This window comes from Motiliproteus sp. MSK22-1 (assembly GCF_001968815.1).
GTDB lineage: Bacteria > Pseudomonadota > Gammaproteobacteria > Pseudomonadales > Balneatricaceae > Motiliproteus.
Map to the genome: position 1 here is coordinate 1 of NZ_MIEQ01000072.1, position 57,671 is coordinate 57,671.

51 protein-coding genes (1 of these 51 running past the window's edge) are annotated in these 57,671 nt (G+C 47.4%); 26 read left to right on the top strand and 25 right to left on the bottom strand.

The features are described 5' to 3' along the window. Both BGP75_RS19935 and BGP75_RS19940 read left to right on the top strand, forming a co-directional pair. The coding region (locus BGP75_RS19935) for an RHS repeat-associated core domain-containing protein (protein WP_143821127.1) at positions 1-1,132 on the top strand (1,132 nt) is incomplete at its 5' end. Positions 1,133-1,134: 2 nt separating this feature from the next. After that, complete coding sequence (locus tag BGP75_RS19940) at positions 1,135-1,392, top strand: hypothetical protein (protein ID WP_076720647.1); 258 nt, start codon at positions 1,135-1,137, stop codon at positions 1,390-1,392. A gap of 1,423 nt (positions 1,393-2,815) precedes the next feature. Here the strand turns inward: BGP75_RS19940 and BGP75_RS19950 are convergent. Beyond that, complete coding sequence (locus BGP75_RS19950) at positions 2,816-3,892, bottom strand: DUF21 domain-containing protein (protein ID WP_369832148.1); 1,077 nt, start codon at positions 3,890-3,892, stop codon at positions 2,816-2,818. A gap of 204 nt (positions 3,893-4,096) precedes the next feature. On the opposite strand from BGP75_RS19950, the gene BGP75_RS19955 reads away from it, so the two are divergent. Beyond that, a complete protein-coding gene (locus BGP75_RS19955) occupies positions 4,097-4,933 on the top strand; it encodes an ABC transporter substrate-binding protein (RefSeq protein WP_158070143.1) in 837 nt (278 codons plus the stop codon). A 12-nt stretch (positions 4,934-4,945) separates the two neighbouring features. On the opposite strand, the gene BGP75_RS19960 is transcribed toward BGP75_RS19955, so the two are convergent. Next, on the bottom strand, positions 4,946-5,374 hold the full coding sequence (locus tag BGP75_RS19960) for a c-type cytochrome (RefSeq protein WP_076720651.1): 429 nt from the start codon (positions 5,372-5,374) through the stop codon (positions 4,946-4,948). 201 nt (positions 5,375-5,575) lie between these two features. Here BGP75_RS19960 and BGP75_RS19965 point away from each other — a divergent pair, with 201 nt between their 5' ends. After that, positions 5,576-6,004: a thioesterase family protein gene (locus BGP75_RS19965; protein WP_076720652.1), complete on the top strand. Its 429-nt coding sequence runs from the start codon at positions 5,576-5,578 to the stop codon at positions 6,002-6,004. A 64-nt stretch (positions 6,005-6,068) separates the two neighbouring features. Here BGP75_RS19965 and BGP75_RS19970 read toward each other — a convergent pair whose 3' ends face one another. The 5 genes from BGP75_RS19970 to BGP75_RS19990 all read right to left on the bottom strand — a co-directional run bounded on the left by BGP75_RS19970 (position 6,069) and on the right by BGP75_RS19990 (position 17,949). Next, positions 6,069-12,590: an AAA family ATPase gene (locus BGP75_RS19970; RefSeq protein WP_076720653.1), complete on the bottom strand. Its 6,522-nt coding sequence runs from the start codon at positions 12,588-12,590 to the stop codon at positions 6,069-6,071. 81 nt (positions 12,591-12,671) lie between these two features. After that, on the bottom strand, positions 12,672-13,403 hold the full coding sequence (locus tag BGP75_RS19975) for a response regulator (protein ID WP_076720654.1): 732 nt from the start codon (positions 13,401-13,403) through the stop codon (positions 12,672-12,674). Between the two features lie 185 nt (positions 13,404-13,588). Then, entirely contained in the window at positions 13,589-14,890 is a 1,302-nt protein-coding gene (locus BGP75_RS19980) for a hypothetical protein (protein WP_076720655.1), read from the bottom strand. 429 nt (positions 14,891-15,319) lie between these two features. After that, positions 15,320-16,471: a PLP-dependent aspartate aminotransferase family protein gene (locus tag BGP75_RS19985; protein ID WP_076720656.1), complete on the bottom strand. Its 1,152-nt coding sequence runs from the start codon at positions 16,469-16,471 to the stop codon at positions 15,320-15,322. Between the two features lie 272 nt (positions 16,472-16,743). Continuing rightward, entirely contained in the window at positions 16,744-17,949 is a 1,206-nt protein-coding gene (locus BGP75_RS19990; protein ID WP_076720657.1) for an amino acid aminotransferase, read from the bottom strand. 728 nt (positions 17,950-18,677) lie between these two features. On the opposite strand from BGP75_RS19990, the gene BGP75_RS19995 reads away from it, so the two are divergent. Further along, positions 18,678-19,889, top strand: coding sequence for a M24 family metallopeptidase (locus tag BGP75_RS19995; RefSeq protein WP_076720658.1), 1,212 nt, complete (start codon positions 18,678-18,680; stop codon positions 19,887-19,889). A gap of 205 nt (positions 19,890-20,094) precedes the next feature. Further along, the gene (locus BGP75_RS27605) at positions 20,095-20,226 is read left to right on the top strand and encodes a hypothetical protein (protein ID WP_255395951.1); all 132 of its coding nucleotides are present in this window, start codon (positions 20,095-20,097) and stop codon (positions 20,224-20,226) included. A 76-nt stretch (positions 20,227-20,302) separates the two neighbouring features. Here BGP75_RS27605 and BGP75_RS20000 read toward each other — a convergent pair whose 3' ends face one another. After that, positions 20,303-21,193 carry a LysR substrate-binding domain-containing protein gene (locus BGP75_RS20000; protein ID WP_076720659.1) on the bottom strand — a complete coding sequence of 297 codons (891 nt, stop codon included), beginning with the start codon at positions 21,191-21,193 and terminating at the stop codon, positions 20,303-20,305. Between the two features lie 348 nt (positions 21,194-21,541). Here BGP75_RS20000 and peaA point away from each other — a divergent pair, with 348 nt between their 5' ends. From peaA to BGP75_RS20025, 5 genes are read left to right on the top strand one after another with little or no spacing between them, the layout of a single operon-like run. Further along, positions 21,542-23,182 (top strand): quinohemoprotein amine dehydrogenase subunit alpha, encoded by a 1,641-nt coding sequence (gene peaA, locus BGP75_RS20005; protein WP_233152986.1) that lies wholly within the window; start codon positions 21,542-21,544, stop codon positions 23,180-23,182. A gap of 53 nt (positions 23,183-23,235) precedes the next feature. After that, positions 23,236-24,669 (top strand): quinohemoprotein amine dehydrogenase maturation protein, encoded by a 1,434-nt coding sequence (gene peaB, locus BGP75_RS20010; RefSeq protein ID WP_076720661.1) that lies wholly within the window; start codon positions 23,236-23,238, stop codon positions 24,667-24,669. A 2-nt stretch (positions 24,670-24,671) separates the two neighbouring features. Beyond that, entirely contained in the window at positions 24,672-24,998 is a 327-nt protein-coding gene (gene qhpC, locus BGP75_RS20015) for a quinohemoprotein amine dehydrogenase subunit gamma (RefSeq protein ID WP_076720662.1), read from the top strand. A gap of 11 nt (positions 24,999-25,009) precedes the next feature. Further along, positions 25,010-26,182: a quinohemoprotein amine dehydrogenase subunit beta gene (gene peaD / locus BGP75_RS20020; protein ID WP_076720663.1), complete on the top strand. Its 1,173-nt coding sequence runs from the start codon at positions 25,010-25,012 to the stop codon at positions 26,180-26,182. Between the two features lie 52 nt (positions 26,183-26,234). After that, positions 26,235-27,980, top strand: coding sequence for an ABC transporter ATP-binding protein (locus BGP75_RS20025; protein ID WP_083704943.1), 1,746 nt, complete (start codon positions 26,235-26,237; stop codon positions 27,978-27,980). Between the two features lie 50 nt (positions 27,981-28,030). Here the strand turns inward: BGP75_RS20025 and BGP75_RS20030 are convergent, their stop codons facing one another. After that, on the bottom strand, positions 28,031-28,522 hold the full coding sequence (locus BGP75_RS20030) for a MarR family winged helix-turn-helix transcriptional regulator (RefSeq protein WP_233152987.1): 492 nt from the start codon (positions 28,520-28,522) through the stop codon (positions 28,031-28,033). A 262-nt stretch (positions 28,523-28,784) separates the two neighbouring features. On the opposite strand from BGP75_RS20030, the gene BGP75_RS20035 reads away from it, so the two are divergent. The 3 genes from BGP75_RS20035 to BGP75_RS20045 all read left to right on the top strand — a co-directional run bounded on the left by BGP75_RS20035 (position 28,785) and on the right by BGP75_RS20045 (position 30,740). Continuing rightward, a complete protein-coding gene (locus BGP75_RS20035) occupies positions 28,785-29,402 on the top strand; it encodes a nitroreductase family protein (RefSeq protein WP_076720665.1) in 618 nt (205 codons plus the stop codon). A gap of 220 nt (positions 29,403-29,622) precedes the next feature. Beyond that, a complete protein-coding gene (locus BGP75_RS20040) occupies positions 29,623-29,994 on the top strand; it encodes an MbcA/ParS/Xre antitoxin family protein (RefSeq protein WP_076720666.1) in 372 nt (123 codons plus the stop codon). Next, entirely contained in the window at positions 29,994-30,740 is a 747-nt protein-coding gene (locus tag BGP75_RS20045; RefSeq protein ID WP_076720667.1) for an RES family NAD+ phosphorylase, read from the top strand. Before BGP75_RS20040 ends, BGP75_RS20045 begins: the two co-directional genes overlap by 1 nt. A gap of 245 nt (positions 30,741-30,985) precedes the next feature. Here the strand turns inward: BGP75_RS20045 and BGP75_RS20050 are convergent, their stop codons facing one another. Further along, the gene (locus BGP75_RS20050; protein WP_076720668.1) at positions 30,986-32,401 is read right to left on the bottom strand and encodes an aldehyde dehydrogenase family protein; all 1,416 of its coding nucleotides are present in this window, start codon (positions 32,399-32,401) and stop codon (positions 30,986-30,988) included. 336 nt (positions 32,402-32,737) lie between these two features. Here BGP75_RS20050 and BGP75_RS20055 point away from each other — a divergent pair, with 336 nt between their 5' ends. From BGP75_RS20055 to BGP75_RS20065, 3 genes are read left to right on the top strand one after another with little or no spacing between them, the layout of a single operon-like run. After that, positions 32,738-33,481, top strand: a complete 744-nt coding sequence (locus BGP75_RS20055; RefSeq protein WP_143821128.1) for a S8 family serine peptidase — start codon at positions 32,738-32,740, stop codon at positions 33,479-33,481. 49 nt (positions 33,482-33,530) lie between these two features. Beyond that, the gene (locus tag BGP75_RS20060) at positions 33,531-34,529 is read left to right on the top strand and encodes a hypothetical protein (protein WP_076720670.1); all 999 of its coding nucleotides are present in this window, start codon (positions 33,531-33,533) and stop codon (positions 34,527-34,529) included. Further along, positions 34,507-35,574: a U32 family peptidase gene (locus BGP75_RS20065; RefSeq protein WP_076720671.1), complete on the top strand. Its 1,068-nt coding sequence runs from the start codon at positions 34,507-34,509 to the stop codon at positions 35,572-35,574. The genes BGP75_RS20060 and BGP75_RS20065 overlap by 23 nt, the downstream gene beginning before the upstream one ends. A gap of 18 nt (positions 35,575-35,592) precedes the next feature. Here the strand turns inward: BGP75_RS20065 and BGP75_RS20070 are convergent, their stop codons facing one another. The 7 genes from BGP75_RS20070 to BGP75_RS20100 all read right to left on the bottom strand — a co-directional run bounded on the left by BGP75_RS20070 (position 35,593) and on the right by BGP75_RS20100 (position 42,935). After that, positions 35,593-35,877 (bottom strand): hypothetical protein, encoded by a 285-nt coding sequence (locus BGP75_RS20070; protein WP_076720672.1) that lies wholly within the window; start codon positions 35,875-35,877, stop codon positions 35,593-35,595. Positions 35,878-36,151: 274 nt separating this feature from the next. Continuing rightward, a complete protein-coding gene (locus BGP75_RS20075) occupies positions 36,152-36,988 on the bottom strand; it encodes an energy-coupling factor ABC transporter ATP-binding protein (RefSeq protein ID WP_076720673.1) in 837 nt (278 codons plus the stop codon). Then, on the bottom strand, positions 36,988-37,686 hold the full coding sequence (locus BGP75_RS20080; RefSeq protein ID WP_076720674.1) for an ABC transporter permease: 699 nt from the start codon (positions 37,684-37,686) through the stop codon (positions 36,988-36,990). Before BGP75_RS20080 ends, BGP75_RS20075 begins: the two co-directional genes overlap by 1 nt. Positions 37,687-37,720: 34 nt before the next feature. After that, positions 37,721-38,554 (bottom strand): substrate-binding domain-containing protein, encoded by an 834-nt coding sequence (locus BGP75_RS20085; RefSeq protein WP_198939496.1) that lies wholly within the window; start codon positions 38,552-38,554, stop codon positions 37,721-37,723. A gap of 17 nt (positions 38,555-38,571) precedes the next feature. After that, a complete protein-coding gene (locus BGP75_RS20090; RefSeq protein WP_076720675.1) occupies positions 38,572-39,876 on the bottom strand; it encodes a hypothetical protein in 1,305 nt (434 codons plus the stop codon). A 156-nt stretch (positions 39,877-40,032) separates the two neighbouring features. Further along, the gene (locus BGP75_RS20095; protein WP_076720676.1) at positions 40,033-40,464 is read right to left on the bottom strand and encodes a hemerythrin domain-containing protein; all 432 of its coding nucleotides are present in this window, start codon (positions 40,462-40,464) and stop codon (positions 40,033-40,035) included. 146 nt (positions 40,465-40,610) lie between these two features. Continuing rightward, the gene (locus BGP75_RS20100) at positions 40,611-42,935 is read right to left on the bottom strand and encodes an aldehyde ferredoxin oxidoreductase C-terminal domain-containing protein (RefSeq protein ID WP_076720677.1); all 2,325 of its coding nucleotides are present in this window, start codon (positions 42,933-42,935) and stop codon (positions 40,611-40,613) included. A 462-nt stretch (positions 42,936-43,397) separates the two neighbouring features. Here BGP75_RS20100 and BGP75_RS20105 point away from each other — a divergent pair, with 462 nt between their 5' ends. Beyond that, positions 43,398-45,491 (top strand): CoA-binding protein, encoded by a 2,094-nt coding sequence (locus BGP75_RS20105; RefSeq protein ID WP_076720678.1) that lies wholly within the window; start codon positions 43,398-43,400, stop codon positions 45,489-45,491. Positions 45,492-45,564: 73 nt separating this feature from the next. Here the strand turns inward: BGP75_RS20105 and BGP75_RS20110 are convergent, their stop codons facing one another. Further along, complete coding sequence (locus BGP75_RS20110) at positions 45,565-46,437, bottom strand: ferritin-like domain-containing protein (protein WP_233152988.1); 873 nt, start codon at positions 46,435-46,437, stop codon at positions 45,565-45,567. 365 nt (positions 46,438-46,802) lie between these two features. Between BGP75_RS20110 and BGP75_RS20115 the strand changes: the two genes are divergently transcribed. Next, positions 46,803-47,690 carry a LysR substrate-binding domain-containing protein gene (locus tag BGP75_RS20115; RefSeq protein ID WP_076720679.1) on the top strand — a complete coding sequence of 296 codons (888 nt, stop codon included), beginning with the start codon at positions 46,803-46,805 and terminating at the stop codon, positions 47,688-47,690. 56 nt (positions 47,691-47,746) lie between these two features. Further along, a complete protein-coding gene (locus BGP75_RS20120; RefSeq protein ID WP_076720680.1) occupies positions 47,747-48,061 on the top strand; it encodes a VOC family protein in 315 nt (104 codons plus the stop codon). A 61-nt stretch (positions 48,062-48,122) separates the two neighbouring features. Here the strand turns inward: BGP75_RS20120 and BGP75_RS20125 are convergent, their stop codons facing one another. Next, entirely contained in the window at positions 48,123-48,599 is a 477-nt protein-coding gene (locus BGP75_RS20125; protein WP_076720681.1) for a cytochrome c family protein, read from the bottom strand. Positions 48,600-49,003: 404 nt separating this feature from the next. Between BGP75_RS20125 and BGP75_RS27795 the strand changes: the two genes are divergently transcribed. From BGP75_RS27795 to BGP75_RS20145, 4 genes are all read left to right on the top strand, one after another. Beyond that, a complete protein-coding gene (locus BGP75_RS27795; protein WP_369832151.1) occupies positions 49,004-49,264 on the top strand; it encodes a helix-turn-helix domain-containing protein in 261 nt (86 codons plus the stop codon). Between the two features lie 90 nt (positions 49,265-49,354). Next, positions 49,355-49,645: a putative quinol monooxygenase gene (locus tag BGP75_RS20135; protein ID WP_076720683.1), complete on the top strand. Its 291-nt coding sequence runs from the start codon at positions 49,355-49,357 to the stop codon at positions 49,643-49,645. 256 nt (positions 49,646-49,901) lie between these two features. Beyond that, a complete protein-coding gene (locus BGP75_RS20140; RefSeq protein WP_076720684.1) occupies positions 49,902-50,432 on the top strand; it encodes a GNAT family N-acetyltransferase in 531 nt (176 codons plus the stop codon). A 300-nt stretch (positions 50,433-50,732) separates the two neighbouring features. After that, positions 50,733-50,945, top strand: coding sequence for a hypothetical protein (locus BGP75_RS20145; protein WP_076720685.1), 213 nt, complete (start codon positions 50,733-50,735; stop codon positions 50,943-50,945). 147 nt (positions 50,946-51,092) lie between these two features. Here BGP75_RS20145 and BGP75_RS20150 read toward each other — a convergent pair whose 3' ends face one another. From BGP75_RS20150 to rsgA, 4 genes are all read right to left on the bottom strand, one after another. Further along, positions 51,093-51,482, bottom strand: coding sequence for a carboxymuconolactone decarboxylase family protein (locus BGP75_RS20150; RefSeq protein WP_076720686.1), 390 nt, complete (start codon positions 51,480-51,482; stop codon positions 51,093-51,095). A 69-nt stretch (positions 51,483-51,551) separates the two neighbouring features. Then, positions 51,552-51,920, bottom strand: coding sequence for a MerR family transcriptional regulator (locus BGP75_RS20155; protein ID WP_076720687.1), 369 nt, complete (start codon positions 51,918-51,920; stop codon positions 51,552-51,554). A 37-nt stretch (positions 51,921-51,957) separates the two neighbouring features. Beyond that, entirely contained in the window at positions 51,958-52,542 is a 585-nt protein-coding gene (locus BGP75_RS20160; protein WP_076720688.1) for a TetR/AcrR family transcriptional regulator, read from the bottom strand. 248 nt (positions 52,543-52,790) lie between these two features. Then, the gene (gene rsgA, locus BGP75_RS20165; protein ID WP_076720689.1) at positions 52,791-53,831 is read right to left on the bottom strand and encodes a ribosome small subunit-dependent GTPase A; all 1,041 of its coding nucleotides are present in this window, start codon (positions 53,829-53,831) and stop codon (positions 52,791-52,793) included. A gap of 395 nt (positions 53,832-54,226) precedes the next feature. Between rsgA and BGP75_RS20170 the strand changes: the two genes are divergently transcribed. Further along, positions 54,227-54,751, top strand: coding sequence for a hypothetical protein (locus BGP75_RS20170; RefSeq protein ID WP_076720690.1), 525 nt, complete (start codon positions 54,227-54,229; stop codon positions 54,749-54,751). A gap of 221 nt (positions 54,752-54,972) precedes the next feature. On the opposite strand, the gene BGP75_RS20175 is transcribed toward BGP75_RS20170, so the two are convergent. Beyond that, a complete protein-coding gene (locus BGP75_RS20175; RefSeq protein ID WP_076720691.1) occupies positions 54,973-55,278 on the bottom strand; it encodes a hypothetical protein in 306 nt (101 codons plus the stop codon). Positions 55,279-55,398: 120 nt separating this feature from the next. Here BGP75_RS20175 and BGP75_RS20180 point away from each other — a divergent pair, with 120 nt between their 5' ends. Further along, the gene (locus tag BGP75_RS20180; protein WP_076720692.1) at positions 55,399-56,280 is read left to right on the top strand and encodes a LysR family transcriptional regulator; all 882 of its coding nucleotides are present in this window, start codon (positions 55,399-55,401) and stop codon (positions 56,278-56,280) included. Positions 56,281-56,369: 89 nt separating this feature from the next. On the opposite strand, the gene phoR is transcribed toward BGP75_RS20180, so the two are convergent. After that, positions 56,370-57,671: the 3' portion of a phosphate regulon sensor histidine kinase PhoR gene (gene phoR, locus BGP75_RS20185; protein ID WP_076720693.1), read on the bottom strand. Its footprint extends 15 nt past the window's final position; only the last 1,302 of its 1,317 coding nucleotides appear in the window; the start codon falls outside the window, past its right edge; the stop codon is at positions 56,370-56,372.

Consider the following 57,671-nt stretch of genomic DNA (forward strand, 5'->3'; position numbering starts at 1 on the left):
CAACAGCAAAAACAAGCTGATCCAGATCGATAAAGACGGCACCCTTACCGACTACCACTACAACCCCGATGGTATCCGCATCGCTAAAAGCGAAGCAGGCACTATCACCAACTTCAGCGTCGACAGCAACCGCGACTACGCTCAAGTCCTGTGGGAAACCGACGGCAGCAACAGCACCGCCTACCGCTACGGCGATGACCTGCTCAGCCAGGACCGCAATGGCGCCTTCAGCTTCTATCACTACGATGGACTAGGCTCCACCCGGGTACTGACCGATACCAGTGGCACACAAACCGATGGCTACGACTATGAAGCCTTTGGGGAAACACTGAACCAGACAGGGACGACGGAGAATAGTTATCTGTTTACCGGCGAGCAGTTGGACTCCAGCCTGAACCAGTATTATCTGAGGGCCAGGTACTACGATCAGAACAGCGGGCGGTTTACCCAACAGGATAGCTGGATGGGGAATAGCCAAGATCCGATTACATTGCATAAGTATCTTTATGCTAATGCTGATCCGGTGAGTTACACCGATCCGACGGGGAACTTCTCGCTTGGGAGTATAGGTGCTGCGAGTAATATTCAGAGAATATTAGCGACAGCCAATGTTGCTAGTACTGGATTTGATTTCTATTCATTTGCAACAAGTGATGGGGAGATTGATGCCGTAAGTGCCGGACTCAGTGTGTTAGCGACTCTTACCGGGGGAGCAATATTAAAGATTTTAGTAAAGAACAAAGATAAATTTGAAAAGCTATGCAGTAAGTTTTGTAATTTACTAGAGTCAGCAGGGAAAATTAGTGGAGCTATTAAGTTTCGAAGCTCCAGTTCTATTAGGTTTACCCAGAACTCTATTGGAAAAAACTTTAGAGATGGAGGTAGCGTAGATGACCTAGTTGCTGGTCTTCGGTCTGGCAGAGTATCACCAGACTCTCTGCCTGTTATTAGAATATTCAAAAAAGATGGAAAGTTGTATAGCTTGGATAATCGACGATTGTATGCTGCTCAGAGAGCAGGGGTAAAGATTAAAACAAGGGGAGCAACAACCGATGAAATTGCAAAAGAGTCATACAAATTCACAACAAAGAATGATGGCGTAACGATAAGAGTTCGTGGAGGAGGTAGTTAGTCATGAGTTTCAGAGAACACTCTAAAGATGTCGCATCATCACAAGACTTGGCAGACTTCATTGGGAAAATGTTAAGAGACTATCAACTAAACAAGGATAGCTGGGAAAACGTAACTCTGGAAGCATTTTTGGAAGCTATGTCTGCATGGGTTGAAGATATGGATGGTTATTACACAAATGTGGGGGAAACCTTCGATGATAAGAACCCTACATGGAGTAATTTTTCAGACATATTGTCTGCTGCAACTATGTATGAATAAAGCTCAATAGGGTCAGGCCCTCGTCAGAATGCTCTCCAGAATAAAACATGCCGGTGACAAGGAACTTTCAACGCCCTTGTCACCGCTGTTTGTTACATCAATCTTCGGTGCGCGTAGAGGTGGTGGAGTTATTCAATTTACTTTTACAACATCAGCGTTTAATGCAGTTAGATCCGGTTCAGTTGTTCAGGATATTCCCCCGATAGGAAGTTCAACTCAATCTCCTGGTGTAGAGATGATCGTTCAGCCTGTTGTTTTCCCTTTATTCGATAGTTTGAGAAACACTGGGCAAATTATCGCTAGTCCAGTTCCGTAGAGAGGATTGTTAAATGGACCAATAGGGTCAGACCCTGTGGTATCCCTTATGATATTGATGTAGAGGTTGATTGGGATAATAATATTCGCCCCTTCAGTAATTCGTCGTATTGGGATTATCCTAAAATAGAAAGTAATTCTAAGGTTGATTGGCTTAGTGGTTCACAAGATTATTCTGGATTTATACTCAATGAAGAAAGTGAATTTAATTTTCTGGGCGGTGATATCGATGCAATTATACATATAAATGATAATGCATTAGCTAACCTTGATGGTGGTTTTGTTGAGTTTGAGATAGCTTCACGTGATTCGCCAATATCAATATTAATGCTGGCAAAATACGCTATGCGGGTGCATATGACAATTCGGTAATAACATATAGTGGAAGTGAAATCGATGTCGCAATAGCGCTACAAGACACGTCGATACTGACCGTTGTAAGTAGCAATATAGATTACAGCTATTCCAGTAGAAGTGATATTTTTGGTTATGACAGCTATCTATTATCGGGCTTCTACGGAACTGATGAGCTTATCCATTTAGCGGCAAGACGTTTTCAGGCTAATGCAGTAAGACCTTATCAACGTTCCTAGGATGGCGGCTAAATAGTAAGACCGGAAAAGCTTGTATGTATGAAATACTAATATATTAAACCAAAGCATATGAAAAGGGAGATTTCTCTTGAGTCTTAATTGTCCTGATTGTTCTAAAAAAATAACCGGAAAGTCGGTTTTCTTTGCTTCAGATAATGATATCTATATCTGCCAAGGATGCTCAGCCAAAATTGGTTGGAGCAAAGAATACAAGAACTTTACCCTGTTTTACATTTGTGTGGTTAGCGTATGTTGGCTGATTTTAAGCTCGATACTTGTGCGAACGGGTGCTTTTGTGGAGGCAAATCTCTTTCAAGATATATTGATGTTAGTTGGAGTTATTTTTTTGTCTTTTCATGCCATTCCGTTTTTTCCATTACAGAGGTACTTGAAAGCTAAACAGTCATAAAAACCAGGGTCAGAGAGGGATTTATTTCCTTGAGTAGTAGATTAGCAATATTTGCTCTCCGACTCTGTTTTCCCAAGTGTAAGAGCGGCATTATGTCATTTGATCATCAACAGGTTTTTGGGGCTGAATCAGGTGCATCCTTATCAGAATAGCGGTTTATCCCTTTGAGTAGTCTTCCCAGCAGATCTGACCCCGTTATGATTTTCCGTTGGCTATCGGTCCAGACCAATATGACATCCCGTCCCAGGGCTTTGTCGTGGCTGACGTCTTCACTGTGGGCGAGTTTGAGCTGAAGAATTGCTTCTCCTAATGGCTTTCGATCATCTGTAATCAAGAGAGGTGGATGGCAATAGCGGTAGGGGTCGAATGGTTGCTCCAAGTTAAATAAAGCTGCCCGTAGTAACCCATCCGCATCCACGATCAGGTTGGGTAGATCATTGTTATCGACGAGTATTACCCAGGAGCGCCCTGATTGATGAATCCGCTGTAGAAAGGGGTCCGAGGGGGTTCGCTCAATTTCTGGAAACTTTGCCCGTCCCTTTTGTATCGGCAGTTCGATGATGCTGTGAGGAGAGATAAGCTCGCCTTCACTGCTGACCGGAAGGTCATCAATGGCGAGAAAATTCAGTGCGCCTATTCCTTCGACAGCTTCAACTTCAGCATCCTCTGATTCAATGTGTCTGTGAATCATCGCCCGCAGCTCGCGCTCTCGCAAAAAGTGTACACCTTCCTTCCCCAGCCAAAGATCTAATATTACTGCACAGGGTTTCGCTACCGGGTACAGCAGTCGTTGGTAAAAACGCATCAACGGTGCCAGGCGAGAAGCCATGTTTTTAGCATGGCGTGAAAAGTAGGCCTGGGGACCAATTTCACCAAAGAGTGTGATTACCACCGTTGAGAAAAAAAATGCGCCGATTCCCGCCAGGACTGAATCTGTAAGCAGCGTCAACAAGACGTTAACGCCCACATTACCCCAGAGTATGGTCGTGAGCAGAAAGTTGGAATCCTCGCGCATTGATAGAATCTGCTTTGCCGTCTTGTCGCCTTGACTGGATTCGATCTCAAGCTGTAAACGACTAAGACTGAAAAACGCCAGATTAAGGCCGGAAAAGCAGGCTGATTGGCTCACACATAAAACGATGCCTATCCAAAGCAATAAGTCGACCATATTAATTAATCTCATGTGGAGGTGAAGAGTGGGTATGCCAATCTCTTATTGAGAGTAACACAGGGTTTCGTTTACGGAAGGCATTCTCACCTGAGAAGTGCTTAAAGTAGTGTTTTTGTTGCTGGCATAAAAAACGCTAACACTCATCATTCAATCTAAGGCAAGATCATACTTCTCAGTGCGTTCGCAGCTATGCTCTTTTGTATGGTCGAGAAAAATATGTCCTATCGTCTTTCGGTAGAATGCTTTTGCCGTCTATTGGCTCCCCATAGCTTTTTCTGTAAACAGCTTATTGCCTGGCTGTTGATTGTGTCTACATCGGTCTTCGCGGAAGATAAGGTGACTTTGCTTGGGGCTGAACTGTCTCCCTATGCGTTCCAGGAAAATGATCAGATCACGGGCCTGGGAGTAGAGTTGTTGCAGGAGGCTGCTCAGCGGATCGGTCATTCAGGTGAAATAACCTTAATGCCATTTAAACGGGCCTTTCAGAATGCCATTACCCGAAAGAACCTGCTGATGACACCGGTGGCGAGGGTTGAAAGCAGGGAAGGGTTGCTTAAGTGGGCGATTCATTATCTGGATGACAGTTTCTTTTATGTGACTCGTGCCGGTAGCCGTAAGCTTACCCATGGGCTTGCCCGTGAGGGAGGGCTTATTGGAGTGCTGGCGGGATCGGCTCCCTTGGCCCGGCTAAAAGCAGGTGGAGTGACTAATTATCTTGAACAGACCAGAGATACAGCCAATATTAATATGCTTCGTATCGGGCGAATCGAAGGATGGTTTACTTCATCAATTTTGTTGAATGGTGCTTTTAAATCTCATCCTGAGTTAGACCCAAAAGAGTTTGTCATTGGGGAAGAGCAGAGTCGTCACTGTGTTTATATTGTTGCTTCCAACGATACTTCTGAGGAAATACTGCAACCTTGGCGCGAGGTTTTTAACTCTATGCTGAATGATGGTACTTATCAACAAATCCTGTCCCGTTACTTAGATCAAGACCTGCAGTTAATGTTGGGTATCGGTTCGGATCTGCCTTCCGGCTGTGGGCGTTACTGAGTCTGAGCTGTTCTAAAAATCAGCCTGGTAAATAAACTCTGCAACTTTCTCCGCTTGATCTTCAGCTAACCCCAGTTCCGGCATCAATGCGGAGTGGCGAAGTATTTCAGGCAACAGTGCTTTATCGGCTGCCGGGCTTAGTACCCAGGCTTTAATATGGGCTACAAATTGCTCACGTTGCGGGTATTCACGGAGGTAGCGTTTTTTAACTTCAACGATAGGTGGGGCATTGTAAGTCGTTTGGCCTGTTTCGATCGGGAGCATCGACTCCTCCATCCCCGCATGTTCTGACAGGCTGTTGGCTGCATCATTATCAGGTACTTTGTGACAGGCGGAACAGAGCATGCCGAAGATCTGCTCACCGGTTTCTGCCACTGCAGCAGGTATCGTTGTGATTGTAACAAAAGCTAGGGCTAACGCTGGGGCGATGTGTTTTTTCACCTGTGATTTCCTTAAAAATAGCTGGAAATGGCAACAGTTTCTTTAATTCGGTTGCTGCATTCGTTGACCGATAAGAATACTAATAACTTGGCATATTAACACCCTGTATCTGCCCTTATTAGTCCAAAAGTTGTTTTCAATAATATTGACGTTTACGTAAAGATAAAGTTAGTCTGTCGAGACTTTGTAGGAGGGTAAACGATGAGTGAACTGCTAAATGACTACCATACTCGTATGAGTATTCCTGTGGTCTGGGGTGACATGGACTCTTTTCAGCACGTCAATAATCTGGTGTATTTAGGTTATTTTGAAAGCATTCGTATGCTCTATATGGATCGTTGTAACTACTCTGATGTCATGAAAGAAACAGGTATTGGACCGATACTGAAGTCCACGGACTGTACATATCGAATACCACTGACTTACCCGGATACGGTTATCGCAGCGGTCAGGGTCACTGAGGTTAAGGAAGATCGATTTGTTATGGAGCATGTGGTGTACAGCGAACAACATCAGAAAATTGCAGCTGAGGGCCACGGTATTATTGTCTGTGTTGATTATCAGCGAAACTGTAAGGCACCGATACCCGAAAGGATGCGAGAGATGATCAGAGAGATTGACGGAATCTAATTCTGTTTATTTATATCGGTTAGTTTGTAGTTGCTAACCAGAGACTGCGTGTATCGTAGGATCTTTAGCGCAGCAGCTGCCAGCTACGATTATATAGAGCCTGTGCTTTTTCAATGCGATCTGCCAGTTGTTGTGGGTCTTCCTGATGACTGAATTTTTCAATATTCTTACTGGCGTCACACACGGCTGTCAGGCCGAAATTAGCACAGGCGCCTGATAGTTTGTGAGCAGTGTTGGCTAAGGTTGCTGGATCTCGTATTTCGAGTGCTGTCGCTAATCCCTCAAGCAATTCTTCGCATTGTTGATTAAGGTAGCCAATCAGCTCTTGAAATTTTTCATCACCGAGCGTCTGTTGATGCTGCTGCAATAGTGTTTTATCGAGCAATGGTAGGGTCGAATCATTATTCTCGGAACTGAAAGTGTCAGTTGTCGGGATAAGGTTACTAGATGACTCAAAGCCATCCAGTGTTCTGCGCAGCTCTGATAACAGCAGAGGTTTTCCTATTACGGTATTTATTCCCGCAGCCTGATACTGATTGATTTCAGCCGCAGTCATACTGGCGGTTAAAGCGATAACCGGAACCTGAGCTTTTTTCAGATCCGTGTGCTGGCGTATTCTCTTGGTGGTTTCCATTCCATCCATGTCGGGCAAATGGATGTCCATCAGTATCAGGTCGTAATTGTGATCCTTATGCATCAACAGGGCACTGTAACCATCACCGGCAATCGTTACCTGATGCCCGTCACATTCCAGTAGCCCTTGTGCAACCCGTTGGTTTATTTCAGTATCTTCTACCAATAAGATCTGCAAGGGAGCGCTCTGACTGTGGTCAGCGGGCTTGGATGTTAAGGGGCTGAAAGAAGTGTCTATTGAGGGTGCCGGTGATTCCAGCGTGCTGGTGTGGTGGGTACTCTCTGGACTGGTAAGTGGGTAGTTGATCTGGAACCAGAACAGGCTTCCCTGACCGATCTCGCTGTCAAATCCAATGGACCCTTGATGCAGGTCCACCAGCTTTTTACAAATCGAGAGCCCCAACCCGGTACCTCCATATCGACGGGTAATAGAGGAGTCGGCCTGGGAAAAATGCTGAAAAATACGTCCCTTTGCCGACTCGGGAATCCCGATCCCCATATCCTGCACTTCAAAACGAAGGCTAACCTTATGACCTGTGGTTTCCCGCTGGCTGACTCTTAAAGTAATTTCTCCCTGTTCAGTAAATTTCACGGCATTTGTACAGAGATTCATCAGAATCTGGCTGAGGCTGCGACGATCACCTAGCAGGCTGATATCCAGTGTCGGATCTGTCTCAACGTTGAGTTTCAGGTTTTTTTCGACAACCAGTGGTTTAAGAATCGCCTGGATTTGATTTATCAGGGAAAGCAGTGAAAAGGGTAACTGCTCCAGTTCCAACTGCCCGGCTTCTACCTTGGTGAAATCAAGTACATCATTGAGAATCGACAGCAGTGACTGTCCGGACTGATAAATTGTCTCGACCTGTTGTTTTTGCTCGGTTGTTAATTGGCCCTGCTTCAGTAGCTGAGCCATGCCAAGTACACCGTTCATGGGGGTTCGGATTTCATGGCTCATTGTTGCCAGAAACTGAGATTTTGCCTGACTGGCCGCCTCTGCTTTTTCACGGGCTAATTGAGCAGACTTTTGAGCGCGCTCGGCCTGTTCTTTTGCCCGGCGCTCGGTTACATCAGTCAATGACCCTTCATAGTAGATCAGTTCGCCCTGGTCGTTGAGAATACGGCGAGCTGAAACGGAAACGTAGATGGGTGGACCTTTGCGTCGTAACCAGCGAGTTTCGAAATTAAGCACCTGATTCTGAGCGCTTAGTATGGATCTGAATTGCTTCAGATCATTCTGGTCTGTAAAGCACTGGTTGCCGATGTCTTCAATGGCATCGAGAAACTCTCCGGGTGACCGATAACCCAGCATTGTTGCTAGCGCAGGGTTCGCGGAAATAAAGCGTCCCTCTGGGCTGGAGCGGAAAATGCCTTCTACCGCATTTTCAAATAGCGAGCGGAATTCCTGTTCAGATTGCTCAAGGCTTGAATAAAGTTTGGCATTTTCAATAGAAATAGCTGCCTGGGATAGCAGGAACTGAAGGGTTTGCAGGCGATGTTGATCAAATACGTCGCGGCTTTCGTTATTCTCCAGATAGAGTACGGCGCTTAACGCTCCGTGATAGAGGATTGGGCTGCATAACAGTGAAAGAGGGTGCTTTTGCTGCAGATAGCTGTCCTGCATAAACATTTCGTGATTTTGTATTTCATGATGACTGGGCTGCTTATTGAGATTCTGTGTTTCGGTGCTGTGCTTGCTTTTAGCACTTTCAGGGCTTTGAGAATCTCCGAGAACCACATTCTGCTGGGTTCGGGCTACGTAGTGGATGATGCTAACAGGAAGGTCTTCACTGTTGTCGAGTTCTTTTCCGCTGAAAAACTGAGCGTCTTTATCAATTCTGGCCTCAACTTCGACAAAAAAGTGCTCTTGTTTTTTCAGAACCAGAACTGCCCGTTGTGCTCCAGCATTTTCGATTACCAGTTTCATCAGACGGCCTAACAAGCGTTCCAGTACAATCTCATCGGAGATGGCTTGAGAGGCTTTGATTACGGAGGCTATATCAATCGCCTGATTGCTGTATAAGGGGCGCTGATCCGTCAAGTTGGGAGACGCCTGTGGAGCAGGAGCTGTCGGGGCTATGAAGATGCCTGAATAGCTATTGTCCATCTGAGCCAGCTTGGCTTCAGCTCCGTAGTTGCGATAGCATGATTTGGCTTCCGTTAGATAGCTGCTGGCAACCGTTTTACGCCCCCAATCCAGATAGAATCGTCCTGCCCGTTCATTGGCGATTGCCTCGACTAAGGGAAAGTTGTTGACCTTAGCCAATTTAATAGACTGGTCATACAATTCCATTGCCTGGTTGTATTGCTGGCGGATGCGGCATACTTCGGCCCGAATCAGGGTTTCATTATGATTGTGATTAGAAGGGCTGTGAGTTGCCCAGCGTTGGGTGCGCTGCAATATTCTGGAAACTTTTTTAAGGTTTCGCGCCTTTTCTGCCGCTGGGGCAGAAGTCGCAAGTTCCAGCAAAGACAGTGCGTTTAAAAACAAGAAAAAACTGTAGGTATAGGTACCACTGATATAAGGAAGGAACTCAACTCCCTGTTCACAATGCCTGGCAGCGGTTTGAAAATCATCAAACAGGTAGCTTAGCAGTGCTTTATAAAAGTGATGCAGACAAATAGCCGTCTTATGATTTTCTGCCTGATGCTCTGCCAGCATGAAGTCTTCCTGATAATACTGTCCATCAAGCCAGGTCGGGTGAGGACGTGTATTACGAAGATTATCAATGACCTGCAAGGCAAATAGCGAATATTGTATGGATTGTTTCTGTCCGGATTGGCGCAGCCAGTGAACATGTTCATCAAACTTTTCCTGCAGTGCAGGCAGGTGCTGGCCTTGCAGGAAGGCAAACTGGATATGGGCAGCAAGGCAGTAGGCTCCCCATTCTACATCGCCGCAGTCCGTTGCCAGATGATAGCCCTGCAACAGGGAATCTGTGCAGTGTTGCAGTGGTTCCTTCCAGTGTCTGATATAGGTATTAAACAGTGATAAGGTTCGATGATGAGTCAATCGGGAGGATATCTGCTGGTCTAGCTGCATGGCGATACGACCCAGTCGATAGCCCTGGCTGATGGCATTGAGTTGACCGCATAAAATACCTCCATAGCCAGCAAAAGCCTGGGAGGAAACGGGGGTCAGTCCATGCCTTAAACATAGCTCGACCTCTTTTGCCATCACCAGAGGGCGCAGGGAAGAGCTGGAGAACTTTATTGCCCCGAACATACTGACCAGTATGGATATGGCTGACAGTCGGGTGAGGTCGTCCATTGGTTTAATTGCGAGTATGTTCTCAGCGGAGAAGCGCTTTAACAGCCATTGTGTGCGTAGCAGTCCTGCCCAGGTTTGAACCCGGGTTGGTTTTTCTGGCAATGAAACCCCCAGCAATTTCAATACTCTGAGAGCGGTACTAACTGCATCCTCGAATTGATTTCTGGCGACCTGAGACTGGATACGAATTTCATACACACGGATCTGGTCGAGTAAGTGTAGCGCCTGGTTCAGAACCTGCTCGATCAGTGGCTCCATTGCTTGATAGTCGGCTTTAATATAAGCGGCTTCGACAGCTGCATTATGGAGCGATAGGGTCAGTTGATAGGCTGTATTCCAGCTGTCTTCCGGTAATTGTTGCAGCCCTGTCTGCAGGTATTCAAATGCTGCATCAACAGCTGCCGCATCACGGGCGCGAGTGCCCGCCTCCAGATTAAGCTGTGCCAATAGCAGTTTTTGTGCTTCGCTGGTCATCAGCGATTGGGCAACATTGAGATGATTGGCAATTTCAAAGGTGCGGTTTTCTCTCTCCTCATTATTTAGATTTCTCTGCATCAACAAGCCAATTTGCAGATGTAATGCTTCCCGCTGATCAGGAGGAACCAGAGAGTATGCCGCTTGTTGTACCCGGTCATGAACAAAGCGGTAAACCGGGTGGCCACCGTCGGCGTTATAGCTGAGGTGGTAGTGATCATCTGAACGCAGTATCAATCCTTCTGATAATGCCGGCCAAAGATCTGTCGCTGCCTCCTGTGGGCTTTGGTCGAGAACTATTGACAGTGTGCGTAAGTCAAATGGGCTACCAATACAGGCGGCAAAACGAATGGCCTTTTGGGCCTGAGATGACAGTCGCTGAATTTTGTGGAGTAACAGATCAACAACGTTATCGGTCATGTCCTGATCAATAATTGCTGCCTCATCCCAGTTCCATCGTTGATCTCGAAAATAAATCAATCCGTTCTCGTGAAGGGAAATAAGAAACTGTTTGAGAAAGAAAGGGTTTCCCTGGGTCTTTTCAAGGCAAATCTGTGCCAGCCCGGCACAGTGTTCGGGTCGGCAACCCAGCGTGTCAGCGACTAACTGAGCATTGTGTCTGGCGGGCAGTGGTTCAAGAACTATTTCTGTCAGCTGAACCGGTGAACTCCGTAACTTGGCGATTGCCAGTCTGAGAGGGTGGCCTGGAGGTACCTCATGATCTCGGTAGCTGGCGATTAACAATAAAGCGGGCAGGTCTGCATTCTGGGTAAGAGATTCTATCAGCCTGATGGATGCCTGGTCGGCCCAGTGCAGATCATCAAGAAACAGCACCAGGGGCTGTTCTGCTGTGGCAAATGTGCGCAGCAATATCTGGAAAAGGCGGGAAAAGCGGCTGCGGTCCTCGGTAGTCGGAAGGATCGGAGCGGGAGACTGTTTGCCGATGATCAGTTCCAGCTCTGGAATCATCTGTAGCAGCACCTGCGCCTGTGCTCCCAGAGCGCTGACCAGTTGATTGCGCCAATGGGCAATCTGTTCATCGGATTCGGTCAGCAACTGGCAGACTAAACTGTGCATTGACTGGAAGAGCGCAGAGTAGGGATGATGACGCCTGAACTGATCAAACTTACCACTGATAAACCGGCCATCATTCAAATTGATGGTTTGCCTGATCTCATGTACCAGACTTGATTTTCCAACCCCGGCATAACCACTGATCAAGACCATCTCTTGAGGCCATCGGGATTGCTGAGAACCTGAAATTCTGCGCTCCAGTATCCGCTTCATCTGCTCGATGGTTTCCGTTCGACCGTAGAGCTTCTGGGGAATGTCAAAACGCTCAGAAACATCCGCCGCTGCGATGGGAAATGCGGGTACTGCAGCGGTTTCCTGCCAGCAGGTCAGGCAGTACTGTAGATCTTGAGTCAGGCCAAAACTGGAGAGATAGCGCTGAGCCGGGTCCTTGGCGAGTAGTTTCAGGATAATCTGTGATAACGCCTCTGGCAGGGCTGGATGTATCTGATGGGGGGGTGTCGGAGTTTTAGCGATATGGCTGTGCACAAGTTCTGAGTCATCGTTACCACGAAACGGAGGCTGGCCAGTAAACATTTCGTAGAGTGTTGCCCCAAAACTGTAGAAATCGGTTCGATAATCAATAGTGCGATTGATTCGCCCCGTCTGTTCTGGCGCAATATAAGGCAAGCTCTTTGGGCGTAGCAGGGGGCTATTCCAGTCTGCCTGTTCTCTACTCAGTCGCGTTGAGAAGCAAAAATCTATGATTTCAACCGAATCTGTTTCCGTATTGATCAGAATGTTGTATGGATTGAGTTGTTTGTGGATAAGGCCTGCTTCATGCAGTTGCCCCAGTGCTTCACTGATTTTGATAGCAACTGGCAGCCACTGCTGCCAGCTGTAGGCCTGCTGTTGCAACAATACCGTTAATGGAGTGCCGCCCTGATCAATGAATACGGTGGTCAGGCCTGCCCCATCCTGCTCCTGTGCCAAGGGGCGGGGAATTCCGTCTAGTTGAAGTGTTGAGAGAACATCATACTCATGTCTGAAACGACTTAAATTCTCGGCGGTAATCGCTTCGGGGCTAAGTGTTTTGAAAATGACCGGTCGTTTATCTTCTATGCGTATCCCCCGACTGATACGGTAAGACCGTCCGCTATGAACGGGGCTGATAAGTTGATAGCCAGATAGTTCCGTCATGCAAGTTGTTTGGTCATAAAGACAGTTTAGTCATACTGATAATTCCACCCTACGGATCTTTGAGTCTTGGTTATGATTCCATTAAAGGGTTATTTCTCCCGCGAAAAGATAACCAGCACCATGGGCGGTCAAAATAAAGTGGGGGTCTGAGGGGCTGTCTCTGAGTTTACGGCGGATACGCCCCACCAGTACGTCGACCGAGCGGTCTCTGGGTATCCACTCGCGATCGCGAATCGCGTCCATCAACTGGTCCCGGCTGAGAACCTGGCCCGGACTGCTGATCAAGGCTTGCAGCAATTTAAATTCACCCTCGGGTAATCTTTCAGTGACCAGATCCGGTGCGGTCAGGAGCCGTTTGTTATGATCCAGTTCCCAGCCTTCAAAACGGCATATCAGTCGGTTTTCCGTGGTCTTTCGGGGCGGGGTACTGTCCTCAATCCGCCATAGCAGATTCTTGGCACGGACCAATAATTCCCGGGGGTTAAAGGGCTTGGTTACATAGTCATCGGCACCCATTTCCAAACCGACAATGCGATCAATTTCGTCGTCTTTACTGGTAACCAGAATAATACCAACCTTGGAATTGGCGCGTAGTTCACGGGTTAATGTCAGGCCATCTTTTCCGGGCAGATTGATGTCCAGCAGCACTAAATTAACTTGCTGCTGTTCAACCATGGAAAGCAGGTTGTCGGCCTGATCGGTTTCGCTGACCTGATAGCCTGCCTTTTCGAAATAACTGACCAACAGAGATCGGGAGGCAAAGTCATCTTCGACAATCAGTATATGGGCGTCCTGAGTAGCTCCATTTTTCATGCATGTTTTCTTATATTGTTTATTTTTATATCGTTTCGGATACAGCTTTTGCCGATGGCTATAGCGAACATAGCAAGGGGGACTATGTTTGCTATAGAGTCAAAAGTTCTGCACAACGTTAACATATCACTGCGATAACAAAAGTCCTAGCCTTAAGACTTCATTGGCCAGAACGAGCACGATGATCAAAACGGTATGATTGCCAGTATCTGAAAGTAAGTATTGGTGTCGTCATTACCCTGGCTGCTGGTTGATGCATCCGGGGTATAAAAGCCGACCAGTGGGCTGATAATCAAGTGATCCATGGCTACCCACTCCGCCCAGACATTGATCTCGCTGGCATCATTTGTCCCTGTTCCGGCATTAGTATCCTTAAAGTCGAAGTATGAAGCACCGAGGGTAAGAGTTTCACTGGGGTGAGTCGTCAAGCCAAGATAGTGAATATCAGAATCGGTACCGAATGGACCGGCATAATTTGCGGCAACTTCACCCTGAAACCAGGTACCATAGCCCCGGTTGAAGCCGAAGAATAAAGGGTCATAACCGGTGTCGTAGCTGGTGTATCGATAGTTAACACTGGGTGACCAAAGAGTATCAGCAAATGTCCAGCCTGCCTCCAGATACCAGGCGTCTGAATTATCGCCGCTTATTCCATCTTCCTGAGTTACGATTTCAGCGGAAAGAAACAGGCTTTCAACACCGGCATTACCTTGATAGCGTAGGCTGAATGTTTCTTGACCATCACGGCCTTGATATCCAAAAAAATCTGCTTCGCTTTTATCGACTCCCAAGCCCTTTAAGTACATACCGGCAAAGGTGCCTTCGTCAGTTACATATTCAACGTTGATACCTGCCATTTCGGCACTGGCCTGCGCAGGGTTATCGGATTCGAACCAGAATATATCGGAGCCTAAGCCTGAGTCAGCACCTAGGCGTAATATTGCGGTCTTATCAAAGGCTTTTCGGGCCGCTAACCAGTATGCCCCACCTCGGTTGGCACTAAACCCTGGTTGGATGCCATCAAGTCCTTCACCCATATTTAACGAATCACCATTGAGGATAAAGCCGTCACCAAATGACAGGTTCTGTCGACCCAGCGAAACTTCAAACATCTGGTTGCGATAACCGATATACAGATCTTCAATGTCCGTTTCTTTTTCGTCTCCTGTGGTCAGCCCCGCAGCATCGCCATCGCCCCCGGAAAATGAACTCACAATATTTGCAGCACCAAACAGAGTGCTGTCATGGTTCAACGTCCGTTGACCAGAGAAGCCATACTTGGCATAACCTTCTGTCCATTTGGGTTCTGTTTCTGTATTACCGTAGGTTTCCTCACTGCTGAAGTAACCAGCAATTACTTCCAGATCAAAATTCAGTTCAGTACCGTTTTCGTTGATCAGGTTATAGGCATATGCTGTGCCTGGCACTGTCGTAATGATGCCTGCCAGCACTACAGCCGATGTCTGGCTTATGATGGTTTTTTTCATAGAAGCTATCCGTTTAGGTCTTTTTGTTTTTTTAGATTCCGTTAACCCAGTACCTTTGGATCATTGTCTTTGGATAAACAATCCGTTCTAAAAAATACCTGCCGTCGTTACAAAAACATGTTGGCTTAATGATCATTTATGGAGTGGTTAACGGTTTGTTCTGCCTAGAGTAACTTGCTGAAAAAAACAGTGTTTGTGAGCTTTGTAGAGAGTTGTAGGTAGTTGTGGAGAGTTGTAAGTGATTGTCGGAAGTTGTCAGTGGTTTGCGCAAGGTTGTGGTCAGTTGTAGGTGGATGTAGTGAATTGTGAATGAATGGAGATAGCGACCCGGTATTGTCTTTAAATGTAAGAGAAGGGGATCTGCTGATGAAATCCCCCTTGAGCACTTGATTCTGCTTAGACTTTATTTGGCTTGCTCTGGGCTGGCCGTTATTTTTGACTGGTGTTGATGGCCTGTTCAAGATCCTCAATCAGATCCTTGATGTTTTCGACCCCTATGGAAAAACGAAGCAGGTCATCGGGTACAGGTGTTCCTTCCCCTTCCACCACTGCGCGATGCTCGACAAGGCTTTCGACTCCACCCAATGAGGTTGCCCGTAAAAAGCCTGTTAGTCGTCCCATGATGCTGGCAGCTCTTGCTTTTCCTCCCTCAAATCGGATGGAAAGCATACCGCCAAATCCGCCTGTCATTTGTTCAGCGGCGATCTGGTGGTGTGGATGGGAGGTCAATCCAGGATAGATAACCTCTGAGATGCTCGGATAATTTTCAAAATGTTGTGCAAATTTCATCGCGTTGTCACAAGAGCGTTCCACTCGAAGGTGCATGGTTCGCATACCTCTGAGTAACAGCCAGCTATCGAAAGGACTGAGAATTCCGCCCTGCTGCGCACGTAGTTTGCAAAGCCGTTCCCAGCGAGCATCTTCTCTGGCTGCGATCAGAGCGCCCGCAACTACATCACTATGACCGTTGATGTATTTGGTTGCAGAGTGAAAAACAAAGTCTGCACCCCGCTCAATGGGCTTGGTTAACAGGGGCGTGGATACGGTTGAGTCTACAATCAACTGAGCACCAACCTCGTGGGCTAAAGCGGAAGCGCGGTTGATATCAACTATCTCCCAGGTGGGATTGGCCGGTGTCTCGACCCAGAGTAACTGTGTCGGTGCGGCTTTTACCACCGAATGCATACTTTCTTGATTACCGGGGTTATAAAAAGCCAGATCGATGCCCCAGTCGTCACAGAAGCTGATAAGCCAGGCGCGCAGTGACCAGTACATAGCCTGTGGTGCGACTATTCGATCGCCTGGGCGTAAAGTTTGAACCAGGGCGGTTGCTGCGGCCATACCTGAAGCGAACAGTTTGCAGGAGGCTCCAGATTCAAGTTGACTGAGCACAGCTTCAGCCAGCTCTGTGTTTAAACTGTGGTCCCGGGCGTAGATGCGATTGCCGTCGTAAAGATCTCCCTGTTCATCCCTTGCGAAGGTCGTGGACGGTTGAATCGGAGGTACCACCGCACCGGTTGTTTTGTCCAGATAGTGTCCAGCTCGTGCCAGTAGTGTTTCCACGCTATCCTGCTTAGTCATTATTGTCTCTCTGAAGGCTAAATGGGAGTGTCAGGCCCTGTGAGTAAGTCCTTTAGCCTCTTTTCGATGTCAAATATCAGGCGGACCATTTAAGGGATCTGGATATTACTTTTCGGCAATGTTCGGGTATTGGAACGATTTTTTGATTTTAAGCAGTGCTGCTGAATGGCCCTCTCTCGTTAATCGAGAGAGGGCTGGCCTATTTGAGGCGTTAGGCCCGGTTCTTTATTGGATGTAATCCAGCGAAACCGGGGATAATCCTGAAAAAGGACTTAATCCAGCAAACGGGCAATTGCCTGGCATAGACGATCGATGTTGCTTGGAGTCATGCCGGCAACGTTGATGCGACCTGAACCAACAATATAAATAGCGTCTTCAACCTGAAGTTTCTTGACAATCTCGGGGCTCAGGCTTGAGAACGAGAACATTCCACGCTGTTTGGCGATGAAGCCGAAGTCTTGTTTCACGCCTAGTTTGCTCAGAGTCTCAACAAACTGAAGGCGCATTTCCAGAATTCGAGAGCGCATGGCTGCCAATTCATCTTCCCACTCTGCTCGCAGATCCGGGCTGTTCAGAATCGTACTGACAATTGCTGCACCATGGTTTGGCGGCATGGAATAGTTACCGCGGATACAATAATTGATCTGGCTGAATCCTGCCTGAGCATCTCTTTCATTGGCCGCGATCAATGTCAGGGAGCCGATACGTTCGTTGTAGAGACCAAAATTCTTTGAACAGGAGGCGGCCACTAACATATCCGGGCAGTGATCCGCCAGAATGTTAATACCTTTGGTATCTTCTTCCAGGCTTTCTGCAAACCCTATGTAGGCTGCGTCAACGAACGGCATGATTCCACGTTCTTTGAGTAAGGTTGCAACCTGTTCCCACTGCCCGGCAGTCAGGTCGAGTCCGGTGGGGTTGTGACAGCAGGCGTGTAACAAAACCACATCTCCCGCGGGAACCGCTTCTAATGCGGCCATCATGCCAGCAAAGTCCAGGCTTTGAGTCGGCTGATCATAGTAGCGGTATTCTTTGACTTCCAGACCCGCTGATTGAAAAACGTTAAAGTGATTCGCCCAGGTCGGTGCGCTGACCCAGATTTTTGCATTAGGCAGTGATCGATGAATAAAATCTGCTGCAATTCGCAGTGCCCCTGTTCCTCCCGGAGTCTGAACCGTTGCTACACGTCCGCTTTCTAAAAGTTCTTTACGTCCTGGATAAGATGCAGGTAGCAGCAATTGCTCAATTGCCTTTCCCAATGCTGGAGCACCGGCTGTGCCGATATAGCTCTTGCTGTCCTGAGTTTCCAACAGAATCGCTTCTGCTTTTTTAACCGTTGCCAATACGGGGGTGTGCCCGTTTTCGTCTTTGTAGACTCCGACACCAAGATCAATTTTCTCGGGACGTGAATCGGCTTTGTAGGCGGTCATCAGGGCCAGCAGGGGATCTCCTGCAGTGGGTTGGAGCGATGAAAACATTTTTCGGGTCTCTCGTTATGTTGTCAGTAGGAAGTTCAGCAATTAACAGTCGATTGCTCATCGTCATTAAGCACTCGGAGCGCCTATTATTTGCCTTTTACAACCGCCTGTCGACGTTTCTTATCGAAAGTTGTAATAAGAGGTACAGTTGGGATTCTGGTGAGATGGCCTAAGGTATATGTAATATGCTGTTTTTATTATGAGTAGTGCTGTAATGAGGTACGCCGTTCAATGACAGAATCGTTACTCCGATAAGGGCTCTGTCATGAAATATGTCCTGAAACGCGGCGGGTTTAAATCAGATTTAGCATGGCTGCTAATTGATAAAATTTATCGAACATGAGGGAGGGCTCCGCATAGATATCTTGTCCTTGTTCTGCATATGACAAAGTCAATGCCTGAGAGCGCTGACTTTGCAGAAAGAAATGTTTAGGTACATAACACAGGCTGAGTGATTTGATTAATAGGACGGATATCAGATCAACCGGACTCCCATCACACAAGGCGTCAATGTATATCGTCGTTAATGAATATTTGCATTGCAAATGTCCTTATTGGAACTATTTATTTCATTTATCTTTTGGCGAGCGTTAGCATCTTCTGCAGTTGATCAGCGTATGTCTGTCCCAAGCGACCAAGCCTGATCACCTTCCTGAAATCTGCCCTAATCAAGCAGGGTTGAATTCGAAAATAAAAGCCTGACAGGTAATTAATAAGAGGATACCTCCATGCAGATGCCGCAGACGCTTGCCATTCCTAACGGTGAAAAAGTTCGAGGTACTTTTTCCAAACAGGAGATGAGCTCACGACTGGAAAAGCTTCGCAGTCACATGGCTGATAATGATTTACAGGCTGTACTGTTTACTTCCTATCACAACATCAATTACTACAGTGATTTTGTTTATTGTCGATTTGGTCGTGACTATGGTTTGGTGGTTACCCAGGATTCCTATACCACTGTTACCGCTAATATTGATGGCGGTCAGCCATATCGTCGAAACCAAATGGGCGATAATGTTGTATACACTGATTGGCAAAAAGAGAATTTCTTCTATGCGGTGAAACAGTTAGTTAAGGATGGCGGCAAGATAGGGGTCGAGTTTGACCATATGCCCCTGCAGAACCTGGAAAAGATGAAAAGAATTCTGCCCTTAGCTGAGTTTGTGGATATTGCCGTGCCAACCATGAAAATGCGCATGATCAAGTCCGCTGAAGAGATTGAATTAATCAAGCAGGGCGCTCGTGTTGCCGATATCGGTGGTTCAGCAATCCGTGATGCAATTGCTGTGGGTGTGCCCGAATACGAGGTCGCTCTAGCTGGTACTCAGGCAATGGTGCGCGAAATTGCCGGTACCTTCCCTCATGCTGAGCTGATGGATACCTGGGTTTGGTTCCAGTCTGGTATCAACACTGATGGTGCTCACAACCCTGTTACTTCACGCAAAGTAGAAGCGGGTGACATTCTCAGTCTAAACACCTTTCCGATGATCGCCGGTTACTATACAGCCTTGGAGCGCACGCTGTTCAGTGAATATGCTTCAGATCGCCATCTGGCGCTGTGGGAAATCAACTGCAAGGTCCATCGTCGTGGGCTGGAACTGGTCCGTCCCGGTGCCCGTTGCTGTGATATCGCTGCCGAACTGAATGAGATCTTCCTTGAGCATGACGTATTGCAATACCGCACTTTTGGTTACGGTCACTCTTTTGGCACTCTGAGCCACTACTACGGCCGTGAAGCCGGTCTGGAGTTACGTGAAGACGTAGATACCGTTCTTGAACCCGGTATGGTGGTGTCTATCGAACCCATGTTGATGTTGCCGGAAGGCAGGCCCGGTGCCGGTGGTTACCGTGAGCACGACATCCTGGTTGTGGGCGATAGCGGTGCAGAAAACATTACAAGATTTCCCTTCGGTCCTGAGTACAACATCATTAAGGGATGAATCCCGCAGTATGAATTCTCAGTGCACCTCGGTCGTTGAGGTGCACCATGGGTGGCTGCCTGCTTTACAGGTATCGATGCCTTAATCGGTGCTGATTATTAAGCTGAGTAGTCATACATCGTTCCGGGGATGTTGGACCGGTAACGGTGACAAATATCAGATCCACTACTAAAACAAATCCAAATTGTTATACATGGCAGGAGGGGTGACTAAGTTGCCATTAAACCGCTATATCACTCCGACGATGAAGTTTCTGCTACTGGGGCACTTGCCGATGGTATTCATCGTTACTTTTATCCCGGAGCTGAGTCTGTTTTTGCCGAGCTTGCTGGACTGATCTTTTAGTTTGCCATGCCGTGCCACCTTTGCAGAACTTCTGGCGGTGGCACGGAGCAACAGCCTTCTGTTGATGATCAAGGGTGGTGTTTAAATTGAGGGGTATAGTCTCCATTTTGCATCAGTCCGCGTCGTAAATGTTCGAGCAATAGCTCAACGGCAGGTGCCAGATTATTGTCGTCATAATTGAAACCAATGGTGACATTGCCCAATTCAGGTAGTTCTTGATAGCTTTCATGTTGTAGTAAAGCTTTTGGCACGGCGTTATGGGCCAGCGCACTAATGCCCAGCCCCGCTTCAATAGTAGACTGAATCCCTAATAGGCTTGATGAACAGTACAGCACTCGCCATGGAATACTGGCATTATTTAATGCCTCGATAATGTGCTGGCGATAAATGCAGCCCTTTGGATACACTACAAGTGGCACTGTTTGGTCTTTGTGGAGACTAAATGACGGGCCGGTAACCCAGGATAGTCGCTCGACAATAAAATCACCCTCAGCAAAAGTATGCTCTGGATATTCGTCCATCGACATCACTAGATCGTAGGAGCCTTTCTTAAAATCTTGGCGCAGGTTGATGCTAAGGTCAGAACTGACGTCCAGCGTAATATTGGGGTAAGAGCGGATAAACTTTGACAACATTACGGGCACGAATGATACCTCAAAATCATTGGGTATACCCAGTCTTACAGAACCGCTGATGGCGGGGGAGGTCAGTCGTGACACCAGGGTATCGTTCATCTCCAGAATCTTTCGAGCAAAGTTGTACAGAAGCTGCCCTTCTTCAGTGAGCTGAAGTCCACTACTGCGGTTGAACAGTTGAACGTCCAGCATTTCCTCAAGACGTTTAACCTGCAAACTGATTGCCGGCTGAGAACGCCCCAACAATTCACCTGCGTGTGTAAATCCCCCTAGATCGCTAATCGTGACAAAGGTACGTAACAAATCCATCGGCAGGTTTTTCATCGGAGCATCCGTAAATAATTGGATATCAGAATATGTTGTGCCATTTGTATTGTAAATTAATACGTTATTTTTATTTGCATGGTTAATGTGGTGTTTTCTATTATCAAACTCGATTGAGTTTCACTCAGTCGTAAACAAGCCGGGTTCTCCGTATTGTTTACATTCCGTTACATCTGCGCACAACTCAGAACAAATCGCCGGTACTTTATTTACAGCACAGGAGTAGCTTGATTCTGCATTCTGCCGAACCTGAGCTGATACCAGGGACCGTAGATGTCTTTATCGCCATGGCATTTTTGTCAGCTTTCAAATTGTCAAATTCTAAGAATAAGATGAGGGTGATCGACCTTGAATATCAACAAACCTAACAGGACTAGCCGCAGTGTGTTGCTCAAGGGAGGTGCGCTGGCGTGGGCGCAGTTGGCTGCACTTTCTGGCTTATTGACAATGGCCACAGTTTCCAGCGCTGGGGATGCGCAACAGATTATCCGGGATCGCTGCCTGAGCTGTCACAGTGAAACCGGGGATCGGCAGGCACCTTTCAGTCGAATCAGCCAGCAGCGTAAAACCCCTGAAGGCTGGGAAATGACGCTACAGCGGATGCAAGCAATCCGTGGCCTTAAAATATCGCCTCAGGAAAAACGAACCCTGATTAAATACCTGTCAGATACGCAAGGGCTGGCTCCCGCTGAGACGGAGGGAGTGCGATATGTGCTTGAGCAGAATCGTAATGCGGTTGAGAGCCTTGAAAATCAGGCGATAGCCGGTAAATGCTCTGTTTGTCACTCTGGTGCCCGGGTGGCATTACAACGACGATCTGAGCCAGAGTGGGAGAAACTGGTGCATTTTCATATGGCACAATTTCCAACTATTGAGCTGTTGGCAGGCGCCCGGGACCACGACTGGTTTGAGCAAACCATTAATGAAATTGTTCCTGAACTGGCAAACTCCTATCCGTTGAATTCAACGCAATGGTCGGACTGGAAGACTGTCAAAAAACAGCCATTAACCGGCAGTTGGCGGGCCGTAGGCTGGTTGCCGGAAAAAGGGGAATATGAGGCCCGGTTCACCGTCACAGCACTTGATAGTGATTATTACAATCTTGATATCCGCGGAAAATATGCTGATGGCAGCCCATTATCAGGAACCGGGCGGGCATTGGTCTATACCGGTTATGAGTGGCGATCCAACGTCACGATTAATGGAATCAAGATGCGTCAGGTTTTTGCCGCGTCGGAAGATGGCCTGGCGATGGAGGGACGCATGTTTCTCCGGTCTGCCAACGAGCTGGGTGGGGCTGTTCGGGCTGTCAGAGAAAGTCCTGATCGATCACATATTCTGTCGATTTCTCCCAGCTACCTCAAGCAAGGGGAACGCAGCGTTATTAACATTATCGGATCTCGTCTATACGGAAAGATTGCCCTTGGGCATGACCTCAAGGTCCTTAAAATTCTTTCACGTAGCGCAGATCGGGTCTCTGTTCTCGCTGAAGCAACTGAGGGGGCGAGTCTGGGCAAGCACCCTGTAAGTATTGGTAGTGCGAACGGGGGCTATCTGGCCGTTTATGACCGGCTGGCGCGGGTTGAAGTAACCCCCACAGAGTCTATTGCCCGAGTCGGTGGGAATGGCGGAAAACTGGCGAAACAAAAAGTAGCTTATCGTGCTGTTGGCTATGCAGCGGGTAACGATGGCCAGCCTGGTACCGAAGATGATTTGCGCTTGGGCTATATGCCCGCTCACTGGTCGCTAAAAGCTTTTGACGAAGTGGCGGAGCACGATAAAGATCTGCTGTTTGCCGGAACGATCAACTCGGTTACAGGAGTGTTTATCCCCGGAGATGCGGGACCTAATCCTGCACGGAAAATGTCCACGAATAACGTCGGACAGTTAGCCGTGGTTGCCACTGTGAAGGACGGAAATCAACAGGTCAGTGGTGATAATCATTTATTGGTCACAGTGCCTACCTTCATGTTTCCAGTTATTCAGTAACTTTTTCAGTAATTTATTCTGTAACTTACTTCGTAACAAAGAGGAGATAACTGATGGGCGCTGTACTATCGCTGGTTAAACCAAATCTCCATCTGGTGGATGTCGAACGGGGTCAGGTCCTGTTTCACGTTCCCACCAGTGGCTTGTTTGAACTGGACCCATTAAGCGGGGAGCTAATCCGGCTACTGACAGAAGATACTCATTCGACTATTGAAACCGTTGAAAAACGTTTTCAGAATCGTTATTCAACGGATCAACTGGCTGAGGCGATTGAAGAGCTAAAAGCGCTGAAAATTGTCACCGACGGAGGAACGGCGCAGATTAATGCCGATCCCGTTAAGGTCGATCAGTTTCCACTCAATACAGTCATCTTGAACGTAAATACAGGCTGTAACTTAAGTTGTACCTATTGCTACAAGGAGGATCTGGAGATTCCTTCAAAGGGTCAAAAGATGGCCTTTGAAACAGCAGTGAAGTCCGTCGAAATGTTGCTAGAGGAATCGCCAGATCAGGACAAGTACAACATTGTATTCTTTGGGGGAGAGCCGCTGAGTAATATGCCGCTGATCCGGCAGACGGTGGAATATTGTCAGCAGCGGTTTCAATCGGTGAAAGGTCGTGTTGATTTTACCCTGACCACCAATGGAACCCTGTTGACTGAAGAGTTGGTGGATTACTTCAATACCAATGGTATCGGGCTCACCATCAGTATGGATGGTCCCAAAGCAATCCATGATAAAAATCGTATCACCGTCGGAGGACAGGGGACCTACGATGTGGTTAACAGCAAAGTCAAAATGCTGCTTCCCCGTTATTCTGCCCGGCCTGTTGGTGTTCGTGTCACCCTGACTCGCGCAATTACTGACGTCGAGGCAATCTACCAACACCTTTACCATGATCTTGGGTTTCATGAAGTGGGTTTTGCTCCGGTCACCTCTGGTGATATGGCAGAGTTCAACTTAACCGTAGATGAGCTGCATGAAGTCTTTGAAGGGATGAAGCGTTTAGGTCGTCGCTACCTGCAAGGTGCATTGGCTCATCAAAATACCGGCTTTGGCAACATGCACCAGTTGATGACAGATCTTCATGAAGGGAATAAAAAATCGCTTCCCTGTGGTGCTGGCGTTGCCTTGCTGGCTGTTGATACGGAAGGTGGGCTCAATTTATGCCATCGGTTTACAGGCTCGGAACTACCGTTGTTCGGGGATGTTGATCAGGGTATTGATAAGCCGGCCCTGTCTCAGTTTATTGAGGCCCGGCTGGAACGAGCCGATACCGGTTGTGAAACTTGTCGTATTCGAAACCTCTGCTCTGGTGGCTGTTATCACGAGAGTTATGCCAAATTTGGTGATCCAGCTGCACCGGCCTATCACTACTGTGATCTGATGCGGGACTGGATTGATTTTGGCATTGAAATCTATAGCCGGATCATGATCGAAAATCCTGAATTTTTTGATGCTTACGTTACTCCCAGGAGGAGTTCTTAGTCATGAAACATCTCAAATCTATTAATAAGAAAGCCAAGATGCTGGATCAGGCTACGGGTAGCGAAGAGTTGGATGAAGTGGTGGCGATGCAAACCGTTGTGGGCTGTACGGGGGTGACGGATCCTGGCTGGGAGGTAGATCCATTTGGTGGATTGGGCTCTCTTTGTCAGCCGATGGAGTCAGATCTTTACGGCTGTGCTGACGCCTGCTGGTGGCCTGCTCAGGTGCCCGATACGATGAGTACTCATCCCGATTGGAGTAGTGATGTTGCCAAGGCTAATCAGGACTGGCGCAAACTTGACGGTATTTTCCCGGAAGAAGATAAGTGAGGTATAGATCGGTGAATCAGAGCAATCTAATAGAAAAACGACGCCTTGGTTTAGTTCTGGCAGGGGCGCTGGCGATCTCTGTACTTGCTTCAGGCTGTTCGTCTACGCAACATCATGCGGATGCCTCGGGATCGGTGTCTGGCACAGAGTCAGCCAAAGGGGAGAGCCACGAATACCTTCTTACAGTAACCCGGCCCAATAATCTGCATGTTATTGATATGGAAAGTCATCATATTACCCGCAGCTGTGATATTCCGGGGAGCTTTGGTGGGCAGATTTCCCTGTCACCGGATAATCGTACTGCATACATTCTCAGCAACGGTATGGAGAATGTCTACGGCTTGAATATTGAAACCTGCGAACAGGTTTTTTCAGCCATTCAGTCTACTGCTGATGTCAAGGTTAAGACCTTCGTGTCCATCGCGGTCAGCAGTGACGGTGCAGAACTTTATACAGTGCAGAATCCGGTTCGTCGATTGAAGGATGAATTTAAAGTGATGTCGCCTGTGCTGGCCGTCTTTAATACTGAAGATGGGTTGAACGCCAGGCCTGTGCGTACATTTCCGGTTGACCGAAGGATTACAACCATAGCAGCTGCCGCTAATGGGGAAGTCTTTCTCGGTGGGGGAGACCTCAAGGCAATTAATCCTAAAACGGGTGAGATTCGCATGGTCAGTGCCTTACAGAGTGAGGATCGCCCTCGCTGGCTGACCCCCGACGCGTTTGCGATGTTTAATCTGGGGGAACAGGCTAATGAGTATATTTTGCCCTATGTAACGGCAGAGTTTGCTGATGATACGATGAATTTTGAAACTGCGGCCTGGTGGTGGGGAATGAACCGTGTGGATCTGGCCACAGGTAAAAACCAGCGAATGGAGTTCGCACCCTTTGAGTTTATTATTTTTAATCTGGTGGCTGATCCCAATGATAAGAACATCGTCTACGGTGCCTTCAACACCATTTCCAAACATGATGTGAAAAATAAGAAGGTGTTAGGGGTAAAGGATCTGGATCACACTTATTACAACATCAATATATCCGGAGACGGGCAACGATTGTATATCGGTGGAACGTCCAGTGATATCTCGATTCATGACCATGAGAGCCTTGAAAAAATCGGCAGTATCCAGCTTCCCGGAGATATGTCCACGGCTGATTTGAGAGTCGCCAGATTGCCTCACTAGGTGTTGCACTACCGGCTTAAATAATCAGAACTATGAGGAAACAATAAAAACCATGCTGAGCTGGTTAGGTTCCGCCATTAGCATCGATAAAGAAGTCGGGCATGAGCGTGTCGCAATTGAGCGAGGTAAGTTCAATTATGCTTTTGCCTGGCTGTACACCTTTGTTAAACCTCATGGAAAGGCCATTGCCGGGTTGTTATTTTTGTCTCTTCTGGCTTCTTCGCTGGTTTTGTTGCAGCCCTGGCTGACTAAATTGCTGATAGATGATGGACTGATTGCCAGGGACTATGATGCGCTTGTCCTTATAGTCATTTCCATGATTCTGTTAGGTATGTTGGCGACAGGGCTGGCTGGAATTAATCGCTATCTACATACGCGGTTATCCGGTCGTATTCTCTTTGCGCTTCGTGAACATCTCTATTCTCATTTGCAAACCCTGTCTCCCAGGTTCTACGGGGGACGTCGTATTGGCGATATTCTTTCTCGTCTGGATGGCGATGTCGCACAGATTCAGCGCTTTGCGGTTGATAGTTTATTTGCTGCGGTCAGCAGCATTATCGGGCTGCTGGGTGCCTCGGTCTTGATGGTGGTGCTTTCCTGGAAGCTATCGTTGCTGATATTAGTTCTGCTACCTCTGGAGGTGCTCTGGTTACGGTGGATGCGACGAAAAGTCGAGCATAGAACGCGGGTTCTGAGAGAACGGTCAGCAGACCTGAGTTCCTTTCTGGTAGAAACGTTGCCAGCGATGAAATTTATCCAGGCGGTTGCCCAGGAAGGGCGTGAGGCGAGGCGACTGAATCGTTTAGGGGATCACTATCTGACAGACCTGTTGAAATTGCAGGTGATCGAATTTTTTACCCAGGCGATACCCGGGACTTTGACCTCAATCACGCGGGCATCTGCTTTTCTGATTGGTGGTTACTGGGTGATAGAAGGGCAGTGGCATCTTGGTTCATTGATTGCCTTTTCCACCTATCTGGGAATGGCTACCGGGCCGGTTCAGAGTCTTCTCGGGCTTTATGTTGGCATCCAGAAAATGTCCGTCAGTCTGGACCGGGTGATGGATTTGCAACGGGCAGAACCGGCGATTGATCCACCGGAAAAAGCTATTCCCTTAAAGGATTTAAAGGCTGAAGGTGAGATCTGCTTTGAGCAAGTTGCATTCAGCTATGGTGAAAAAACAGCCTCTCAGATTTTTCAGGCAGCCAGTGGAGTATTCCCCGCTGGAGCCAAAGTCGCGTTAAAAGGGGCTTCTGGGGCCGGTAAATCGACTCTGGTTGATCTGATTATGCGCTATTATGATCCTGCTGAAGGGCGGGTGCTACTGGATGGTATTGATTTAAAAGAATTCAATCCAGCGGATCTGCGCAGTCGAATTGCGTTGGTCAGTCAGGATATTACCCTGTTTCGAGGGTCTATAGACGAGAATATTCGCTATGCCTGTCCAGCTGCCGATAATCAGGCGGTGAGAACAGTGATTGAACGGGTTCAATTGTCTCAATGGGTGGACTCATTACCCTTAGGGTTGGATACGTTGCTGGGTGAACGTGGTACGCAGCTGTCCGGGGGCCAAAAACAACGGTTAGCCATTGCCAGGGCTTTGTTGCAAGACCCGCTTGTGTTAATTCTGGATGAAGCCACATCTGCTGTGGACGAAGCGACAGAAGCGCAGGTGATTGCCGCTGTAGATGAGTTATTTTCCGGACGTACACGAATACTGATCAGTCATCGATCTTCAACATTAGAGGGTGCTGATCACTGCTTTTGCCTGCAACAGGGACAGTTGATAAAACAGTGAACGGTATCTGGTTGGGGAATATTTCAGTTTTTCATTTTCTGCGCTTCGTTTTAACCTTCCAATTCCAGCAATAACTCTGATAGGCGTAAGTTTAGTTCCGCCAGATCGGCAGGGCTGATGGATGCCAGAATTCGTCGCTCATTTTCCACATGAGCTTCGACTGCCCGGTCAATCAGCTTAACACCTTCTGCGGTTAACTGAACCAGCATGCTGCGCGCATCATCCGGGTTCGCTGACCTTGCGATCAGACCGCGTGCCTGTAATTGTTTCAGCCGGTGTGTCATGGTGCCTGATGTGATCATCAAGGCAGAGAAAAGGGTTGTTGGAGCCAGGCAATAGGGGCTTCCTGATCGTCTTAACGTAGCCAGCACGTCAAACTCCCAGCTGTTTAGCCCAAAGTCAGAAAATGTCTTGTCCAACTCCTTCTGGATCAGCACAGCGCTGCGCTTGATACGTCCAATGGGTCCCATCGGACTGACATCCAGATCCGGGCGTTCTTTGTGCCACTGTTCAAGAATGGTATCGACTGCGTCAGTTTTCACTCTATTCTCCTCGACAGCATCTGCTTGCTGACTTGTAGTCATTGTTATTCCGTCTGTTGAACAGCAATTGTTACGATTCAATAAATGAATTTATCTTGACATCAAGATATATGTTGGCGTAATTTGTATTTTATCTTGAATTGAAGATAAATTCATTGAGTTGTCAGCCTCAATATTTCAGTTTGATCTAATTGGTGGTGTTGGAGATAGTGCTAAGCTGTTTCCAGCCTGTATATATCCAGAGCCCTTGTTGGAGTGTCTAATGGCTAATCCTATTAAGTCCCTGATTGAATCTCGTGTCTCCATTAATTATTACGACACAAGTCAGCAGTTGACTGACAGTGATATTGAAGAATTGATCAGTCAGGCAACCCGTGCGCCTTCTGCTTATAATTTCCAGAACTGGAAGTTTATCGCTGTACGTTCTCCAGAGGCTAAAGAGCGTTTGAAAGGGGTTTGTTACGGACAGCAGAAAGTTGTCGAAGCGCCGGTAACCTTTATTATCTGTGGAATACTGGAAGCCTATAAACAGCTGCCACAAGCGCTGAAGCCTTCAGTTGATGCGGGGTTTCTGGATCAGTCAGTCGCTGAAGGCTGGATAGACGCTGCAAAGCAAACTCATACGGATAATCCGGAACTGCAACGTGATGAGGCGATCCGTTCAGCTTCGTTGGCTGCGATGACATTGATGTTTGCCGCGCAGGGCATGGGATTAGCAACGGGATCGATGAGTGGTTTTGATCCCCGGGGGGTGGCCAGAGAATTCCAGTTATCTGCTGTAGAGGTGCCGGTCATTATGGTGACTGTTGGTTACCCGACATCAGGTAACTGGCCCCAGAAACCACGTCGACCGATCAGTGAGGTTATTCAGTATGCCTGAGTCGCTTAAATAGAAAGTGCTTAAATAAGAACTGATTAAAGAGAGTGCAAAAAAGGCTTAAACAGTTCAAATGAGTTTCAATATGATCATATTGCATCTTTTTAAACATGACCTATATGCTACAATTTATTTATTAAAAGTAGTAAATAGATCTTTATGGGTAAGCCCAAGGGAGCTGTTCGTCGGTTCCCTGAGCAACAGATCATAATGGAGGGCTGGTATGTCTGCACAATTAGAACATCATCCAGATCCAAAGGAGGTGTTAGCTAAAGCACTCTTTAATGCTTCCCGGCAATTGGGATTAAACCAGGCGGAAGTGGGGGCCATTATCGGCCTCCATCGATCAGGGGTTACCCGGCTAAAAAAAGCAATGAGTCTTGATCCGGCTTCTAAACATGGCGAAATAGCGCTTTACCTGATTAGATCAGCCCGGGCTCTTTATGCACTTTCTGGCGGTGATCAGGATTGGATCAGGCATTTTATGCGCAGCCCCAACAGGTTAACCGGAGGAATACCGGCAGAACAGCTTCAGACTGTTGAAGGACTGATTCGGGTGATGCATTATCTGGACGCTGTGCGGGGTAAGCTCTGATGACTGTATGGGCTGACTGCAAGGGGGAAAATCACATCAAACCGCTCTCCGGCTGTCTGTTTCGGTTAGTTGAGAGTCAGGAGCAAGTCGCAACAAGAAGCTACGTTGATACGATGGAAGAGCAGTTTGTGCTGGAAGAGCTGTTGGAACAGTCCAAGCCACCTTACCCCGGAAAATCTCAGTCCCTGCATTACCTTCTCAAGACACCATTTCGCTATCCCCCTTTACCCTGGGGATCACGCTTTGGGCAACAACATGAACCCAGTTTGTTTTACGGGGGATGTTCGGTTGAGGTAACACTTGCTGAATCTGCTTTCTATCGACTGGTCCACATCAACTCCATGGAAGGAGAAGCTCCAAAGACGACTATACGATCTGAACATACATTATTTTCAGTGCGCTATAAGACTAAGCAGGGTATTCAGCTGCAGGCCCCTCCTTTTGATCAGTATCGGGATCAATTGACTCACTTGAGCAATTACTCTGTTTGTCAGCGCCTGGGAAGTGATATGCGAGAGGCGGGTGTTGGGTTGTTTGAGTACTTATCTGCACGATCCATGGAAGAAGGTGTATGTGTTGCGATCTATACCCCGGAGTCTTTTTCACAAAAAAGACCGGCCAACATGGATCACTGGTTTTGTGAATGCAGTGCAGAAGGGGTGGTATTTAAACAAAGTCGGGGAAAACCGGTGTACTTTCCGGCAAGCCAGTTTCTGGAAGAAGGCGTTTTGCCGTTACCGGCTTAAGGTTGCCAATAAAAAAAGGAGCCGAAGAGACTCCTAATGCCACGAGAATCAGCCAATGACTATTATCTGGTAATGACTGCCGGCTGAAACGGAAGTCGATAGCGCAGGTATAGTGCAGGTAAAGCTGTTTAATCAGGTCTGTTCCATCAAGGTGTTCTATAAACGTTATGTCAGCAGCGTTTTTTTTCTTTAAACCTGGACAGATAGTACAGGCCAATTAACCGAGTCAGGTTAATTTGATCCAGTTATCCCTTATTAATATTGATGACCTGAGGGCTGGTGTATTCCAGCAGTCCTTCAAGGCCGAACTCAACACCGAAGCCGGACATCTTGCAGCCACCAAAAGGTGCATGGGGCAGGATTTCTGCGTGATTATTGATCCAGGCAGTACCGCATTCCAGACGAGCGGCGATACGTTGTGCCTGTTCTATATCGCTGGACCAAACCGATCCTCCGAGTCCATTGCTGTTGGCATTGGCTCGGCGGACGGCATCTTCCACATCACTGTAGCGTATCACCGGTAATACCGGGCCGAACTGTTCTTCATCTACCAGGCGGACGCCATCGCTAATCTCAGCAACGATCGTCGGTGGATAGAAATACCCAGAACCTTCCGCCGGGGCTCCACCTGTTAGAATCTGGGCTCCGTTATCACGGGCATCTTCAACTAATTCGTTGACTATATTGAGCTGTTTTGAGTTTTGAACAGGCCCAAAGGTGACACCTTCTTCTGCGCCATTGCCTACATTCTGTTGCTCTGCAATAGCGACCAGTCTTTCGCAGAGCGCATCATATTGTGATTCATGCACATAGAGGCGCTTTAGTGCTGCACAGGTCTGCCCCATGTTGAGAAATGAGGTTTGGAAGATAGGCATTGCGATAGCATCCAGATCAGCATCCGGTAGTACGATACCTGCATCATTGCCACCCAGTTCCAGCGTCAGGCGTTTTAAGGTCGGAGCGGCATTGGCCATGATTGCTTGACCGGTAGGAATAGAGCCGGTGAAAACTATTTTCTGAATATCCGGGTGTGCCGTCATGGCGCTGCCTAACCTGGATTCACCGGTGATGATATTCACTAAACCGGCTGGAGCGACCTCATTGATGATTTCACCCAGTATCAGGGTATTAAGAGGGGTTAGTTCAGAGGGTTTGCAGACCACTGTATTACCTGCACGCAGGGCTGGCATTATGTGCCAGACCGCGATCATTAAGGGCCAGTTCCAAGGGGTGATGGAGCCGACAACACCGAGTGGTTTGCGGTGCATTTCGATTCGTTTGCTGTCGCTATCTTCAATAACTTCCACCGGCACTTCCAGTGCCGCTGTTGCTCTGGTCCAGGCAATAGCTCCTCCGACTTCTGCCTTGGCAAGAAACATGGGTTTACCCTGCTCTTGAACAATAATAGCAGCCAGTTCGTCCGCTCTTTTTTCCAGCTGATCAGCAATCTTGTTGATCATCCGCTGGCGCTCAGCATGGGTACTGAGTTTCCAGCTTTCAAATGCTGTTTGTGCCGCTTCAACAGCCTGGTTCAGTTGCTCTAAGGAGGCCTGTGGGCTTGCGGCCACGGGTTGTTCTGTAGCAGGGTTTAGTACGTTAAACGTTCCTTCGGCGCCGGCAACAGCCTGTCTGCCAATAATAAGATTGTATTCACGATTCATATAAATTTCCTTATCTGCTGCCGAACCCGTTGAATCAAATCGACCCCTTAGCTGAATTCGGCTGAACTAAGCGATGACCTTCGATTACCAGGAGCAGTTATTCACCTCGAAGGGCTGATAGAAGCAAGAGTAGCGAGAAGGTGTAAATAATATGACTGCAAAATGTAGGGATTTGTGCGGAATTGTAACCAGTTGTAACCCCGCTTGATTAATGGTCCTGGAGAGTGTCAGAGTAAAAATACAGGTCGGTCAGATAAGGCCCTTGAGAGGAGATGTGATTGATGACAGCTGTTTTGATCGAATCCATAGCGCCGGACCAGAGGGACAGATAACGCAGTGCCAGTCCGGATACTAAAAAAGGTGCATCGAGCCCCGGTATTGGTTGGTATGCTGGATTCTGGAGTGGACAACTCACTGACGTCCAGAGTTGTTGCTTCCCAGGCTTTTGTTAAAGGCTCTGCCGTACAGCCAGCCCGATGGGATTGTCTGGGGCATGGTTCGGCGCTAACCAATATTATTGCTGAACGAATACCTGAGGCCCGGTTTTTGGTTGCACAGGTTTTTGTTGACCAGCTTGCAACTTCTGCCATTCAGGCAGCAGCGGGATTAGACTGGCTGGTGGATCGAGGTGCCCAGGTAGTCAATATGAGTTTCGGCATAAAGGCTGATCGGGAACCTCTGGCTAACGCCTGCCAGCGGGCGTTAGCAGCAGGAGTGATTCTTGTTGCCGCTGCCCCGGCTGTGGGAGCGGCCGTTTATCCGTCACGTTATCCTGGAGTCATTCGGGTAACAGGCGATGTTCGTTGTGGTCCCGATGAGTTCTCGCAAATGGATTCACATCAGGCTGAATACGGAGCCTGTGTCCGAGTGGCTGATAGTCCGGTAGCAGGGGCCAGCGTTGCAACCGCCTACATCAGTATGCAGGTTGCCCGCTATATTCGGTTAAGGGGCCGCGATCTGACAGGGTTGCGATTGTGGCTTAGGGAGCAAGCAACCTATCGGGGAATACCACAGCATTTCGATCTGATTCCTCCTTCGCGTCGTCTGAACTGGGTTACAGGTGATAGCCAATCAAGCTGAAACGGGTATGAGAGAAAGGTGATCAGGCCACAGAGGTGAGAAAGAGACCATGGGAATACAGAATTATGACTCGATAGACATTCAGGAAAACCGCCCTGCCATTGCTTTGCCACAGGTTGCACTGGCCCTCACGGAGCTGAAACTGTTAGAAAAGCTAGTGGTTCTGGGACCCGAGCCTGGTCTTGATGAATCCCTGAAACTGTTGAATTGGGAATCGGCTCCAATAGAGCCTCTCAGCGCTGAACTCTGTGTTAAACGTGTATATCTGGGAAATGAATTCTGTGAACGCTTGCTGCCCACACCTGTTCAGATGGCTGAAGCCATTGCCTGCACAAAAAACCTTGGTATTGATTTCAGTCTACAGACACCGTTACTGACTGATAGTGGTATCAAGCGATTACGCTTACTGCTGGGTATGCTGCCTGAAGGAACCGAGGTTATTGTCAACGACTGGGGGACGTTAAGGCTGCTAACGACGGACTACAGAGGGTTGAAACCGCTGTTAGGCCGGTTGCTTTATAAAATGATCAAAGATCCACGATTACCCTCGGCCCAGTGGACCCGATTGCATCCCCATAGTGGCCGGTCAAAGCCTTTCCAGCATTTGTTAGATCGATTTGGTGTTGATCAGATTGAAATGGATGTACCACCGTTTACTCAATCGGACCAGTTTGATGTGGGCGATATGGATTTGTCTGTGTATTTGCCTTACGGCTACGTGGTGAAAGGACGAATGTGCCGGATTGGCTCGTTAGGCCAGGAAGATGCAAGTAAGTTTGTTGCGGGCCATGCCTGCAAGAAGGAGTGCCTGGACTACGTGACTCTGCTTGAGAGAGATCATCAACGCTCTTCAGATTCAAACAGTCTGGAGCAAAAAGAGTCACGGCAAAAAACTGCGGAAGCTTTGTTAGGATTTCAGCGTGGTAACACGCAGTTTTATCGCTATTCGCAACCTATGGAGCTGAAGATCCTGGAGGCAATCCAGCAAGGGCGGATTAAACGTTTGGTGTTTGCAGGGGACTGGAATGAAAATTGTCGCACCCATTAGTGAGCTGAAGGAAATAACCCCGTTGGTCAGCTCCGGAGCGGATGAGTTTTATTGCAGCGTTGTTCCGACAAAGTGGATGGAGCGGTTTGGTACTTCTGCGGTAAGCCGCCGAGCTTTCAGCAATCTTTCTCAGGCATCAGATCTTGAGATCGCGATCAAGGCGACGCATGATCTTGGAAAACATCTTTCTCTGGTAATGAATGCGCAGCACTACACTGTTGAACAGCTGGAATGCCTGTTAAGTCTGGCAGAGAATTTTGCCGAGTTAGGGGGGGATGCGGTGATTGTCGCAGATCCGGTGTTACTGGATCTTATTGCCCGAGAAGGGTTTCAGTTTGGTATTCATTTGAGTTCAATTGCAAGTTGCAGGAATGTTCAAACAGCGATGTTTTACCAAGAGCTGGGTGCCACGCGGATTATCTTGCCGAGGGATATGACCCTAAAAGAGATTGCCCGGTTACGAAAGGATATTCCAGAGGTCGAATTTGAGGCTTTTATTCTCAATGATGGTTGTGTTTTTGAAGAGGGGGTTTGCCACAGTATTCACTTACCCCGGCAACTGGGAGGAGCCATCTGTATGGACAGCTATCGTTATGATTACCAGCGTGTCGATGGATCGGCGTTGACGGAGAATGAGGTTAAGTCACTTTCTCATAACGACGAGCGCTATCAACTGTGGCTCTGGTATCGGTTCGGTTGCGGATTTTCTGTCACCGAAGAGGGGTACCCTTATGGCCCCTGCGGAATCTGCGCAATACCGGCACTACAGAGCAGCGGTGTTGAATCGGTAAAAATAGCCGGTCGGGATGCGCCGTTGCAGCGTAAACAAAAGAGCGTACAACTGGTCAGGCGGTCAATTGATAAAATGGAGCAAATAGGCCCGAACAGTGGGTCCGGCCAAATGCTGGAGTTTGCTCAAGGGTTACGCAAGAGCCAGAATCATTGCAGCAGCGGCTATATGTGCTATTACCCAGAGGTGTTAGGGCGCAGCTCCAGGGACATGCAGGAAAGAGGCTCTGGGAGAATCATTGCCAGAGCTCGTTAATGTGCTGGCAGAAACGGATTAAGACTGCCGGGCGATAATATTCCCATCATCAACAGCCTTTGGTTTTATCTCATAGGTAGGACAGCTTCCTCCTGTAGAGCAGGGGCTGGGAGCAGGTAAGCTTGCTTGTCCCATGCGACGGGCGATTGTTCCATCAACTTCCCATGCCATTTCAAATCCGGTTGTTTCTTCAGAAGGGAAGTTCCGGACTATTCCACCGTTTCCGTGGTTTTCCAGTATCTGATAACACTCACCGGCCTGTTCGATGATATCTCCTGGGTTAAAGTTGCATGTTGTGCCCATTGTTCAGTGTCTCCAGCAGCTGTCAGGTGGTTTTTTTGCTTAGCAGATTTGTTTATCCTATCAAGTAACGAATGTGAAATATAGTGCATAAATTGATAGGGTGTCATATTTTCAGTCGGTAATTCAATGGGGACGAGTTTGGGTATCTGGGTTTACAGCTTTTAGTTGTTAAAAGGTGGAATTATAGTGCTTGATTTGTGTTCTTAAGCCGTCGCAGGGATCAGTAGCTTAGAGAAGTGTTTATATGCAGTGACTTATAAAAACTGTCTCTGGCTTATAACAGGTCTTTACAGGGCTTTATCGCAGCTCTGGTTTTGGGCAGCGAGGTCTCGTTATCTGGAGACCGGGTTTGATTTAATTCAGCACGACTGGATTCAATCAGTTTTCCGTTGTCCAGGTGCAGTACTCTGTCGATTAAGCGGTTATCGGGCTTTGTTTCGTGGGAGCATATAACCACTCCTGTTCCTTGGTTGATAAGTCGACGAATGAGAAAGGAGGTCTGTTCCCGGGATTCCGTGTCCATATTGGCGGTGGGTTCGTCCAATAGCAGTAGCTTAGGGTCAAGGACCCAGGCACGGGCAAGCGCTATACGCTGCATTTCACCACCGGAAAGGGTTTTAGCATTTCGGTCAGCCAGATGCTCAAGTCCTGACCAGTTCAGGGCTTTTTGTACAATCTGAGCCTGTTGTTTTTTAGCCATTCTCTGGCATTTTAAGCCGTAAGCCAGATTATCCCTGACGCTGATATCAAACAGAAAAGGGTGTTGATGAAGGTAAATAATACCGTTGCTGAGTGATAGTTTTTTTCGTAAAAAACTAAATTGTAAAAAACGCTGGTGTCTCGCTTGATCTTCCTTATTTCGATCTTCTTTATAATACAGCGAGCCTTCGTTGTAGCGTTCGATACCGGCAAGAATTTTCATCAGGGTACTCTTGCCTGCTCCATTTTTTCCGCTGAGCAAGACGGCCTGGCCAGCGTAAAGGTCCAGCTTGTCGATATCAAGGATCTGCTTTTGGCCGTATCTTTTTGTCAGACCACGCACCTTCAGCAAAGGGAGGTCATCTGCGGTCTTTACAGGTGAGACGGATTGCAGAAACAGATTGGATTTCATCAGTAAATCTCTCCACGACGTTGCATTATACTGACTCCGAAATTCAGCCCTAATGCTAAAAGCAGCAATACCATTCCCAGCGCTATACCCTGAGCAAACTCCCCTTTGCTGGTTTCCAGAGCGATGGCTGTGGGGATGGTGCGGGTATAGTTGAGAATATTTCCGCCAACCATCATTGCACATCCGACCTCTGAAATAATTCGCCCGTAAGCGGCAGTACCTGCAGCAGCGAGACCAAAACGGACTTCGTACATCAATGTCAGCATTGCTCTGACAGGACCTGCACCGAGGGTTCGGGTGGTTTCCCAGGCTCTGCGATCAGCTCCTTCAAATGCAGCCAGACCCATAGCAACCAACAATGGCAGGGCGATTAGTATTTGCCCTAGAATCATCGCGGGTTCAGTAAATAATAGCCTGAGATCTCCAAATGGGCCGCTTCGGGATAGCAGCAGATACAGCAATAAACCGACAATAACGGTAGGCACACCCAGCAGCGTATTAAACAGGGAGATCAGGAACCAGCGACCGGGAAACCTGGCAATACTGAGAATAAAGCTGATCAGAAAAGCCACGGGTGTTGCTAACAAAATTGCCTTGAGAGTTGTACTGAAGGAAACGCGAATTATCGACCACAGCTCGGTATCGCCCGTTACGAGCAATAACAGGGCCTCCAGTGAGGTTTGGGTCAGGTCTCCCATGATCTGTTACTCCCGGGGTTGATCAGCAGATGGATTAATCAGCCGAAGGTACAAACAGCTGCTCGCCAGCTACTTTAAATTCCGCGATTTTTTGCTGTACTTCGGCAGAAGCTAACCAGCGACTGAATGCCATAGCATCCTTATGATTAAGGTCTGCATATTTCTCTGGGTTTACGCGGATAACAGAATAGGGGTTATGTAAGCGTTTATCACCCTCGACCAGCAATTTGAGGTTTAGCTTGTTCTTGTAGGCTAACCAGGTACCCCGGTCTACCAGGGTGTAGGCATCCAGTTCGTTGCTGATTTGTAACACCTTGCCCATTCCCTGACCGGCTTCCCGATACCAGATGCTTTCTCTTGGCCGGGTTATATCCTTCCACAGACTCCGTTCTTTCTTGTGGGTACCGGAGTCATCTCCGCGAGAGACAAATAGAGATTGGCTTGCAGCGATACGAGAGAGTGCTTCTGTCGCATTCTTGAGGTTTTTAACCTGGGCCGGATCGCTTGGGGGGCCAATAATGACAAAGTCGTTGTACATTATTCCGATACGGTCAACACCATGGCCCTGGGCAACAAACTGTATTTCCGCTTTCGGAGCATGAACCAATACTAAATCTACGTCACCACTCTGTCCCATTCGTAATGCTTTTCCCGTACCGACCGCGATTACCTGCACCTGGGTGCCTTGGTGCTGTTCAAAATCAGGGATCAGGTAGTCGAGAAGCCCTGAGTTATAAGTACTGGTGGTGGTGGCTAATCTGAGCGTTGCCGCATGGGCAGAAATCCCGACTAACAGTAATGAACAGAGCAAGGCTGTTAGTGGAATAGCTTTGATTATTTTATAAACCAGATGCTCCAGATGCTTCATTTTGATCTCCTTGTGGGTTAAGCGCAGACATTGATCGATTGTCGTGTATGGCTGTAGACCCTCTGTGCCTTTAGCAATGCGTACAGCAGCCAGCTGAAATCAACCACTATCGCGGCCCCTGATAACCAGGCAGGAACAGGCAAAAACAGGCTGGCTGAAACCAGTACCAGAGCACTGAGGTGGAGTTGAAATTGACGACGGGAAACCTTGGTTGGAATAAGGGTTTTCATATTAGGTAGAGAGGCAAACGCTTGAGGGTTCTTCATACAGTCGCGTTGTAAATGCATATAAATAAGAAAAGGGATGATTTTTTGCAGCATTCCTTCAATGATTGATATTGCAAAACCGTAACCAAATAGAAGGCCTGAGAGAATCTGTAGTTTTCCTTCTAAACCAGAAAAACTGTCTTTGCCAAACAGGAGAGCGCTTAATACCAGACAGGCAATGACCAGAGCGCTTAATCCGAGCTGCCAAAAGTGAATGGTAGGATCAGATATTCGGCGTTTACGCTGACGTATCAGGTTCAAGGTATACAGCGAGTAGGTGATGATCAGAGCAATGGCTGCCAGCATCGCGGCTTTTAGCAATGCTGATCCCGCCGGGGCAATACTGATAATCAGCAGACTGAGAAACAACAGTGAAGTCAGCCCAAGGCTGACACTCCTGCGAAAGTTGGGAGCCACGTGAAACATGGGTATGACCTGAAAGCTGACTCCCATTACCAGTAATACCACCCAGCCACCTAATCCCCAGCCTATATGGTAGTTGGCGAACCCTGCCAGAGCTGTCCAGGTTTCGGGAAAAGCGTAGGATAATGCTCTGGACCCGCCTATGATCAATGCAATGATCAGCGCGCCGATAGCCAGTCGAATACTGTGGATACTGTCTCCTCCCTGACCTACGCGTATCAGCCCCAGAAGCAAAGGGCCTAAAAATGTTACAAAGCCCAATATCAGTAGGATAATCCCAGCGGTTAGAATCACAGTGCTCATTGGGGCCATAAAACCGGCGACCAGACTCAGGGTTCCTGCCGAAAGCAATAGATGAACCCAGGGGGCAATATGACGGGCTCCCGGGACCGGCTGACTACTGATAACAGGCATTAATTGGAATAATGCTCCAAGCATTACCATCGCCATCACACCTAAGGTGAGCAAATGAGTAAAGCCGAGCAGTGCCGGGTGCCAGCGACTGATCCATAAGTCATCGACAATCATAATCAGCACACCAGCAAGTATGCCAAACAACGGAGCGGTAAAAAAAAATCGAAAAGGGACCGATAAGGGAGGAATGTTATCGAATGATAGTCCGGTCATCTTCATCTGCAATATTCTCCCCGCACAGTGTTTCGGTGCTTCATTTGCTGCTATGACACTGGCCGCCTCACAACCTTAACCGATCCCTTTTATCCTGCTTGCTGTTGTGAGTGGACGGCCTGATAAGCAGGTTGATAAGTCTGATAGATCGCGCACCAGCAATTAGATCTTATTCATTGCTTCAATAGTCTCCCCAGCCTGAGGGATTGATTGGTCAGCCATTGGATAAAGCACTTGCTCTTCTTTCATATTATGTTGTTGCATCAATACCATGAGTGTTTCTGACAGACCCAGAAACTCCTCATCCTGCTCGGCTGATAGGGCTGACTCTATCTGGTGGCTGAGGGCAAGCATCTGTTGATGTTCCATGCGCATCATGTTGGTCGGGCCATTGCTGTTACCGGTAGCCTCTTCAAATCTTGGAAATAAAACCAATTCTTCCATCTCCAGGTGGCTTTTCAGTTCATCGCTGAACAAGCGCCATTGCTCTGTTGCTGTTTGCCATTCATTGAGTGAAACCGCCTCTTCAGCAGCGGCGAAAGCGTCATCACAAGCACGATGTTTTTCAGTCATGAAGTCAAGAATGGTAGTCATATGGATTCTCCCAAATACTGCCGATTATGAAATATAATACATAAAAGAATTATAATGCATTCCAAATGGTTTCCATACAACCAAAATTCTCACCGCCCTTGATTGAAGTTAGGTCACAGACAAATACTGCCGAAACAGATCCTGGATCAGCCGCCAGAAATAATCGGGACCAGGGTGACTTCACTGCCGCTGGGTACCGGTGTTGTCTGCTCGCCCGACAACACCATGTCACCATTGATGGCTATATTAATGGTCTCATTTTCCAGTTGTTCCCTGGCTTCTGGCAGTTTGCGCAGCAGGGCCTGCCGAAGTTCTACGACATTGCTTACTGGCTCATCAATAATGAGAGACTGCTCCGGGGCACCGGGTATCGCTTCAGGTAAGTCCACTTTTACAGCGTAGCCGGTTGCCAGGTTTGAAAGACGCCTATGCCAGTCGAGAGCCGGTACGCCTTCAGTATTGAGTCCGGTAATCTTGTAGAAGCGAGTTTTCATGGCTTCAAACTCTTCACGATCGATCTTCTCACCTTTGAACGGGCCTACGGTAATTGGCTCATCGAACCAGCGGCGGGGCAGGGTATCGTCCTTGCCTCTCAAACCCAGGCGGAAATTGAGCATTCGCTCAAGGCCGGTGATGCTGCGACCGCTTTCGTAGAGTGAATCCAGATCGAAATTCAGACCTGTCATTTCGTTCAGATGTTCAGCAAAATCAGTCAGATCCGGTAGTGATGGCGAATTGAATAACTTGGTGTTGAAACGACACATTCCAATAGAGTCACCTACTGCGTAAGTATCTTCACAGCGGCGTACCGCATATTCTTTACCCTGGTAACCGTTCGGTTCTGGAGCAACCACGCCGCCGTAGAGTTCGGTCTTGAATTTTGCATCGTCATTTATGCGTGCGTTTATTTCCAGTGTGACTCGATTACGTAAATGATCCATACCCCGGGTTGCAACAGCCAACCCCAGTGCAAAGGCTTTGAGAATTCTTGAGTCATGGGGATCAGACTGGAACAGTCCTTTAACAGCCATACGGTACTGGAGTGCTTCTACCGGGTATTTTCCGTTTTCAACGGCCTTGGCTGAGTCAGCGATGGTGTCTCCAAACCCTTCTCGCTTAGCTGTCATAAATAACAGTTGCTCAACGACAGGGTAATTTCCCCAGATTAAATCCAGGCCGCCGGTATCTTTTTTATTGATAATACCGCGCTGATAGAGCTCCATTGCCCAGGCAATTGAAGCGCCGGTACTGGAAGCATCCAGCGCCAGATCATTAAGTATATTGTTCAGGCGCAATACTTGCTCTGGGCTCTTGATGCCGATATTAGGGCCAAATTTGCCGACGATAATGTACTCAGGACCTTCCCCTTTATCGTATTTATCGAACACGCCATCATCATTGATGCCGTTGTAGGTTCTCTTTTTGTGATGATCTAGCTGGCTCTGCTCCTTGTCGTAGCTTGCATTGCCGGCAATACCTGTTAACGCACTGGCTCCCCAGCCTCCTTTGCCTCCCGGTAACATGTCATTGTCGGCACGGCAACGCACAGGGCACTGATAGCAGCGGCTCATTCCTGGTCGATAAGGATCAAAATTATCGGCATCTAATGTATCGTGCCAGGTGGTTTCCTGGTTGTTTTTGGTGCCCATGGCACCCAAAACTCGACTGGGCTTATAAAGGAACGGAGTGCCCACGGTCTTCAGAGCGTTTTGAATGACGCTGGTACTGAGTATTTTCTTACCAATTTCCTTATTCTGAAGTTTGTAATCTTTGCTTAAGTCAAAGTTAGGTAGCTTACCTTTGATCATTACGGCTTTGAGGTTTAAGGCCCCCATCTTGGCTCCTGCGCCACCGCGAGCCCAGATGGCCTTAATTCCGCCCATAATGCCACTGCACAAAACCCGATTTTCACCAGCACTGGTAATACGAGCCATGGCCATGTCTTTTTGCTCTGTGCAGTCGAAGTCCTGTTCTATGGTCTCTGTCAGTTCTATGTTATCCATGCCCAGATATGGCGTGGCGTCCAGAAAACTGACCTGGTCCTGGCTGATATTCAATAATGTCCACTGGCTGTTTTTTCCGTAGACAACCAGATGATCATAGCCGTGGCGTTTGAGAAATGTAGGGAAATAGTCTCCCGCATTGCTGTCGAGAATGGCATGGCTTTCCGGTGAGCGGCTGGTGACATTTCCGCGAGTCCCCGCAGGCATGTTGCTGGTTAGTATTCCGGTACCAAAAATTAGCGGTACTTCTGGATCCAGTGCGTCCTTGTCTTCCTGCAACAGGTTATAGAGTAAGAACATGTTGCCGCCGCGTCCCGCGAGAAAAGTGGAAACGACCTTGGTTGAAAGATAGGCTTTTTGATGGCTCTGCCGTTCAAGATCGACAAAGAGCACGGCTCCCTGAGTCGGGTACTGAGGGGTGTCGTGCATTCGGCTCAACAGTCGTTCAACTCGTTGTCTGATGTCCATAGCTGCCTCTTTAAAATTCTCTTAGCCTTTTTGGTCTCAAAACCCTGTGTTATTCAAGCTGCGTACTTGTTATTCACGTTGTTTACTTTCGACTAAAACGTTAAATTGACTATATCAATAAATTGTTTGATATCAAACAATTTAAAATCAATCTAAATGTTCGGTTATTGCTCTTTTTGTGGGGCTTATCGTGGGCTAAGCCACTGATTAATGGACTTAAGCGGTAGCTCAGGCAGTATCCATTATCGTTTTGGGACTATTCCGTCTATCGGAACAGCGTTGCGGTTATCGGTTTACAGTCTTTATTTCTCGTGGTGCACTATAAATCATATTTGTTGTGAGTTCTGTTAAATTCAGGTGGTTTTTATTCCTGTAAGATTAGTTTTATGAATAATACTGCCTGTTTGTCGAGGCCTTGAAACGGGCTTCTCAATTCGAATGACATTATGGAAATCAAGAATCATGAATAATCCAACTTCAGCGTTTACTGAGTCTTCACTGTCTTTCGATTTTGAGGAGGCTGGTGGTCTATTGGCAAAGGCGGCTTCTGAGCAGCGCGATTCCCTTTCAATCAACGAGCTTTCGCAGTTGTGTACAGGTCTGGGGTTGCAATCCTTAACTCGGCCTGAGCGTTTACCTGAAGCTATATTGACTCAGTCTATGTTTGTCGAGATTCGAAATACACGAGAATTTGGCATGATTATCAGCGCCGGGTTAGGCGGGGTTAATCAAGAGCAGTTTGCGACAAGCTTCGCAAAAGATGAGGCTAAGGTTTGCGCATCAACAACCTTAACTGACGCATCCGCCTTTTTTGAGTTGTTCAAGCGTAGTTTTTGTTACAAACAGCTGGCCGGGCTGGTGACCGATGAACAGCTATTGAGCTGTTTCTCCGGGATGATTGCCTTGGCAAATTATTTTTCTCCAGACAATCCCAAGGCCTCTTACGTTATTGATTGTTTAGCGATAAATCCATTAATTTTTACGGATGGGCTGATGATTCCACTGGATGGACATTGCCGTTTTTCGGAGCCTGCTGACGGTCTTGCTGCAAGACCCATTGAGAAAATTGGTAAACTGTTACACCCTGAGTCAATCGGGATCATTGGGGTATCTGCGAGCAAAATGAACTTTGGTCGCATCATTCTTAAAAACCTGCTGGGTAGTGGCTATGATGCTGCCAGGATGACCATTGTTCGCCCCGGTGGGGGAGAGATTGATGGTGTAAACTGTGTTGATAATCTGGATGCACTGACCCATAAATTAGACTTGTTTATCGTTGCCATCGGAGCCGAGGGAGTCTTTGATCTGGTGGATGAAGTGATTGCCAGCGATGCCGCTGAATCGGTTATGCTGGTCCCCGGTGGCCTCGGTGAAACTCAAAACAGTTATGAACCTGCGGCGGCAATGAAAAAACGTATCAATGCTGCTCATTTACAGAAAAACGGTGGCCCTGTCTTTCTGGGGGGCAACTGTCTGGGGGTGGTCTCTCATCCGGGAGGCTATGACTCCTGGTTTATCCCCCGGGAGCGCCTCCCGAAACCTCAAAAGAAAGCACAGCGCCATTCGGCCCTGATCAGTCAAAGTGGTGCCTTTATGGTGACCCGGCTGAGTAAAAACCCCTGGCTTGATCCCGCCTACATGACAGCATTGGGTAATCAGAGTGATATCAGTCATGGGGATATGCTGAGTTACTATGTCGATCAGGAGACAATAGACACTATTGGCGTTTACATAGAAGGATTCAATGATCTGGATGGTCTTGCATTTGCCGATGCTGCCCGGCGTGCAGTGCTTAAAGGCAAGCAGGTTATTGTCTACAAGGCCGGTCGGACAAATGCTGGTAAATCCTCTGCTTTAGGACATACGGCTTCCGAGGCCGGTGACTACTCACTGTGTGAATCCATACTGAAGCAAGCAGGGGTGATGGTTGCCAAAGATTTTACTGAATTTGATGATCTTTTTTATATTGCAAGCTGTATGCACAACAGGGTAGTGGGTGGTCGCCGCGTAGCCGGTGTCAGTGGTGCAGGATTCGAAACAGTGGGAATGGCAGACAGTATTGCATCAGGTCGGTTCTCCCTGGAAATGTCTCTCATTGAGCCTTCCACCGCTAAGCAACTTGAGAATATTCTGGTTGCAAAGCGCCTCGATGCTCTGATGGAGGTCAGAAACCCCATTGATATCAATCCGGGGGCGGACGATGAAGCTCACGTGCAATGTACTCAGGCTTTTGCGGAAGCATCAAATGTGGATGCTGTTGTGGTGGGGTTAGACCCATTATCGCCGATGATGAGAACGCTGGCGCAATGCAGTCGTCCGGGTTTTGATCTGGATTCCGAGCTCAGTGTCGCGCAGTTGCTGCCTGCGTTGGTCCGCGAGCAGCAGAAACCGATAATTGGTGTTGTGGATGGTGGTGGTCTTTATGATGCGATGGCTGAAAAACTAATGGACCAAGGGGTTTGTGTATTCCGTTCCTGTGAGCGCGCAATGGAAAGCCTGGCCCGCTATACGGAAGCCCGTTTATTTGCCGATCAACTTCGCAGCCAATTGCAATAGGCTGATCACCGTGCTCAGTCAGTAGCCGGGCTTGTTGTGTTTGCCTGGCTAGCTGGCTATTGGGTTTGTCGGGCTATCGTTGTTTGGCATTTTCTTCCAGATAACGCAGCTCGTTTTCACTGAAACCTGACTGCAGTCGTACATCGTGGTTGAAAGGGCCGGATAGCGGCTTCTTCATGTATTTTTCCAGCAGCATAAAGAAGGTGGTATCGGGGTCCAACTGTCTTTGGGCGCAGCGATAATGGAACCAGCGAGTACCGGAACTGACATGACCTACCTCATCATTGCAGATGATAGTCAGGGCTTTTACCATTGTTCGGTCATTGAGATGTTCAAACCGTTGCAGGGTCTTCGGGACTACATCGAGTGCTCTTGCCTCAAAGGCGCGATGGACAATCCCCATTCTGTCCATAAGATCATCGGCTGTAGTGACGGCCATTTTCCATAGCTCATTGTGAACCGGAAAACTGCCGTAGTCGTAACCCATTTCACGAAGTCGGTCACGCAGCAATATAAAATGGCCTGCCTCTTCGTTGGCACACTTTACCCAGTCATCATAATATTCCTTGGGCATATCCCGATAACGATAGATTGTGTCCCAGGCAAGATTAATCGCCGTCAACTCAATGTGGGCCAAAGAGTGAATCAGTGCCGCTCGTCCTTCTTCTGACTTGGGCTTTCGCTTGGGTAAATCCCGTGGCATAACCACTGCTGGCTTATCCAGCCTTCCCGGGTCATTAAGCAATTCCGGGGGCTCCCCTTCAGTCCATATCAGTTGACCAGCGTTCCATAGGCCGGCTGCTTCGGCGGTAAAAGCGACTTTATCTGCTGGGGCTGCCAGTGTCAGGCACTGCTTTGCTTGATCGTAGAGGTTTTGCATAATGCCTGCGCGTGGCCATATATCGGAGCGCAAATTGTATCTTTCTGCGGTGAAGGCCTGCAACACCTAATGCTCCTGATCAAGTGATGCCATATGATCAGGCTCAAATGGCAGATGTCTTGACAGACCTTTAAGCTGGGTTGGGGTCATTAGTTATAAACCACTACACATGAGGCTTTCTCATTTCATGACCCTGATGTGAGTTTTCTCTCCAAGCGCTTGATCCACTGCCACCATTTTCTTGACCTGATATGCCTCGCACGTTGGAGATAGTAGTCATAATCAATATTGTTGATGATTGGTTCGCTATTGTTGTGATTTTCTGCCAACATGATTGTTACTCCGTAAATGACTGATGAATCTAATTTACGGAGAAAAAGAATGTCTGACAAAGGACATAAATTCCTCTTACGGACGAGGAAAACTCATCTGTGAAGCGCCCTCAATTACCTCTTAACAGTCTTAACACCTTTGCGGCGGCTGCCGAGTTCAGTAGTTTCCAGATTGCTGCGGATCATCTGCATGTCACAGCATCGGCGGTAAGCCATCAAATTCGAAATCTAGAAAAGCTGCTGGGTTATCAACTTTTCGATCGTCTGGATAAGCGCGTTCAGCTAACGAGCCGCGGGGAACAACTGTATTCTGATATTGGTAATCCTTTTCAAGAGCTGCATCACGCCATATATCGGGCATTACAAAAGCAACAGAATAATAGTTTAAGAATTTCAGCAGCACCGTCCTTTGCGACCCGCTGGCTACTGCCACGCCTGGATGGGTTCTATGCCCGCCATCCGGAGATTGATCTTTCTTTGGTGGCTACATCTGAGTTAGTCGATTTTCGAGTGGATCATATTGATGCAGCCATCCGATTAGGAAACGGGCAATGGCCTCAGACTGTCGCAAAATTACTTTTTGAGATGGATTTGGTTGCGGTCTGCCGTCCTTCTTTGTTGAAAGCGAACGGTGGTGAGTTTGATCTTGAGCAGTTAACCGAGCAGTCGCTAGTACACAATTCTTCAATGGGAGGGCTTTGGCAGTCATGGTTTATCGAGGCGGGGTATACGAAAAAATGCAAACTTAAAGGCGTTTCCGTGCAGAATGCCGCTCAGTCCCTCGAGGCCATTCAGACTGGTGATCGAATCTGTTTGATAGATCGGCCCTTTATTACTGATGCCTTGAACTCTGGCGATTTAGCATTAGCCTATTCTCAAGGGTATAGCTGTAACCGTGGATACTATCTGACCTATCCAGAAGACTCGGAAACCAAGACTGCGTTTAAGGTTTTCAGTCAGTGGTTATACAGCGAGCTGCCTCAGTAATCAGGGAGTGGTCGTTGTGCCGAAGTACAATTTTCAATAGTCAGGGGCTGTAGATAATGAAGTTTAATCATGTAGGTATTCCCGTTACAGGAAGTTTTGATGGCGAGATCGATTTGCCTCATTTGAAAATGACGGTTTCTGACCATAAAAATAATCTTTACGGTATCCAGTGGCAGCGATACTGGGATGGTGCTCCATACCCCGAGTTAGTAAAAACAGTCCCCCATGTGGCGTTTGAAGTAGATGATCTTGACGCAGAATTAGCTGGCAAAAAAGTCATTATTCAGCCTAATTCTCCAAGTGAAGGCTTAAGGGTTGCCTTTATTGAAGTTAACGGCGCACCTGTTGAATTAATGGAATACACAAAATAAGGTCAAGCTCAGGATCCATTATGTTCTGGTCCTGAGGCTCAAGAGAGATGTTTACAAGGCTCTAGGGTAATTCAGGCGGTGTGTCGTTGAACTGTCTTAAATAGATCAGTAAGTCTGCCCGTTGTTTCTCTTTGCGTATACCGCGAAAATTCATACTCCGGCCAGGTACTGCCCGATCAGTTCGCGTCAGGTAATAATTCAAACTGGCAAAGTCCCAGATATGCTGTGATTTGGTCATTGCTTCGGAATACTCAAACCCTTGCTCACTGCCGGCCTGGCGACCGAACAGGTTCCACAGCAGTGGTCCTTTGTTATGAATACCGTCCTTGGCCGCATCGTGACAGGTCGCACATTTACGATCAAAAAAATCAGCTCCTGCTTTGATATCTGCGTTTTTTAGCTGTTGCTTAAACTTTTCAGTCAGGGAGGGCTGATAATTAGCCAGAGATTCTGAGGGATCAAATTTGGCCGCCCATAATGAACCGGTCAAACTGATGCCACTTATGATCACAGCAATAGTGAGACTTTTTTTTATCATCGATTCCTCCGTTTCTGTTTACCGTTTAAAATCGTTAACACAGAGATCTGATCACTCTGAAGGCCCCGTAGGGCCTGTTGAAAACCCAATGAGTTTATGCCTCAATTCCCTGTGCCTTTAGTCGGATATCTTATCATCGCTAAACAGATGTAAAAGTGATAATGCTGCCGAGTTGATCCATTTATGTTGTGCTTATCGAAAGATTGAAAGGTGCTTTTTGCTGGATTAGGGTAAAACCGACAGGTTCCGCCTTTTTTTTCGTGAGTGGACCAAATCTTGGTTCTGGTTATCTGATGTATTTTTACGACCAAAGTGGGTTTATGAAAGCATTGCTTTGCCAACCGAATATATCATCCCCAAAGCGAAACCTCTCTCGCTTACTGAATAAGCCAGATATTTTACGTATGTCAGTCAGTGACTTAGCTCAGATATCCGGAAGAAGCCTTTCCAGCTTTAACCGTGAGTTCAAGAGCACTTACAAGATGCCTCCTAAACAATGGCTACAGGAAAAAAGGTTATCCTATTCAAAAGAACTCCTGCAATACAATGAGTTATCAGTGACAGAGATTGCCATGAAAGTTGGATATGAGAATGTGTCACATTTTATCAAAGCGTTTAAGAACCGATACGGTTCAACACCAAAGCAACTAAAAGTGTGTAAATGATTGGTTAACGGCATTTTTGACCGTTATTGAGTAGTTCTGCCTGACCTGATCGTTACAGTGAATGTCGCTATTCAAATTCAGGAGAATACTATGGGCGTAAGAGTTACCCTAAATTGTCAAATCAAGCCAGATCAGTTTCGGTCACTGCTACCTTTTTTAGAGGAGAATTTGCCTAACGTCAGAAGCTTTAAAGGCTGTATGAAAGTCAATGTATTGTTTGACAAAGAAAACACCGAGATGCTTTTGGATGAAGAATGGATCGAGATCGAAAACCATCAGTCCTACATAAAACACATTGAAGGTAATGGTGTTCTCGCTAGACTGGGGGCTTTTATGGTGTCGCCTCCTCAGATAAAGTACTTTGAAATGATAGAGATATAGCTTTTTTGTTGGCTGCAGGTATCTATATACTCTGTACGTGGAATATAGTTTGAACTCGTTAACCCGGAATACTGCTTACTGCCTTGTGAATCCGGGTTAGCTTGTTCCTAACACTCTTTCCTCTCTCCAGCGGGCAAATATAATAGAGACTGGATACAGTGAAATTGGTCGATAGGTATAGGATTCGTAACTGCGATACCGCTTCGGGATCAAATGGCCAGACTAGCCGAATATAGTGACGTTTAAGGATTGAACCATGAAAGCTCAACCGATACTGAAAACAGAGCGACTGCTCTTAAGACCCTTTGTGGCCGATGATGCAACGAGAGTTGAATTACTAGCCGGTGATAAGAAAATCGCTGATGTAACGGCAAATATCCCCCACCCATATCCAACAGGCCTGGCTAACCGCTGGATATCAGAGCAGAACTCAAAGTGGCAGCGGGGGGAGCTTGCATCATTTGCGATAACGTTACTAGATACCAGAGAGCTGATCGGCAGCATTTCCATTATGAGTATCAGTGATCAGAGCGGGGAACTGGGTTATTGGGTTGGGACTGAATATTGGGGTAGGGGGTTTTGTACTGAAGCCAGTAAAAAAGTGGTGGAGTTTGGCTTCGGCACGTTAAAACTTAACCATATTCATGCCCATCACCTCCGTCGAAATCCTGCTTCCGGAAAAGTACTGTTAAATTCCGGTTTCCAGCACCTGGGGTCTGGTGAGTCCGAGTGTGGTTATCGCAAAAATAAAGAAATGACAGAGCGCTACAGTATCGTTTTAGAGTAAGAGCACTGCTCTAGGGTTCGCTGAGAACACAATGGACTTATTCGAAGGTTCCCACGCCAACTTGTGGCCCTTATCGACTATCTTATGAATCAAAGAAGAAGTTTTGCGGGCCCCGGTAAAGCTGTAATCCATTGATATTCAGTCTGAATTGATCTTACTCACAAGCCGAATTGATCTTCCTCATAAATAGCATCCAAGTCCGCTTTAGCTACGCTGTACTTCTGGTAGATTGGTCCCTGATGGGTTAACCCCGGTTTTCTGGACCGAGGGTGTTCCGGTATTTTATCCAGGAGGGATACCATGAACAGCAGTGCTTCGGGCGCTCGTGTTTTTATTAATATGTCTATCGATGAAAAAAATGAACTTGTAGTGAAACTAAAGTCTCAAGGTTGTCGTGAAATTGAGCAGAGCTTGACTCCCGGGCGGCATGAATACTGTGCCGACTCCTGGAATCCAGATCCTCTCGATCCCGGTAGCAGGGTGCTATGGATTGTGAAAATAGGTCCAGAGTAAGTCATAGTGCCGCATCATAGCGGATCAATGTTTACGTTATAAATACAATGCCTGAGGTGCTTCTCATCAGCTTCGATGGCCTCAGGCTAGCTTTGTTTTCTGGCTGTTTGTTTTTACAACTGTTCCTGTAACGGTGTTTGTGCCGCGTTATGGCGCTTCGATAATATTGCGCTCGATAAATACTTCTTTAGCGACAAACATCCCATTAAGGGATGCTGGAAAACCTGCGTAAACCGCCATTTGAATAATGACTTCTACAATTTCTTCAGGTTCGCAGCCCACATTTAATGCTCCATTGATATGTACATTCAGTTGAGGGTGGCAATGACCTAAAGCTGTTAATGCTGCTACTGTAATCAGTTCTCTGCTTTTTAGATCAAGCCCCGGACGTTGGTAGATATCACCAAATGGAAACTCTATCGTATATTTTGCTAAATCTGGAGCTATTGATGCCAAGCTATCAATCACCTTTTGTCCTGCCTCACCGTCGACTTCAGTCAGCTTTTTAAGGCCTGATTCAAATCGTTGATTTTTCATTAAAACCTCTCCTGTCAGTTATCCAGCTGATGCTGTGATGTAACCGTACAGGTTAGAGTGTGCTCTAAGTCAAGCTTTCAAATCGGTGTGGATAAGTCCTGCGTAATAGTCGATTTTCTCTTCAAGTTTTTGCAGATGATTATTTTCCAGCGCAATTTTATTTTTCAATGTTATGGCGTGCTCCTCCAGCATACGCATTCTTTGCTCGGAGGTATGCTCACCTTTCTCTCGTAGCTCCGCATATTTGCGGATATTTTCAATAGTCATCCCTGTCTCTTTTAGCCGCTTGATAAACCTGGCCCATGCAACATCTGATTCTGTAAAGGCACGATGCCCACTCGAATTTCGTTTTATACTTCTTAGCAGGCCTGCTTTTTCGTAATATCGGATAGTATAAGGGGAAAGTTCTGTGACTTTAGAAAATGCCTTAATATTCATATGATTGTGTGTTTTTCTATGGGGTTTCGGAGACTGGCTACGGGGCTGCTATCAATACCTGTGCTGTAGTCCATGCTTGCTGTGCCGCTTGCTTATCTCCCATAACATGGGCCCGGACAATGGCTCCTTCTACCAGCAGGGAAAGGCTTGTGTTGAGAGATTGGGCCGCTTTTTCTTCGCTTTGAATAATCCGGCATTGTTGCAGCAGTAACTCGCAAACCTGTTGTTTGTGGGTCCTGCATTGACCATAGATATTGCAGTCATGACGGTTATATTCAGCACTGGTGTTGATAAAAAAACAGCCTTTAAAGGGGCTTAATAATTCGACACGTTCGTTGATCCAGTCATCCAGTGAGGAAAAAATTCTCTCAATACTTGCTCTTCCTGGATCTACCTCAGCTATCTGACTTTGCAGCCAATTGAGAAATAGTCTGCTGCGATATTCTACCGTTGCTGCAATCAACTCCTCCTTACTGGAGAAATAGCTATAGAGTGTTTTTTTGGCTATCCCTGATGTTTTGAGTACCTCATTGATACCTACGGCATGAATACCTCGCTCATAGAATAAACTTAGCGCTGTTTCAATCAGTTGAGTTCGCTTATCAAGGATTAGGGTTGGCATTGTTTTGGTTGCTCTCTGATAAAGCTGTTGGAAAGAGTTTGACACAAGTAGACAGGTTGGTCTATGTGTTGGCTACAAGTCATCAGTCTGGCTTGAACGAGCTTCAGGCGGCAGGAATCTTTGGCAGGCGCTTTAAAAAGCGCCTGGAAAGTCTTGAAAACTGAATAGTAGTTAATGGGAACAGCGACAGCTTCCGGCCGCTCGCTGATCCCAATTGTTATTATCAGACACACATACTAAGAGGCGCTTTAGCCTTTTTTGCGTTGCCTTGATTCTGATAGAACCGAACGATAATAATGGCCCAAGTTTCGATCTCTGGCGCGCTTTTCTGCCAGGCTTGCCGAGTTCAACGCTTGTTCTCGCATCAACTTGAGGTAGTTATCCAACCGACGTTTATCCAGCATTTTACTGCCAACAGCCGCCTGAATAGCACAGCCGGGCTCGTTCTGATGATGACAGTCGGTGAATCGACACTGGCTTGCCAGTTCACTGATTTCAGCGAAGGTTTCTTCAACACCCTTCTCACAATCCGTAAGCTGTAGCTCCCTCATACCAGGAGTATCCAGCAACAATCCACCCATCGGCATCAGATGAAGTGAGCGAGCAGTTGTGGTGTGACGGCCTTTGCTGTCTTCCTCACGAATTGATCCGGTCTCCTGCGTTGCCAACCCCAGCAGAGTATTAACCAGGGTTGATTTACCAACACCGGACGAGCCCAGAAAAGCTACGGTCCTACCGATGCTGCACCAGGATTCAAGTACTTCGACACTGGTTGGGTCAAGGCTATTGATTGCTTCAACCATTAACAAAGAGTCGAGAGATTGAACCTGTTCTACATAGGAGACTGGGTTTTCGCAACAATCTGATTTTGTTAATACCACCACTGGTTCAACTGCTGCTTCATTTGCCAGTGCCAAATAACGTTCAATCCGATTGAGATTAAAGTTACTGTTCAGTGAACAAACGATAAATACAGTATCAACATTGGCAGCAATAAGCTGTCTGACAACTTTATTTCCGGATGCCTTTCGCGAAAATAAAGACAAACGCTCCAGCGACCTGTAAATCTGACCGCTGTCCTCCAGCAATACCCAGTCACCGACGGTCAATACCGGCATTGCAGAGATCAGAGGTAATGTTTGTTTACCCTGTTCCGTGAGTATCTCAAGGTTTGATCGATGCTGCCCGATAACACGACCAACGGTATAGGTCTCGGACTCTTCAAGTGTCAGTTGTTGTTGGAAATAAGGTTTCCAGCCCAGTTGAGTTAGGGAAAAAGAAATAGTCATTAGAACCCCTGACGCTTACAAAGCGCCTAGAAAAACAATTCATCAAGGGGGCGTTGGAGTGCCCCGGTTCAGTCACCGGGCAGCAGGATTTTAAGCGTGTTACTTGCTTACTGCCCGGAAAGTGTTGATTACAATCATGAGTGCTCTCCAGTTGGGGTTGCTTATGAAGTCTGTCTACCGAAAAACAGGTCTGCCGGACTCTATTAATCGAAGCTAATTTAATTTATCAGAACAATCGGGTCTGTTCAATAAACTCTGCTCCTGTCATGATTGAAGCCGGGTTTCTGAATCGATTATCTTTCGATCAGGAGCTTGCAACTCATCAGACTTTCAATGATTCGATTTTTAACGACTCAAGAGAAAGGATTCAAAATTAAAGCGGAAAGGAGAGAACTGTGACCGTTAAATTGTTAAGGGACGTATTGATTTCAAAGGGGCCACTGGAAAAGTACTTTGAAGGACATGTCCCTGCCAACCTCTGGCGTACCCTCTGCGTTGAGAATAATGATGCTTCGTTAGATATGCCAGCGCAGGGCTACGTTTTGTCCAACGGGAGACCCAGGCCCGCAAATATTGAGATCACCCTGAAGAATGGCGTTAAATGGCTGAGTATTAATGACAGACCCACAACGGTCAGCCCTTTTATCAATGCGGGCAGAACACCCAGTAAAGAGGCCGGATACTACAAATTGCCTAAAGGCTCTGTTATCCCTGCCGGATTGGCCATTGTTGAAGATCAGGGGAGTAGTCATCTTGCTTCACCACAATACTCAATAGCGCCTGCTTTCGATATGTCGCTTGAGCAGTTTAGAATTATTCTGCGATCACTGGAGCAGCATGCCGTTCTAGAACAGCATGTTGTTGAAGCATTAGATGCTAACGCAGAATCAGAAGATAAGGCGCCTGATACCAGCCTGTAGATAGGTTATCTTTTAAGTGGAACAGCATTGATGTCGATATTTCCGATAGCTTTTTTTTGAAATATGATCTGTAGTAGAGCTAAGACCCTTATCCGTTGGGTGGCGCCTGTGGTTTTGGCGCCTTGTTCAGGAGGTTTCTATTACAGTCAGCTAAAGATAGGGAGCCTTCGAATAAGTCCATTATGTTCTCTGCGAGCCATGGGGATTTGTTCACCGGCTCCTTAGCTATTGACTGATGTCTGTAACGGTTCAATAACCTGTATCGTCACGCTGTCGGGTTCCAGCAATGCCATCAGTGCTGTCAGAGAGCTTTTATTAGCCATCAGTTCATTGGATGCATGGGCGTTCTCAACTGAATCCCAGTAATAGACATCCACCCAGCGTCCGTTAGCATCTTTTCCTGTTGATTGTTCAAGAAAGCCCGGAAGATTCTTAAGGTCAGGAACCAAATTATTCAGGGCAGCAATCATGTCTTTATCAGCAGTATTGTCTTTGGCGTTCCAGCTTACGATTTCAATTACAGGCATCAAGATTTCTCCAAGAGTGGGTAAAGTCAGGCTTAGTTGAACCAGGCTGAATCTTATTTGATTATAATTTGTAGATAATCATATGATTTGAGATTGCACTATTCTCATATAGGAACGAATGTGGACGTATTTGATCGGTCTTTGTTATTCAAGTCAGTGGTGGATCAAGGATCTTTGGCTGCCGCTGCTCGTCAGATGTCAATCAGTCCGTCTGTTGTAAGTAAGCGCTTAGCTGAATTGGAACGGCATCTTGATGTTCAGCTGTTGCGGCGTACGACCAGAAGAATTTCACTGACGGAGGCGGGGGAGCGCTTCTACGGTCAGATTCGCTGTCTTAGTCGACAGTGGCAAACCCTGCTTGATGAAACAACGGATCTGGGGCAAGAACCAAAAGGGCAGTTAGTGATTGCAGCACCACAGCCGGTTTTGAGTCGTGTTCTGATGCCGCTTGTCTCGGAATTCAGGCGCCAGTATGAGTCTATTGAATTGATTCTTCAGTCGGTTGTTTATGAGCAGTTACCCCTGTTCGATGCAGACTTGTCCGTATGCCGACAGTTGCAAGGTTTCAACTCTGCAGAAATGGTAGGGGTCCCCTTATGTGAATACAGGAACAGTCTGTATGCATCCGAATTATATCTGCAACGGCAGGGTGGACCCGGGGGAATTGAAGAGCTAGCCAGCCATCAATGCCTGGTGTATGGATTGGAGGGGAAGGGCACATGGGCGTTCGCATCGGGTCAGCAAGTCATGGTGTCTGGTGCGCTACGGACTAATAATACAGAGGTGATTATTCAGGCAGCGGCTCAACATCAGGGGGTTGCATATATTCCGGAAGTGATTATTCGGGACGAATTAGTTCGTCGTCAGCTGGTGCCCGTCCTGCCAGAGCAGCACAGTGACCCCTTTCAGGTCTACTGTTACTACCAAAAAATGGACTATGTACCTGTTAAAGTACGGCTATTTATTAATTTTCTGAAAGATCATTTACCGGAGATTATCTGAACCGTTCTGATTAAAAAGTTACGCTAATCCATCAGGCCATGACAACAAACAGGGGTCATGCCCTTGCCAGGGCGGAGCTAAGGGGGCGGTTAACGGTCTGCCTGCCTGCGCTGAATGTCACTGGATATTGTACGTGTCGGGAAGTGGCAACTGAAGGTACTTCCTTTTCCTGGAGTACTTTGAATATCCATATGCGCATCGTGGCGAAGTAATACGTGTTTTACGATGGCAAGGCCCAATCCAGTGCCGCCGCTGGCGGTCGAACGACTATAATCAACGCGATAAAACCGTTCGGTTAAACGGGAGAAGTGGCTGGGGTCTATGCCAATGCCATTGTCCTTAACAGCGAAGTGGCCCCCCCGCTGATCGGTCCACCAGTTGAGTTCTATCAGCCCACCGTCTGGGGTGTACCTTACGGCATTGTATACGAGGTTGGAAAGAGCGCTGAGAACCTCCTTCTCTGATCCGATTAACCAGCCTGGCGGTTCAATATTCAATTGAATTTCGAGCTGTTTACCCTGCCGCTGGGCCAGTTGCTGCGCATCTGATCGAATTTCAGTCAGCAACTGTTGCAGATCGATCTGGGTTTCTTCCTCCACCTGAGTGCCTGTTTCGAGTCGTGATAGCATCAGCAAATCGTTGACTAAGTTGCCCATGCGCTTCGCCTGGCTCAGCATCTGATCCATACCTTTCTCTATGGGGGAGGGGAGCTGTTGGCGTTGTTCCAAAAAGGTTTCCAGGTAGCCCTGAACAACCGTCAGAGGTGTTTTCAGCTCATGAGAAACGTTACCGAGAAAATCGCGACGCATGGCTTCCAGTTTATGTATGCGAGTGACATCACGAACAATCAGCAGACGATCGTTTCGGGCGAATTCGGTGATGGTAAACTGTAGAGATATTTCCTGATCCAGCGGTGAAGTTAGCTCCAGTGGGGTCGAATAACTGCGGTTACGAAAGTAACGAATAAAATTAGGGTCTCTGATCAGATTTATGATGGGCTGGCGTTGATCCTGGGGGCGTTTGAATCCCAACATACGCTTTGCGGCCGCGTTCCACCAATCCAGATTTCCCTGTGCATCCAGCATGACAACCCCTTCTTTAAGGGCTGTGGTGGATTTTTGTACCCGCTTGAGAATGGCTTTCAGCTGCGCCTGAGACTCTCTATGGCGTTTTTGTTCACGATAAATATCGTCAAAAATCTTGCTCCAAAGTCCTGATCCCTCGGGGACTTCCTGGTCTGAGTTTCTGCCCAGCCAGCTGCTGAGTCGATGAAGCTGATGATAATGCCAACCCAGCACGCCCACCAGAATCAGAACCATTCCCCAGGCAATAGAGCCAAACAGGCTGCCCAGCAGCGCACCTGCAATCAGACTGAGAGTCAGCGATTTAAG

Bases quoted from the DNA above. Each gene is read 5' to 3' on its own strand.
- BGP75_RS19985 (WP_076720656.1), bottom strand. From the start codon at position 16,471: ATGACTAAGCAGGATAGCGTGGAAACACTACTGGCACGAGCTGGACAC.
- BGP75_RS20135 (WP_076720683.1), top strand. From the start codon at position 49,355: ATGGGCGTAAGAGTTACCCTAAATTGTCAAATCAAGCCAGATCAGTTT.
- BGP75_RS20145 (WP_076720685.1), top strand. From the start codon at position 50,733: ATGAACAGCAGTGCTTCGGGCGCTCGTGTTTTTATTAATATGTCTATC.
- BGP75_RS20065 (WP_076720671.1), top strand. From the start codon at position 34,507: ATGAAAATTGTCGCACCCATTAGTGAGCTGAAGGAAATAACCCCGTTG.
- BGP75_RS20050 (WP_076720668.1), bottom strand. From the start codon at position 32,401: ATGAATCGTGAATACAATCTTATTATTGGCAGACAGGCTGTTGCCGGC.
- BGP75_RS20120 (WP_076720680.1), top strand. From the start codon at position 47,747: ATGAAGTTTAATCATGTAGGTATTCCCGTTACAGGAAGTTTTGATGGC.
- BGP75_RS19970 (WP_076720653.1), bottom strand. From the start codon at position 12,590: ATGACGGAACTATCTGGCTATCAACTTATCAGCCCCGTTCATAGCGGA.
- BGP75_RS20155 (WP_076720687.1), bottom strand. From the start codon at position 51,920: ATGAATATTAAGGCATTTTCTAAAGTCACAGAACTTTCCCCTTATACT.
- BGP75_RS19955 (WP_158070143.1), top strand. From the start codon at position 4,097: ATGTCCTATCGTCTTTCGGTAGAATGCTTTTGCCGTCTATTGGCTCCC.
- BGP75_RS19965 (WP_076720652.1), top strand. From the start codon at position 5,576: ATGAGTGAACTGCTAAATGACTACCATACTCGTATGAGTATTCCTGTG.
- BGP75_RS20090 (WP_076720675.1), bottom strand. From the start codon at position 39,876: ATGAAGATGACCGGACTATCATTCGATAACATTCCTCCCTTATCGGTC.
- BGP75_RS19995 (WP_076720658.1), top strand. From the start codon at position 18,678: ATGCAGATGCCGCAGACGCTTGCCATTCCTAACGGTGAAAAAGTTCGA.
- BGP75_RS20105 (WP_076720678.1), top strand. From the start codon at position 43,398: ATGAATAATCCAACTTCAGCGTTTACTGAGTCTTCACTGTCTTTCGAT.
- BGP75_RS19990 (WP_076720657.1), bottom strand. From the start codon at position 17,949: ATGTTTTCATCGCTCCAACCCACTGCAGGAGATCCCCTGCTGGCCCTG.
- BGP75_RS20040 (WP_076720666.1), top strand. From the start codon at position 29,623: ATGTCTGCACAATTAGAACATCATCCAGATCCAAAGGAGGTGTTAGCT.
- BGP75_RS20045 (WP_076720667.1), top strand. From the start codon at position 29,994: ATGACTGTATGGGCTGACTGCAAGGGGGAAAATCACATCAAACCGCTC.
- BGP75_RS20070 (WP_076720672.1), bottom strand. From the start codon at position 35,877: ATGGGCACAACATGCAACTTTAACCCAGGAGATATCATCGAACAGGCC.
- BGP75_RS27795 (WP_369832151.1), top strand. From the start codon at position 49,004: ATGTCAGTCAGTGACTTAGCTCAGATATCCGGAAGAAGCCTTTCCAGC.
- BGP75_RS20000 (WP_076720659.1), bottom strand. From the start codon at position 21,193: ATGAAAAACCTGCCGATGGATTTGTTACGTACCTTTGTCACGATTAGC.
- BGP75_RS20125 (WP_076720681.1), bottom strand. From the start codon at position 48,599: ATGATAAAAAAAAGTCTCACTATTGCTGTGATCATAAGTGGCATCAGT.
- BGP75_RS19975 (WP_076720654.1), bottom strand. From the start codon at position 13,403: ATGAAAAATGGAGCTACTCAGGACGCCCATATACTGATTGTCGAAGAT.
- BGP75_RS20085 (WP_198939496.1), bottom strand. From the start codon at position 38,554: ATGAAGCATCTGGAGCATCTGGTTTATAAAATAATCAAAGCTATTCCA.
- BGP75_RS20095 (WP_076720676.1), bottom strand. From the start codon at position 40,464: ATGACTACCATTCTTGACTTCATGACTGAAAAACATCGTGCTTGTGAT.
- BGP75_RS20160 (WP_076720688.1), bottom strand. From the start codon at position 52,542: ATGCCAACCCTAATCCTTGATAAGCGAACTCAACTGATTGAAACAGCG.
- rsgA (WP_076720689.1), bottom strand. From the start codon at position 53,831: ATGACTATTTCTTTTTCCCTAACTCAACTGGGCTGGAAACCTTATTTC.
- BGP75_RS20035 (WP_076720665.1), top strand. From the start codon at position 28,785: ATGGCTAATCCTATTAAGTCCCTGATTGAATCTCGTGTCTCCATTAAT.
- BGP75_RS20060 (WP_076720670.1), top strand. From the start codon at position 33,531: ATGGGAATACAGAATTATGACTCGATAGACATTCAGGAAAACCGCCCT.
- qhpC (WP_076720662.1), top strand. From the start codon at position 24,672: ATGAAACATCTCAAATCTATTAATAAGAAAGCCAAGATGCTGGATCAG.
- BGP75_RS20175 (WP_076720691.1), bottom strand. From the start codon at position 55,278: ATGCCTGTAATTGAAATCGTAAGCTGGAACGCCAAAGACAATACTGCT.
- BGP75_RS20140 (WP_076720684.1), top strand. From the start codon at position 49,902: ATGAAAGCTCAACCGATACTGAAAACAGAGCGACTGCTCTTAAGACCC.
- peaB (WP_076720661.1), top strand. From the start codon at position 23,236: ATGGGCGCTGTACTATCGCTGGTTAAACCAAATCTCCATCTGGTGGAT.
- BGP75_RS20025 (WP_083704943.1), top strand. From the start codon at position 26,235: ATGCTGAGCTGGTTAGGTTCCGCCATTAGCATCGATAAAGAAGTCGGG.
- BGP75_RS20080 (WP_076720674.1), bottom strand. From the start codon at position 37,686: ATGGGAGACCTGACCCAAACCTCACTGGAGGCCCTGTTATTGCTCGTA.
- BGP75_RS20150 (WP_076720686.1), bottom strand. From the start codon at position 51,482: ATGAAAAATCAACGATTTGAATCAGGCCTTAAAAAGCTGACTGAAGTC.
- BGP75_RS19940 (WP_076720647.1), top strand. From the start codon at position 1,135: ATGAGTTTCAGAGAACACTCTAAAGATGTCGCATCATCACAAGACTTG.
- BGP75_RS20075 (WP_076720673.1), bottom strand. From the start codon at position 36,988: ATGAAATCCAATCTGTTTCTGCAATCCGTCTCACCTGTAAAGACCGCA.
- BGP75_RS19950 (WP_369832148.1), bottom strand. From the start codon at position 3,892: ATGAGATTAATTAATATGGTCGACTTATTGCTTTGGATAGGCATCGTT.
- BGP75_RS20100 (WP_076720677.1), bottom strand. From the start codon at position 42,935: ATGGACATCAGACAACGAGTTGAACGACTGTTGAGCCGAATGCACGAC.
- BGP75_RS19980 (WP_076720655.1), bottom strand. From the start codon at position 14,890: ATGAAAAAAACCATCATAAGCCAGACATCGGCTGTAGTGCTGGCAGGC.